Annotated in this window: 46 protein-coding genes and 1 pseudogene (1 of these 47 only partly in view); 38 read left to right on the top strand and 9 right to left on the bottom strand. The window is 65.8% G+C overall.

Annotation, left to right across the window (positions count from 1 at the left end; all coding sequences use genetic code 11):
• Positions 1 to 161: 161 nt before the first annotated feature.
• From AC56LG_RS01475 to AC56LG_RS01395, 17 genes and pseudogenes are all read left to right on the top strand, one after another.
• Positions 162 to 293: pseudogene (locus AC56LG_RS01475) on the top strand (IS607 family transposase); the annotation flags it as partial.
• Positions 290 to 1,489, top strand: a complete 1,200-nt coding sequence (locus tag AC56LG_RS01470) for an RNA-guided endonuclease InsQ/TnpB family protein (protein WP_497164364.1) — start codon at positions 290 to 292, stop codon at positions 1,487 to 1,489. The pseudogene AC56LG_RS01475 and the gene AC56LG_RS01470, both read left to right, overlap by 4 nt.
• Before the next feature lie 339 nt (positions 1,490 to 1,828).
• The gene (locus tag AC56LG_RS01465; RefSeq protein WP_497164363.1) at positions 1,829 to 4,066 is read left to right on the top strand and encodes a heparinase II/III domain-containing protein; all 2,238 of its coding nucleotides are present in this window, start codon (positions 1,829 to 1,831) and stop codon (positions 4,064 to 4,066) included.
• Positions 4,067 to 4,191: 125 nt separating this feature from the next.
• Entirely contained in the window at positions 4,192 to 5,076 is an 885-nt protein-coding gene (locus tag AC56LG_RS01460; RefSeq protein WP_497164362.1) for a beta-1,6-N-acetylglucosaminyltransferase, read from the top strand.
• A gap of 392 nt (positions 5,077 to 5,468) precedes the next feature.
• Positions 5,469 to 6,698: a glycosyltransferase gene (locus AC56LG_RS01455; protein ID WP_497164361.1), complete on the top strand. Its 1,230-nt coding sequence runs from the start codon at positions 5,469 to 5,471 to the stop codon at positions 6,696 to 6,698.
• Positions 6,680 to 7,981 (top strand): phenylacetate--CoA ligase family protein, encoded by a 1,302-nt coding sequence (locus AC56LG_RS01450; protein WP_497164360.1) that lies wholly within the window; start codon positions 6,680 to 6,682, stop codon positions 7,979 to 7,981. The genes AC56LG_RS01455 and AC56LG_RS01450 overlap by 19 nt, the downstream gene beginning before the upstream one ends.
• A gap of 118 nt (positions 7,982 to 8,099) precedes the next feature.
• The gene (locus AC56LG_RS01445; RefSeq protein WP_497164359.1) at positions 8,100 to 9,173 is read left to right on the top strand and encodes a glycosyltransferase family 4 protein; all 1,074 of its coding nucleotides are present in this window, start codon (positions 8,100 to 8,102) and stop codon (positions 9,171 to 9,173) included.
• Positions 9,170 to 11,149: a heparinase II/III family protein gene (locus tag AC56LG_RS01440; RefSeq protein WP_497164358.1), complete on the top strand. Its 1,980-nt coding sequence runs from the start codon at positions 9,170 to 9,172 to the stop codon at positions 11,147 to 11,149. The genes AC56LG_RS01445 and AC56LG_RS01440 overlap by 4 nt, the downstream gene beginning before the upstream one ends.
• Positions 11,150 to 11,197: 48 nt before the next feature.
• The gene (gene wecB / locus AC56LG_RS01435; RefSeq protein WP_497164357.1) at positions 11,198 to 12,316 is read left to right on the top strand and encodes a non-hydrolyzing UDP-N-acetylglucosamine 2-epimerase; all 1,119 of its coding nucleotides are present in this window, start codon (positions 11,198 to 11,200) and stop codon (positions 12,314 to 12,316) included.
• 8 nt (positions 12,317 to 12,324) lie between these two features.
• Positions 12,325 to 13,074: a WecB/TagA/CpsF family glycosyltransferase gene (locus AC56LG_RS01430; protein ID WP_497164356.1), complete on the top strand. Its 750-nt coding sequence runs from the start codon at positions 12,325 to 12,327 to the stop codon at positions 13,072 to 13,074.
• Between the two features lie 154 nt (positions 13,075 to 13,228).
• Positions 13,229 to 14,227 (top strand): UDP-glucose 4-epimerase GalE, encoded by a 999-nt coding sequence (gene galE / locus AC56LG_RS01425; protein ID WP_497164355.1) that lies wholly within the window; start codon positions 13,229 to 13,231, stop codon positions 14,225 to 14,227.
• An 88-nt stretch (positions 14,228 to 14,315) separates the two neighbouring features.
• Positions 14,316 to 15,479, top strand: a complete 1,164-nt coding sequence (locus AC56LG_RS01420; RefSeq protein ID WP_497164354.1) for a nucleotidyltransferase family protein — start codon at positions 14,316 to 14,318, stop codon at positions 15,477 to 15,479.
• Between the two features lie 11 nt (positions 15,480 to 15,490).
• The gene (locus AC56LG_RS01415; protein ID WP_497164353.1) at positions 15,491 to 16,909 is read left to right on the top strand and encodes a mannose-1-phosphate guanylyltransferase/mannose-6-phosphate isomerase; all 1,419 of its coding nucleotides are present in this window, start codon (positions 15,491 to 15,493) and stop codon (positions 16,907 to 16,909) included.
• A 168-nt stretch (positions 16,910 to 17,077) separates the two neighbouring features.
• The gene (locus AC56LG_RS01410) at positions 17,078 to 17,857 is read left to right on the top strand and encodes a PEP_CTERM-anchored TLD domain-containing protein (protein ID WP_497164352.1); all 780 of its coding nucleotides are present in this window, start codon (positions 17,078 to 17,080) and stop codon (positions 17,855 to 17,857) included.
• Positions 17,858 to 17,866: 9 nt separating this feature from the next.
• A complete protein-coding gene (locus AC56LG_RS01405) occupies positions 17,867 to 18,934 on the top strand; it encodes a TIGR03790 family protein (RefSeq protein ID WP_497164351.1) in 1,068 nt (355 codons plus the stop codon).
• A gap of 168 nt (positions 18,935 to 19,102) precedes the next feature.
• Positions 19,103 to 22,099 (top strand): ExeM/NucH family extracellular endonuclease, encoded by a 2,997-nt coding sequence (locus AC56LG_RS01400; RefSeq protein ID WP_497164350.1) that lies wholly within the window; start codon positions 19,103 to 19,105, stop codon positions 22,097 to 22,099.
• A gap of 14 nt (positions 22,100 to 22,113) precedes the next feature.
• On the top strand, positions 22,114 to 22,716 hold the full coding sequence (locus AC56LG_RS01395) for an NF038129 family PEP-CTERM protein (RefSeq protein WP_497164349.1): 603 nt from the start codon (positions 22,114 to 22,116) through the stop codon (positions 22,714 to 22,716).
• 73 nt (positions 22,717 to 22,789) lie between these two features.
• Here AC56LG_RS01395 and AC56LG_RS01390 read toward each other — a convergent pair whose 3' ends face one another.
• Positions 22,790 to 23,092, bottom strand: a complete 303-nt coding sequence (locus AC56LG_RS01390; RefSeq protein ID WP_497164348.1) for a hypothetical protein — start codon at positions 23,090 to 23,092, stop codon at positions 22,790 to 22,792.
• Positions 23,093 to 23,405: 313 nt separating this feature from the next.
• Between AC56LG_RS01390 and AC56LG_RS01385 the strand changes: the two genes are divergently transcribed.
• A complete protein-coding gene (locus AC56LG_RS01385) occupies positions 23,406 to 23,831 on the top strand; it encodes a hypothetical protein (protein WP_497164347.1) in 426 nt (141 codons plus the stop codon).
• 96 nt (positions 23,832 to 23,927) lie between these two features.
• Here AC56LG_RS01385 and AC56LG_RS01380 read toward each other — a convergent pair whose 3' ends face one another.
• A complete protein-coding gene (locus AC56LG_RS01380; RefSeq protein WP_497164346.1) occupies positions 23,928 to 27,125 on the bottom strand; it encodes a S8 family serine peptidase in 3,198 nt (1,065 codons plus the stop codon).
• 75 nt (positions 27,126 to 27,200) lie between these two features.
• Entirely contained in the window at positions 27,201 to 27,998 is a 798-nt protein-coding gene (locus AC56LG_RS01375) for an NF038120 family PEP-CTERM protein (RefSeq protein ID WP_497164345.1), read from the bottom strand.
• A 525-nt stretch (positions 27,999 to 28,523) separates the two neighbouring features.
• Between AC56LG_RS01375 and gspG the strand changes: the two genes are divergently transcribed.
• From gspG to AC56LG_RS01320, 11 genes are all read left to right on the top strand, one after another.
• Positions 28,524 to 28,967 (top strand): type II secretion system major pseudopilin GspG, encoded by a 444-nt coding sequence (gene gspG / locus AC56LG_RS01370; RefSeq protein WP_497164344.1) that lies wholly within the window; start codon positions 28,524 to 28,526, stop codon positions 28,965 to 28,967.
• Between the two features lie 66 nt (positions 28,968 to 29,033).
• Positions 29,034 to 30,221, top strand: coding sequence for a type II secretion system F family protein (locus AC56LG_RS01365; RefSeq protein ID WP_497164343.1), 1,188 nt, complete (start codon positions 29,034 to 29,036; stop codon positions 30,219 to 30,221).
• A 59-nt stretch (positions 30,222 to 30,280) separates the two neighbouring features.
• On the top strand, positions 30,281 to 31,939 hold the full coding sequence (locus AC56LG_RS01360; RefSeq protein ID WP_497164342.1) for a GspE/PulE family protein: 1,659 nt from the start codon (positions 30,281 to 30,283) through the stop codon (positions 31,937 to 31,939).
• Positions 31,932 to 32,744 carry a hypothetical protein gene (locus tag AC56LG_RS01355; protein ID WP_497164341.1) on the top strand — a complete coding sequence of 271 codons (813 nt, stop codon included), beginning with the start codon at positions 31,932 to 31,934 and terminating at the stop codon, positions 32,742 to 32,744. The genes AC56LG_RS01360 and AC56LG_RS01355 overlap by 8 nt, the downstream gene beginning before the upstream one ends.
• A complete protein-coding gene (locus AC56LG_RS01350; protein ID WP_497164340.1) occupies positions 32,741 to 33,295 on the top strand; it encodes a hypothetical protein in 555 nt (184 codons plus the stop codon). The genes AC56LG_RS01355 and AC56LG_RS01350 overlap by 4 nt, the downstream gene beginning before the upstream one ends.
• Complete coding sequence (locus tag AC56LG_RS01345; RefSeq protein ID WP_497164339.1) at positions 33,292 to 33,870, top strand: hypothetical protein; 579 nt, start codon at positions 33,292 to 33,294, stop codon at positions 33,868 to 33,870. Before AC56LG_RS01350 ends, AC56LG_RS01345 begins: the two co-directional genes overlap by 4 nt.
• Positions 33,867 to 34,454 (top strand): hypothetical protein, encoded by a 588-nt coding sequence (locus AC56LG_RS01340; RefSeq protein ID WP_497164338.1) that lies wholly within the window; start codon positions 33,867 to 33,869, stop codon positions 34,452 to 34,454. The genes AC56LG_RS01345 and AC56LG_RS01340 overlap by 4 nt, the downstream gene beginning before the upstream one ends.
• Positions 34,454 to 36,490: a secretin GspD/PilQ domain-containing protein gene (locus tag AC56LG_RS01335; protein WP_497164337.1), complete on the top strand. Its 2,037-nt coding sequence runs from the start codon at positions 34,454 to 34,456 to the stop codon at positions 36,488 to 36,490. The genes AC56LG_RS01340 and AC56LG_RS01335 overlap by 1 nt, the downstream gene beginning before the upstream one ends.
• A 1-nt stretch (position 36,491) precedes the next feature.
• A complete protein-coding gene (locus tag AC56LG_RS01330; RefSeq protein ID WP_497164336.1) occupies positions 36,492 to 36,968 on the top strand; it encodes a type II secretion system protein in 477 nt (158 codons plus the stop codon).
• 2 nt (positions 36,969 to 36,970) lie between these two features.
• A complete protein-coding gene (locus AC56LG_RS01325; RefSeq protein WP_497164335.1) occupies positions 36,971 to 37,357 on the top strand; it encodes a type II secretion system protein in 387 nt (128 codons plus the stop codon).
• A 5-nt stretch (positions 37,358 to 37,362) separates the two neighbouring features.
• A complete protein-coding gene (locus AC56LG_RS01320) occupies positions 37,363 to 38,115 on the top strand; it encodes a type II secretion system protein (protein WP_497164334.1) in 753 nt (250 codons plus the stop codon).
• Here AC56LG_RS01320 and murJ read toward each other — a convergent pair whose 3' ends face one another.
• The gene (gene murJ, locus AC56LG_RS01315) at positions 38,116 to 39,666 is read right to left on the bottom strand and encodes a murein biosynthesis integral membrane protein MurJ (RefSeq protein ID WP_497164333.1); all 1,551 of its coding nucleotides are present in this window, start codon (positions 39,664 to 39,666) and stop codon (positions 38,116 to 38,118) included.
• Positions 39,667 to 39,875: 209 nt separating this feature from the next.
• On the opposite strand from murJ, the gene rpsT reads away from it, so the two are divergent.
• Positions 39,876 to 40,142, top strand: coding sequence for a 30S ribosomal protein S20 (gene rpsT, locus AC56LG_RS01310; protein WP_110846758.1), 267 nt, complete (start codon positions 39,876 to 39,878; stop codon positions 40,140 to 40,142).
• A gap of 210 nt (positions 40,143 to 40,352) precedes the next feature.
• On the opposite strand, the gene AC56LG_RS01305 is transcribed toward rpsT, so the two are convergent.
• Positions 40,353 to 41,153 (bottom strand): DUF2243 domain-containing protein, encoded by an 801-nt coding sequence (locus AC56LG_RS01305; RefSeq protein ID WP_497164332.1) that lies wholly within the window; start codon positions 41,151 to 41,153, stop codon positions 40,353 to 40,355.
• A 398-nt stretch (positions 41,154 to 41,551) separates the two neighbouring features.
• Here AC56LG_RS01305 and AC56LG_RS01300 point away from each other — a divergent pair, with 398 nt between their 5' ends.
• Positions 41,552 to 43,786 (top strand): NADP-dependent isocitrate dehydrogenase, encoded by a 2,235-nt coding sequence (locus tag AC56LG_RS01300; RefSeq protein ID WP_497164331.1) that lies wholly within the window; start codon positions 41,552 to 41,554, stop codon positions 43,784 to 43,786.
• Between the two features lie 91 nt (positions 43,787 to 43,877).
• Here the strand turns inward: AC56LG_RS01300 and AC56LG_RS01295 are convergent, their stop codons facing one another.
• Positions 43,878 to 44,447, bottom strand: coding sequence for a pseudouridine synthase (locus tag AC56LG_RS01295; RefSeq protein ID WP_497164330.1), 570 nt, complete (start codon positions 44,445 to 44,447; stop codon positions 43,878 to 43,880).
• A 171-nt stretch (positions 44,448 to 44,618) separates the two neighbouring features.
• Here AC56LG_RS01295 and icd point away from each other — a divergent pair, with 171 nt between their 5' ends.
• Positions 44,619 to 45,875, top strand: a complete 1,257-nt coding sequence (gene icd, locus AC56LG_RS01290) for an NADP-dependent isocitrate dehydrogenase (RefSeq protein ID WP_497164329.1) — start codon at positions 44,619 to 44,621, stop codon at positions 45,873 to 45,875.
• Positions 45,876 to 45,989: 114 nt separating this feature from the next.
• Here the strand turns inward: icd and cspE are convergent, their stop codons facing one another.
• A complete protein-coding gene (cspE, locus tag AC56LG_RS01285) occupies positions 45,990 to 46,193 on the bottom strand; it encodes a transcription antiterminator/RNA stability regulator CspE (protein WP_020653506.1) in 204 nt (67 codons plus the stop codon).
• Between the two features lie 382 nt (positions 46,194 to 46,575).
• On the opposite strand from cspE, the gene clpS reads away from it, so the two are divergent.
• From clpS to AC56LG_RS01265, 4 genes are all read left to right on the top strand, one after another.
• Positions 46,576 to 46,878, top strand: coding sequence for an ATP-dependent Clp protease adapter ClpS (clpS, locus tag AC56LG_RS01280; RefSeq protein WP_056339252.1), 303 nt, complete (start codon positions 46,576 to 46,578; stop codon positions 46,876 to 46,878).
• Entirely contained in the window at positions 46,875 to 49,175 is a 2,301-nt protein-coding gene (gene clpA / locus AC56LG_RS01275; RefSeq protein ID WP_497164328.1) for an ATP-dependent Clp protease ATP-binding subunit ClpA, read from the top strand. The genes clpS and clpA overlap by 4 nt, the downstream gene beginning before the upstream one ends.
• Positions 49,176 to 49,421: 246 nt before the next feature.
• Positions 49,422 to 52,787 (top strand): S41 family peptidase, encoded by a 3,366-nt coding sequence (locus AC56LG_RS01270; protein ID WP_497165006.1) that lies wholly within the window; start codon positions 49,422 to 49,424, stop codon positions 52,785 to 52,787.
• Between the two features lie 139 nt (positions 52,788 to 52,926).
• Positions 52,927 to 54,513, top strand: coding sequence for a methyl-accepting chemotaxis protein (locus AC56LG_RS01265; RefSeq protein WP_497164327.1), 1,587 nt, complete (start codon positions 52,927 to 52,929; stop codon positions 54,511 to 54,513).
• Between the two features lie 11 nt (positions 54,514 to 54,524).
• Here AC56LG_RS01265 and AC56LG_RS01260 read toward each other — a convergent pair whose 3' ends face one another.
• Together AC56LG_RS01260 and AC56LG_RS01255 are read right to left on the bottom strand one after the other, a co-directional pair.
• Positions 54,525 to 55,703 (bottom strand): trans-sulfuration enzyme family protein, encoded by a 1,179-nt coding sequence (locus AC56LG_RS01260; RefSeq protein ID WP_497164326.1) that lies wholly within the window; start codon positions 55,701 to 55,703, stop codon positions 54,525 to 54,527.
• Positions 55,700 to 57,103 (bottom strand): pyridoxal-phosphate dependent enzyme, encoded by a 1,404-nt coding sequence (locus AC56LG_RS01255; protein ID WP_497164325.1) that lies wholly within the window; start codon positions 57,101 to 57,103, stop codon positions 55,700 to 55,702. Before AC56LG_RS01255 ends, AC56LG_RS01260 begins: the two co-directional genes overlap by 4 nt.
• A gap of 151 nt (positions 57,104 to 57,254) precedes the next feature.
• Here AC56LG_RS01255 and AC56LG_RS01250 point away from each other — a divergent pair, with 151 nt between their 5' ends.
• Both AC56LG_RS01250 and AC56LG_RS01245 read left to right on the top strand, forming a co-directional pair.
• Entirely contained in the window at positions 57,255 to 57,515 is a 261-nt protein-coding gene (locus tag AC56LG_RS01250) for a hypothetical protein (RefSeq protein WP_497164324.1), read from the top strand.
• Positions 57,512 to 57,671, top strand: the 5' portion of a protein-coding gene (locus tag AC56LG_RS01245) for an Ig-like domain-containing protein (protein WP_497164323.1). Its footprint extends 500 nt past the window's final position; 160 of the gene's 660 nt are visible here — the first part of the coding sequence; the start codon lies at positions 57,512 to 57,514; its stop codon lies beyond the right edge, outside the window. Before AC56LG_RS01250 ends, AC56LG_RS01245 begins: the two co-directional genes overlap by 4 nt.

Below are 57,671 nucleotides of genomic sequence, written 5' to 3'. Positions count from 1 at the left end.
AGGCGCTCGGCGTCTCAACCAGCACCTTGCGGCGCTGAGAGGCCAGCAGACGACTGGTCCCAATCCGCACCGAGGGTAATCAACGCCGATACGACTTGGCTGCGCTGCGTCCCGAACTGCACCATGGGGCGCGGGCGTTTCACCGCACGATTGCCTATAGCTTCGAGGAAGAACTGGCAAACGATGTGCTGGAGATCATCACGGTGTTTTCGGCTCGGCTCTACGGTAGCCGCAGCCATCGGAACCAGAAGCTCATCGACGGTGTCAGACAAGCGGTGAAGGAGGCGCAATGATCCTGGCCCACCGTATCCGGCTCAATCCCAACAGGGTGCAGGCAACGCATCTGGCGCGTGCGGCCGGAACCGCGCGCTTCGCCTACAACTGGGCGCTGGCCGAATGGCAGCGGCAGTTCGAAGCATGCAAAGCCGACCCGGCCTTGCCGAAGCCGAATGAGGCGGCGCTGCGCCGCCAATTGAACGCCATCAAGCGCGCACAGTTTCCGTGGATGCTGGAGGTAACAAAGAATGCCTCGCAGATGGCGATCATCCAACTTGGCCGCGCCTTCCAGAATTTCTTCGAGAAACGGGCACGCTACCCGAGGTTCCGCCGCAAAGGGTTCAATGACCGCTTCACCTTGACCAACGACCTGTTTCGCGTCGATGGCAAACACATCCGTATTCCCAAACTCGGGTGGTTGAGAATGCGCGAAATCCTGCGATTCACGGGAAGGATCGTTTCCGCCTCCGTCTCGCGAAGGGCCGGCCACTGGTATGCCAGCATCACCGTCGACACCGAGAACGCACAGCTACCGCCAGCCAAAAACCAAGGCGCGGTAGGCATCGATTTCGGTGTGACGCACTTGGCCACCTTGTCGACAGGAGAAAAAGTTGCAGGACCGAAAGCACTGCGAACCTTGCTGGATCGATTGCGGCGCTTGTCACGCAGCCTGTCGCGCAAGGTTACAGGCTCTTGCAATCGCAAAAAAGCAAAGGCCAGACTGGCGCGTTTGCACGCCAGGATTGCCAACGTACGCGCGAACGGCTTGCACCAGCTCAGCACCAGTATCGTCCGGCGTTTTCATACCATCGGCATCGAGGACCTGCACGTCAAGGGTATGCTCGGCAACCGCTGCCTGTCGCGTACAATTGCCGACATGGGTTTTGCAGAACTACGCCGCCAACTTGTGTACAAAACGCAGCGGCGCGGTGGACAAGTAGTCGTTATCGACCGCTGGTACCCCAGCAGCAAAACCTGTTCCTGCTGCCGCTGCAAGCTTGAGGCACTTGGCCTGGCCATCCGTCAGTGGACATGCCCTGAATGCGCAGCGCTGCATGACCGCGACATCAACGCAGCAATTAATTTAAGAAATATGGCGGTGAGTTCCACCGTGTCAGCCTGTGGAGGGGAAGGCGCTGGCCTTGTGTGTGAAGCGCAGGACGAAACCAGCCCCAGCGAAGCAGGAATCCAGCGGAAAGTTAACGATGCTTAGCTTTGCGTAAGTCTGGGAGAACGGCAAGCGTGATTCCCGGCTGACAAGGCCTGTTGGTGCTTTGTCTTTGTGAACAAAACACAGGGGTTAGCAGTGTGAAATTCAGGGCAAACAACTGTGTTGCTCTGAGGTCAGATTTCCGTGATGCAAGCGAAAAAAGGATGAGTTCGCGAATAAAGTTGCCGTTGTTCAATTTCTTACTGCGGTAACATCATTTCGTTCGAACGGCGAGCTCTGCATAAGTTGTGCACCAGGCGCCGTTCCCAGCAGTGTGCGGACGGCCAGCCGGTCGCGTTGGCAGGTCCGCCGCACTCATCCATCGTTCTCGGAGCATCATTCATGAAATCCCATCTTCGGGGCCTGGTCCAGGCCCTTGCCCTGGCGTCGCTGTGTGCGCTGTCCCTGAATGCGCACGCGGACTGGGCCCAGGCAACCGATCCGCTGATCGTCCAGCCGGGTCCGGCGGGCGGCGCCGTCCAGGCGCAGAATCCGCCGGGCTTCACCTGGGCGCGCCACCCGGCCGGACCGGCCGCGTATGACATCGAAATCACCCCCGCCGGCGGCGCCCCGACCGTCGCCGTCGTCGAGCGCAACTGGTACCTGCCGGCCAAGGCGCTGCCGCTCGGTAATTACACCTGGCGCGTACGCCCGAGCGGCGGCGGCGACTGGTCGACGCCGCGCAGCTTCTCGCTGACGGCGCGCTCGACCGTGTTCGAAGTGCCGGACAACGCCACGCTGCGCACGCGCATCGCCGCCAAGGCGCGTCCGCGCGCCTTGCCGCCCTCGTTCACCCTGTATTCGACCTGGAGCGCGGGCAAGAAGGCCGAGCTCGATCCCTACGTCAGCCGCATGACCAACGAGATCAAGCTGCAGATCAATGCCTTGCCGGCGCTGAACGATGCGCGCTGGCCGATCACGATCGCCACGCCGCTGACGGCCGCCATGGCCTCGCAGCAGACCGACATCCGCCAGCGCATCAACGAAGCGAGCCGCCAATTGGAAGCGGCCGCGGCGATGTGGCGCATGAAGCGCGATCCGCTGTTCCTGAACGAAGCACTACGCAAGGGCGACCAGTTGGCCAGCCTCGACCCGAAAGGCCCGACCAGCTATGCCAACCAGGACCAGGCGACGCGCCAGATCTCGGTGTCGCTGATCAAGGCGGTCGACTCGCTCGCCGGCGACCTCGACGGCTCGCGCAAGGCGCGCTGGCTGGAAACGGTGCGCGTGCGCACCGAGGAAATCTACCGCAACCTGGCCGGCGACAATGGCCGCCTCGACCAGTACCCGTTCGATTCGCACGGCAATACGAGCCTGGTGTTCCTGGTGCTGATTTCCTCGCTGTCGCTGGGCGACATTCCGGAAGCGCAGAAGTGGTTCGACTTCTCGTTCCGCGCCTACGCCAACGCGCCGTCGCCATGGGCCGGCCCGGAAGGCGGCTTCGCCAACGGTACCGCCTATGCCGAATACGCGGCCGGCTACCTGGTGCAGCTGTGGGACCCGCTGACCCAGGCGACCGGCGTGAATTTCTACGCCAAGCCGTGGGCGCTCGGCTTCCTCGACTTCGCCACCCAGTTCACGCCGCCGGGCTCGAAGATCCACGCCTTCGGCGACGGTTCGGAAACCAAGCCCGACACCCGCGTGTTCCACGCCTTCGGTTCGCGCATGGTGTCGCCGCGCGCAGCCTGGTACGTTTCGAAACTGGGCGGCACCGAAGACACGCTGTCGCTGCTGCAGGCGCCGTACCCGATGCCGGTGGCCGACACCAAGACCCTGGCGCCGCCGTCGAACAGCGCGTATTACCCGAGCATCGGCTGGGTTGCCATGCACAGCGACATCGGCACCAGCGCGCGCAGCTCGCTGTTCTTCAAGTCCAGCCCCTACGGTTCGTTCAACCACAGCCACGGCGACCAGAACGGCCTGCTGCTGTCGGTGGCGGGACAGCCGCTGCTGGTGAAGGCGGGCTGGTACGACTGGTACGGTTCGCCGTACTGGACCGACTGGTACCACCAGACCCGCTCGCAGAACGCGATCACTTTTGATGGCGGCAAGGGCCAGCTGGTGAACGGCTACCGCGAGCAGCTGCAGCGCAACGGCAAGATCATCGGTTTCGCCGCCCAGCCGAGCTACGACTTCGCCGAAGGCGACGCCACCGCGGCCTACGGTGGCCAGCTGACGATGGCCAAGCGCCAGGTCTGGCACCTGCGTAACGCCAATAATGCGATCCTGGTGCGCGACCGCCTGTCGGCGACCGTGCCGCACACCTATGAATTCAACCTGCACGCCCCGGTGGCGATGACGGTGGAAAGCCCGGCCGCGGTGAAGATCGCCGTCAACGGCCAGTCGGTGTGCGTGCGTTCGCTCAACGGCGACGCCAGCTTCAAGCAGTGGATCGGGCCGGGCGCCAAGGCCAACGTGGTCGAAGACCATGGTGCCTTCTACCTGCCGAACGACGGCAAGTCGGTCGCCGAATTCCTGGTGCTGCTCGACGTCGGCTGCAAGCGGCCGGAAGTCAAGGTCAGTACATCCGGCACCGTGCGTACCGTCACTGTTGCGGGGCAAAGTGTCACGCTGAACTGAACGCGGGTGGGCTGCCAGCCTACGCTATAGTCGGTGCGCCTGACCGGTGCAGCGGCGTGTGATCAAAAACGTCCCCGCGGCCCGCGTGCTCCGGGGACGTTTTTTTGCGCTCGATGGTGGAGGCGATGAAACAGGTATTCCTGATCCATGCGCACAAGGACCTCGCCCAGCTCAATGCGCTGCTGGCGAGGCTGGCCGATCCGGACTTTATTCTCTACGTCCATCTCGACCGCAAGTGGAACGTCGATCCGGCCCGGGTCGATGCGCGTGCGCACCAGATCCGGCCACGCCGCGACGTGCGCTGGGGCGCGTTCAGCCAGGTGGAAGCGACACTGGCCTCGGTGCGCCACGTGCTCGCGCGCGAAGCCGCCTTCGACAAGCTGCTGTTTCTGTCGGCCCAGGATTATCCGCTGCTGTCGAATGCCGCCCTCAAGAAAGCCCTGGCGGCGCTCGCGGGTGTCGAACTGATCGACACCGTGCCGCTCGGCCCGCAGGGCTGGGCGGCCAATTACCGCTACGAATATTTTTATCGGGAGGGCAGCGCCTTGCCGCTGCGTATGGTGCTGGCGTTGGCCAACCGCAGCCTGCGCCTGCTGGGGCGCACGCGCCGCTTCCCCGCCGGCCTGCAACCCTGGGGCGGCTCGACCTGGTGGACGCTGTCGCGCCCCTGCCTGGCCGAGTTGCTCGAGCAGGCCGCGCGCCGTCCGGAACTGGCGCGTTTCTTTCGCACCGTGTTGTGCGCTGACGAAATGTTTTTCCAGACCCTGGTGATGGCCTCGTCCGCCCGGCAGCGCGTCCTGGGGCGCAACTACCGCTATGTGCAGTGGCCGGACGGCAGCATGCGTAGCCCGCAGGTGCTGGTCGAGGCCGATGTCGAGCGGGTGTGTGCTTCCGGCGCCCATTTCTGCCGCAAGTTGGAGAGTGGCAGCAGCGATGGGTTGCGGGCGCGGCTCGATGAGGCTGCCTCGGATACGGGCAGCCTGCAGGGGGGCGGGGAGAAACAGCAGTAACTGTCATACCGTTCAGTCGAGCCCAAGCGAACAGTCTCCCTGCGCCAAGCCTTGCCGCACTGTCCGAATTTCGTTAATCGTAGGGTGGACTCCCGAGTCCACGCGTTCGCACCTTTGCATATCCCGGCGCTCGGGAGAACCTTTACGCATGCGCTTCGGGGTTACGCGGCGCTTTCGTGATGCATATGCTGCAACGCGTGGACTCGGGAGTCCACCCTACGGATCGCGACAATGCGGCCGGCACGGATACGGGCAGCCTGCAGGGTGAGAAAGCAGTAGCCAGCCACCCCTCCTTGATCGCCCTCAATCGCGCGCCCCGCGCGCTTGCCCCGCGGCGGGCCGGATTTCGCAAGGCCTGCGCTAGTATCGACGCGACACCTCGACAGGCTCCCATGCGCACCCGCTCGTTCTCGATTGCCTTCATCGTCCGCGACCCGCTGCCGCCGCTGCGCGCCGACGTCGCGACCCTGTTCGGCGCCGAGATGCCGCGCCACGGCGTGTTCACCGAGCTGGTGGGGCAGGGCGGGGAAGCGGGAGGCAAACCCTGGGATGGCGGCGGCATGCACGTCGTCGGCAGCCTGAAAAACCGCTTCGCCAGCCTGCTCGCGCCGCTGTGGGATGCGCTCGGCCTGCTGCGCGCCTGGCGCCGCGAGCGTCCCGACTGCATCCAGGTGCGCGACAAGGTCGCCAGCGCGCTGCTGGGCCTGCTTGCAGCGCGCCTGCGGCGCATCCCGTTCGTCTACTGGATGTCGTTTCCGATCGTCGAAGGTTTTGAAACGCGCCGCGCCGCCATGGCGGAGCAGCGCCGTTGGGTGGCCTGGCTTGGGCATGCGCTGCGCGCCGCGCTCGCGCGTCCTGTCGTTTATCGGCTGGTGCTGCCGCGCGCCGACCACGTGTTCGTCCAGAGCGACGCGATGCGCGACTGGCTCGCCCGGCGCGGCATCGCCTTCGAGCGCATGACGCCGGTGCCGATGGGCGTCGACGCCGCCGTGTTCGACCGCGCCGCCATCGTCCCCAGCCGCGATCCGCGCCTGGCCGGCCGGCGTGTCGTACTCTACCTGGGGCGCGTGGCGCAGTCGCGCCGCTCCGACTTCCTGCTCGACGTAATCGCCTGCCTGCGCGCGCAACTGCCCGAAGCCTTGCTGGTGATCGCCGGCGAAGCGCCCTCGACGGACGAAATGATCTGGATGCGCACCGCCATCGCGACGCGCGGCCTGTCTCACCACGTGCTGCTGACCGGCTGGCTGCAGCAGGCGGATGCGCTCGGCTATGCGGTGCGTGCCGAAGTGGGCCTGTCGCCGATTCCGCGCGGGGCGCTGTTCGACGTCTCGTCGCCGACCAAGCTGGTCGAATACCTGGCCCTTGGCATTCCCGGCGTGGCCAACGACATCCCCGACCAGCAGCGCGTGATCGAAGACAGCGGCGCCGGCCTGTGCGTGCCGATGCAGGCCGAAGCGTTTGCCGCCGCCACCTTGCGCCTGCTGCGCGAACCCGAACTTGCCGCACGCTGTGCCAGCCGCGGCCCACCCTGGGTAGCGGCGCACCGCACCTACGGCGTCCTGGCGCAGGGCGTCGCCCGTGCCTACCAGCGCATCCTGGCGCCATGTGGACCCGGTCGCTGAAAGCCACGCTGCGCTCGTTCGCGCGCACGCTGCTGCGCGGCCTGTGGGGCCGCTTGCTGGTCTACCCGCGCCTGGCACGCCACGAGCGTTCGGCCGAAGACTTGAATCGGTACATTGCCGAGCGCGCGCGGCGCCTGGGCGTCGCCGTCGCGGCGGACGGCACCCGGCTGCGCCTTGCTGATACGCACGACTCGCAGGGCGCGCACGGTCCGTTCACGACCAAGACCATGCTGCGCGAGCACCCGGAACGCTTCCTGCGGCCGCGCACGCCCGGTTCGCCCCTGCGCGCGACGATTCGCACCAGCGGCACCTCGGGCACGCCGCTGTCGCTGGTGCAGACCCTGGGCGCCGTCATCCGCGAAGAGGGCTTCGTGCAGCGCCAGCTGCGCTGGATCGGCTGGCGCCCGGGCGAGCGGCGCGCCTGGATCCGCGGCGACATCGTCTGTGCCGACCGCCCGCCGGACGGGCGCTACTGGTGCCACGACCGCTGGGGAAGGATGCTGCTGATGTCTTCGTATCATCTGTCGGAAGCGACCATCGGCGCCTATGTCGATGCGCTGGAAGCCTACGACCCGGTCGTGCTGCATGCCTACCCGTCGTCGGTGGCGGCGCTGGCCGCCTGGCTCGATGCGCACGGCCGGCGTTACCGGGGACGGGCGCTGCGCGGCGTGCTGACCTCGTCGGAAACGCTCGAGCCCGGCGTGCGCACGCTGGTCGAGCGCAGCTTCGGAGTGCGCGTGTTCGACTGGTACGGACAGGCCGAGCGGGTCGTGGCGATCGGCACCTGCGAGGCGGGCAGTTACCACGTGCTGACCGATTACGGCGGCGTCGAGCTGCTGGCCGGCGCGGACGGTACGTATGAGCTCGTCGGCACCACGCTGAACAACCCGGCCATGCCGCTGGCGCGCTACCGCACCGGCGACCGCGTCGTGCCGGGCGATGGCCGGCCGTGCGCCTGCGGCCGCGTGTTTCCGACCGTGGCCAGGGTGATCGGGCGCCAGGAACGCAGCATCCATTTGCCGGACGGGCGCATCGTGACACGCCTCGACCGTGTGTTCCAGGGGCATGACCGGCACCTGATCGAGGGCCAGGTGTTGTATGGGAACGACGGCCGTTTCCGCTTGCGCATCGTCGCCACCCCAGGCTTTACGCCCGCGCACGAGGCCGATTTGATCGCTGCCTTCCTGCTGCGCGTGCCCGGCGTGGAGGTAGGGGTGGAGCGGGTTACGGCAATTGCACGCGGACCCAACGGAAAGTTCGAATTTATCGCGCTCGAGGGCTGAACCGTGCGCGGAAAGGGCAACTGATAATGTATGATCGAAATATTGTGCCTTTATCAAGAATAGTGAACACGCCTCCCACCACCAGATCGTCGGACCCCCGTGCTGCCGGAGTTCGCGCATGAAAGCGCGCGCGCCGCGCATCCTGATGCTGGGTACCGCACCCGAGGGGCGGGGTGGTGTGGCGGCGCTGGTGGCGGCATTGCGTGCGGAAGGCCTGTTCGAGCGGGCGCAGGTGCGCTACGTCAGCACCCACCGCGAAGGCCGCCCGCTGGCCAAGCTGGCAGCGGCGGCGCGCGGTGGCTGGCAAACCTTGCAGGCTTGCCTGTTTCGGCGCCCGGCCATCGTGCACGCGCATGCGGCCTCGCACGCCAGCTTTGCGCGCAAGTCGCTGCTGCTGTGGCTGGCGCGCTGCGCCGGCTGCCAGACCATTTTCCACCTGCACGGCGGCGGTTTCCGCCAGTTCGCCACCCATGAATCGGGCGCCCTGATGCGGCGCTGGATCCGCCATACGCTCGAGCGCAGCTCGCTCGTGATCGCCCTCACCGAAGGCTGGGCCGGCTTTCTGCGCGGCTTCGCCCCGCGTGCGCGCGTGACGGTGGTGCCGAACGCGGTGCCGCTGCCGGCAAGCACGGGTCAAAACGCCGAGCCGGGCCGCATCCTGTTCCTCGGCCGCGTCGAGGCCGCCAAGGGCGTGGCCGAGTTGCTCGACGCCATTGCGCTGCTGGCGCCGCGTTTTCCGGAACTGCACCTGGTGCTGGCCGGCAATGGCGACCTGGACGCCTGGCGCCGCGCCGCGCTCGAACGCGGCATCGAGGGGCGGGTCACGTTGACCGGCTGGCTCGACGCCGCCGCCCGCACCGCGCAACTGGCACGGGCGAGCGTGTTCTGCCTGCCCTCGCACGCCGAAGGCTTGCCGATGGCATTGCTGGAAGCCATGGCGGCCGGCAAGGCCGTGGTGGCGAGCGCCGTCGGCGGGATTCCCGATGCCCTGCGCGGCGGCGAGAACGGCTTGCTGGTACCCGCGCACGATAGCGCCGCGCTCGCTGCCGCATTGGCAAGTATGCTGGCGGATGCCGGCCTGCGGCAAAGGCTGGGCGAACGCGCGCGCGCCACGGTGGCGCGGCACTATTCAACCGAAGCGGTATGCGGCCGGCTGGCTGCGATCTACAACGACCTGGTGGGGAATCGATGAGTGCTACAGTACGCATGGTTTGGTGGGTGAATCGTCTGCGCTGCATGTCGGTGGCCGAGATCGGCTACCGCGTGCGCCGGATGGCACGCACGAAAATGGCCCGTGGGGCCGCCTTGCGTGCCGTATCGCCAACAACAGCCACGGCAGCGGCCTTGCCGCGCACACGCAGCTTCAACGTCCGCGGCGCCCCGGCGCTGGGCCTGGCCCAGGTCGACGCCCTGCTGGCCGAAGCCGACCGCATCTGCGCCGGCCACGTCGTGCTGTTCGCCGACCGCAGTTTCGACGTCGGCGTGCCGACCGTCTGGAACCGCGACCCGGACAGCGGCGTCACCGGCCCCTCGGTGTTTGCCGGCGACATCGCCATCGACAACCCGGAACTGGTTGGCGACATCAAGCACGTCTGGGAACTGAACCGCCACCTGCACCTCGTGCGCCTGGCGCAAGCCTGGAGCGTCAGCGGCGACGTGCGCTGGCTGCATGCGCTCGAGCAGCAGCTGCGCAGCTGGCTCGACCAGTGTCCGCCGCTGAACGGCCCCAACTGGACCAGCCCGATGGAGCTGGGCATCCGCCTGATCAACTGGGCGCTGCTGTGGCAACTGGTGGGCGGCGAGGCGAGCACGCTGTTTGCCGGCGAATCGGGCCAGCGCCTGCGCACCGACTGGTTGGATAGCATCCACGCCCATTGCCGCACCATCTCGCGCAACCTGTCGCGCCACTCCTCGGCCAACAACCACCTGATCGGCGAACTGGCCGGCCTGTTCGTGGCGAGCTCGGTCTGGCCCTGCTGGAAGGCGTCGGGCGCCTGGATGGAACAGGCGCGGCGCGAACTCGAGCAGCAGGCGCGCCTGCAGTATTCGCTCGACGGCGTCAACCGCGAGCAAGCCTTTGGCTACCACGTGTTCTCGGCCGAGTTCCTGTTCGTGGCGGGACTGGTGGGCCAGGCCTGCGACGTGGCGTTTTCGCGCACCTACTGGAGCGTGCTGCAGCGCGCGCTGCGTTTCCTGCGCTCGGTGCGCGACGTCGGCGGCCACGTGCCGATGGTCGGCGACAGCGACGACGGCAGCGTGTTCCGCCTCGATGCCGCCGGCAGCGACCGCGCGGCGCAGCTGCTGGCCCTGGGCGAAACCGTGTTCGGCGGCCAGCCGTCCGATCACCCGGGCGTGCGCTGGCTGCTGCATGCGCTGCCCGGCAAGCGGCCCGATGCCGACCCGCACGAGTCCGACACGGGCTGGTCCTTCCCCGACGGCGGCTACCTGCTGTTCGGCTCGCATTTCGGCGAAGAGAACGAAATCAAGGGCATGCTCGATTGCGGCCCGCTCGGCTACCTCGGCATCGCGGCGCACGGCCATGCCGACGCGCTGTCGATGACGCTGTCGGTGGCCGGGGAGCAAGTGCTGGTCGATCCGGGCACCTATTCGTACTGGCAGGAACAGAAGTGGCGCGATTATTTCCGCGGCACCTCGGCCCACAACACGGTGCGCGTGGACGGGCGCGACCAGTCGGTCTCGGGCGGGCGCTTCATGTGGCTGCGCAAGGCGCGCGCGGCCATCGAGCGCATGCCGGCTTCGCCCCATGAATTCGATTTCCGCGGCTCGCACGACGGCTATACGCGCTTTGCGGATCCGGTGCGCCACCTGCGCAGCGTGCGTTACGACGCCGCCAGCAGCACACTCGTCGTGCGCGACGAGGTGGCCGCGAAACGGGCCCATCCGCTCGAACTGTTCTGGCACTTTGCGCCGGAATTGAACGTGCGCCTGACCAGCACCGGCCTGCACGTGCGCGGCAAGCGCTTCGCGCTGCAGATGCACGCCACCGGCGCCGACCTGAAGCTCGAACTGGTACGCGGCGCCGAGAACCCGCCGCTGGGCTGGTATTCGCGCTGCTACGAATCGAAGGAGCCGAGCGACGTGCTGCGTATCTCAACCGTATCGTCCGCCGTTCCGGTGGAATGCAGGTTTACAATAACGTTTTTTTAATGTTGTCCGTTTTCCATAATTATTACAGCGGTATAGGGAAGTCTGAACATGCTCATTTATCTGGTCGCGGGCGCGAGGCCCAATTTCATGAAGATCGCGCCGATCGTGCGTGCGCTGCAGGCGCAGTCGGCACTGTCGTTCAAGATCATCCACACCGGTCAGCACTATGACCGCGAGATGAACGACGTCTTCTTCGAGGAACTCGGCATTCCGCAACCGGACGTCTTCATGGCCGCCGGCGGCGGCAGCCATGCCCAGCAGACGGCAAAAATCATGGTCGGCTTCGAAGAGTTGTGCATGGCCGAACGTCCGGCCGCCGTGCTGGTCGTGGGCGACGTCAACTCCACGCTGGCCTGCTCGATCGTCGCCAAGAAACTCAACATCCCGGTCGCCCACGTCGAGGCCGGCCTGCGCAGCGGCGACATGTCGATGCCCGAGGAAATCAACCGCCTGGTGACCGACAGCATTTCCGACTGGTTCTTCGTCACCGAACCGGCGGCGCTCGAACACCTCAAGCGCGAAGGCAAGCCCGATTCGGCGGTGCACTACGTCGGCCACGTGATGGTCGACAATGTGCTGTTCCAGGCGGACAAGCTCACCCACGCCGATACCTCCGGCTTCGAGACCGCCGCGTTCAAAGCAACGGCGCAGCAAAACGGTGGACGCTACGGCGTCGTCACCATGCACCGCCCGAGCAATGTCGACGACCCGGTCATGTTCGCCCGCATCGCCGGCGCCCTGAAGGAAATCGCAAGCGAACTGCCGCTGATCTTCCCGGTGCACCCGCGCACCCGCGCCAACATCGAAAAATTCGGCATCGACCTGGGACCGAACGTGACCCTGGCCGGCCCGCAAGCCTACATGGCCTTCCTCAACCTGTGGAAGGACGCAGCCGTGGTGCTGACCGATTCCGGCGGCCTGCAGGAAGAAACCACGGCCCTGGGCGTGCCGTGCGTGACCATCCGCGAGAATACCGAGCGTCCGGTGACGGTCGACGAGGGTTCCAACGTGCTGGCCGGCACCGATCCCGAGAAGATCATGCTGGAAGCGCGCAAGGTCTTGCGCGGCGAAGGCAAGCAGGGCCGCCGCCCGCACCTGTGGGACGGCAAGGCCGCCGAGCGCATCGTCGAAGTATTGGCACGTGAATTAGCGCTGAAAGCCGCCTAGGAACCACAATGACCCCCGCCATCACGATGATGGGCTGCAGGATCGACAATCTGTCGATGGAGGAAACCCTCTGCCGTATCGAGGAATTCATCCGCTCCGGCCAGCCTCATCAGCACGTGGTGGTGAACGTGGACAAGCTGGTCAAGGCCAGCCGCGACGCCGAACTGCGGCGCATCATCAATGCCTGCGCCCTGGTCAACGTCGACGGCATGCCGGTGGTGTGGGCATCGCGCCTGCTGGGCAAGCCCCTGAAGGAGCGCGTCGCCGGCGTCGACCTGTTCGAGGCGCTGATGCGCAGGGCGGGCGAGCGCGGCTGGCGCGTGTTCCTGCTGGGAGCGCGTGCCGAGGTGGTGGCCGCGCTGGCCGATACCTATGCGCACCGTTATCCGCAGCTGGCGATTGCCGGCTGGCGCGACGGCTACTGGCGGGGCGAAGCGGAAGAAGCAGCGGTGGCCGCTCAGGTACGCGACAGCCGCGCCGACCTGCTGTTCGTGGCGATGGGTTCGCCCAGGAAGGAACAATTTCTCCGGCGCTGGCAGGACACCATGCGCGTGCCGTTCGCGATGGGTGTGGGCGGCACCTTCGACGTCGCGATCGGCCGCGTGAAACGGGCGCCGCGCTGGATGCAGCGCGCCGGACTGGAATGGTTTTACCGTTTTTTGCAGGAACCGCGGCGCATGTTCCGCCGGTATTTTATCGAGGACATGGCCTTCGTCTGGCTGCTGGTCAAGGAAGCGGCGCAGGGGCGCCGGCATTGAATACATAAAAAGCGTTCCACAGGGGCGCCATCCGAAGCAGGGAAGAAGGCGGCTCTTGAAAGCCGCTACCGAAGGACAAGAGGGGGACGGTTTCCAAAAAGCCGTTCTGGAGCGCCGAAACAGGCGCGCAATATTTGTGAAGAGAGTGACGACAATGAAGATTCTGGTTACTGGCGGCGTGGGCTATATCGGTTCCCATACCGTCGTCGAGTTGCAAAATGCCGGGTACGACGTGGTCGTGGTCGACAATCTCTCCAACGCCCAGCGCTCGGTCCAAGAGCAAGTGCAAAAGATTACCGGCAAGTCGTTCGCGTTCGTCGACGCCGACATCCGCGACCGCGCCGCCATGGAAGCGGCCTTTGCCGCCCACAAGGTCGACGCGGTGATCCATTTCGCCGGCCTGAAAGCGGTCGGCGAATCGGTGGCGCAGCCGCTGCGCTACTACGACAACAACGTGTCGGGCAGCGTGGTGCTGTTCGAGACGATGGCGAAATTCGGTGTCAAGACGCTGGTCTTCAGCTCCTCGGCCACCGTCTACGGCGATCCGGCCTCGGTGCCGATCACCGAGGATTTCCCGCTGTCGGCCACCAATCCCTACGGCCGCAGCAAGCTGATGATCGAAGACATCCTGCGCGACCTGGTGAAGGCCGAGCCGGACTGGCGTATCGCGCTGCTGCGCTACTTCAACCCGGTGGGCGCCCATGAAAGCGGGCTGATCGGCGAATCGCCGTCCGGCATCCCGAACAACCTGGTGCCCTACATCGCCCAGGTCGCCACCGGCCAGCGCGAAAAGCTGTCGGTATTCGGCGGCGATTACCCGACCCCGGACGGCACCGGCATGCGCGACTACATCCACGTCGTCGACCTGTCGATCGGCCACGTGAAAACGCTGGACAAGCTGGCGCAGGGGCCGGGCCTGGTGACCTATAACCTCGGCACCGGCCGTGGCAACAGCGTGCTGGAAATGGTACGCGCCTTCGAAGCGGCCAGCGGCCGGCCGATCGCCTACCAGATCGTCGACCGCCGTCCGGGCGACATCGCCAAGTGCTATGCCGATCCGGCGCGCGCACGCGACGAACTGGGCTGGGTGGCCACGCGCGACGTCGCGCAGATGTGCACCGACACCTGGCGCTACCAGACTTCGAATCACTAATCACTAGTCACTAGTCACCAACGTAACAGGGCCTCGAGCGACCGGCGCGCAGCAGGTCGGTGGAGGCCCCACCAAAGGGCGGTTGAAAATGAAAGCAATGATTCTCGCGGCAGGCAAGGGCACACGCGTTCGCCCGCTCACCTACGATCTTCCGAAACCGATGATTCCGCTGCTGGGCAAGCCGGTGATGGCTTACCTGGTCGAACACCTGAAAAAGCATGGCGTGACCGAGATCATGGTCAACGTCAGCTGGCTGCACGAAAAAATCGAGGAGTATTTCGGCGAGGGCGAGCAGTTCGGCGTCCAGATCGGTTACTCGTTCGAAGGCTATACCACCGACGACGGCACCATCGTGCCCGAGCCGATCGGCTCGGCCGGCGGCATGAAGAAGATCCAGGAATTCGGCCAGTTCTTCGACGACACCACGATCGTGATGTGCGGCGATGCGCTGATCGACCTCGACCTGAAAGCGGCCCTGCTCGAACACCGCCGCAAGGGCGCGATGGCCTCGGTCATCACCAAGGAAGTCCCATGGGACAAGGTCTCGTCCTACGGCGTCGTCGTCACCGACGAACAGGGCCGCATCACCGAGTTCCAGGAAAAGCCGAGCCAGGAAGAAGCCAAGTCGAACTTCATCAGCACCGGCATCTATATTTTCGAACCCGAAGTGATCGACCTGATCCCGCCGGGCGTGACCTTCGACATCGGTTCCGAACTGTTCCCGCTGCTGGCCGAACGCGGCTTGCCGTTCTATGCCCAGGGCCGCCCGTTCAACTGGCTCGACATCGGCACCATGTCCGACTACTGGGAAGTGCTGCAGACCGTGCTGACCGGCGAAGTCAATCACATGGACGTGCCCGGCACCCAGATCGAACCGGGCCTGTGGGTTGGCCTGAACACGAGCATCGACTGGAACGGCACCACCATCGAAGGTCCCGTCTACATCGGTTCGGGCGTGCGCATCGAAGCGGGCGTGCACATCGTCGGACCGACCTGGATCGGCCACGGCAGCCATATCTGCGAAGGGGCGGAAATCGTACGCAGCGTGTTGTTTGAATATACGCGGGTGTTGCATGATGTAACACTCAACGAGATGATCGTATTCAAGGAATATAGTGTCGACCGCGCCGGAGAGATGAAGCACGCCTCCGAATACAGCTCCGAGGAATGGTTGAATGCACGCGATCGCCGCCGCAGCAGCCGCAAGGAAAACGCAGGACAGAAAAAAGTAGCAAGCGGTAATACTCGATAGAAAGCAGACGCATGAAAATTTACCCAGTGATTCTCTCCGGCGGCGCCGGTACCCGATTGTGGCCGCTGTCGCGCGCCGTGCTGCCGAAGCAGTTGCTGCCGCTCGTCGCCGACAAGACCATGCTGCAGGACACCGCGCTGCGCGTGGCCGGCCTGCCGGGGCTGCAGGCGCCGCTCGTCGTGTGCGGCAACGACCACCGTTTCATGGTGGCCGAACAGCTGCGCGCGGCCGGCATCACGCCGCTGGGAATCCTGCTCGAACCGGTCGGCCGCAATACCGCGCCGGCGGTGGCCGCGGCGGCCCATTACCTGAAGGCGATCGATCCCGAGGCGGTCATGCTGGTGCTGCCGGCCGACCACGTGATCGAAAACACGGGCGCCTTCCGGGAAGCCGTCACCCGCGCCGCCGGCCTGGTTGCGGGCGGCGGCCTGGCCACCTTCGGCATCGTGCCGCAGGCCCCGGAAACCGGGTATGGCTACATCCGCCGCGGCGCCGCCCTGGCCGGCTGCGACGATTGCTACCAGGTGGAACGTTTCGTCGAGAAGCCGGACCTGGCCACCGCCGAAGGCTTCGTCGCCGATGGCGGCTATTACTGGAACAGCGGCATGTTCATGTTCGCCGCCGACCAGTACCTGACCGAGCTGGCCCGGTTCGCCCCGGCCATTGCCGCCGCGGCCGAAAAGGCGGTCGCCACCGGCTACCGCGACCTCGATTTCTGCCGCCTCGACGAAGCCGCCTTTTCCAGCTGCCCGTCGGACTCGATCGACTACGCGGTCATGGAGCACACCGCCAACGCCGTCGTGGTGCCGGCCGACATCGGCTGGAGCGACGTCGGCTCCTGGTCGGCCCTGTGGGAAGTGCAGCAGCACGACGAGAACGGCAACGCCCAGCGCGGCGACGTCTACCTCGATGGCGTCAAGAATTCGCTGGTGCGCGCCGAGAGCCGCATCGTCGCCGTCGTCGGCCTCGAAGACGTGGTCGTGGTCGAGACCAACGACGCCGTGCTGGTGGCCCACAAGAGCGCGGTGCAGCGCGTCAAGCAGGTGGTCGACCACCTGAAGTCGACCGAACGTACCGAGCACCTGCACCACACCCGCGTCTACCGCCCGTGGGGCCACTACGAAGGCATCGATGCGGGCGACCGCTTCCAGGTCAAGCGCATCACGGTCAAGCCGGGCGAGAAGCTGTCGCTGCAGATGCACCATCACCGCGCCGAGCACTGGGTGGTGGTGTCGGGCACGGCGCGCGTGACCTGCGGCGAGAAGATCAGCCTGCTGTCGGAAAACGAGTCGACGTATATTCCGATCGGCATGAACCACCGTCTCGAGAACCCGGGCAAACTGCCGCTGCACATCATCGAAGTGCAGTCCGGCAGCTACCTGGGCGAGGACGACATCGTCCGCTTCGAAGACATCTACAAGCGCTCGTAAGCGATAGTACGATCCAGTAAAAAACGGACGGCAACGTCCGTTTTTTTTTCGTCCGTGCGGCCGGATCGTCCTCTCTCCAATCGAACAAGGTTCCCCAGGTCAACAGTGTGAAGGCCCCTCCCGGTGCGGCATACAATGCAGGGTGAGTGAACCTGCCCGGAGGTGATGATGAAGACGCGCCTTGCATTCGCTACCGCCGCTGCGCTGCTGGCACTGGCCGCACCGCAGGCCGCCGCCCAGAGCGGCGCGCCGCCGCTGGACCCGACGCTCGAAGGCCAGCTCGAACGCTGGCTCGGGGCAGGCGACCAGATTTTCGAAAACGTCTACACACGCCAGGGCGCGGGCGACACCTCGCTCGACTTCCACGCCGCCGCCGACGGCCGTGGCCCGACCTTCACCCTGCTGCGCGTGAGCGATCCGGCGGGCCGGGCCTGGTTAATCGGCGGCTACAATCCGCAAAGCTGGGATAGCGACGACGGCTGGCATTTCACGCCGCGCGACTTCCAGCGCACCGCCTTCATCTTCAACTACACGGTGCCGGCCGTGTACCGCCAGGTGCCGGTCGGCTTCGAGCTGCCCAGCCAGGGCAGCTTCCAGACCTTCAATGCCCTCGACCAGGGGCCGACCTTCGGCGCCGGCCCCGACCTGCTCGTCGACGATGCGCTCGACACGGCGCTGTCCTGGCGCCTGAGCTATGGCGATCCGGCCGGGGAAGGGCGCAGCATCATCGACGGTTCCGTCGGTGGACGCTTCTTCGCCATCGACGCGATGGAAGTCTATGCGGTCTCGCCGATCCCGGAGCCGGCGACTGCCGCCATGCTGGCCGGCGGCCTGGCACTGGCGGGGCTGGCGCGCTTGCATGCCTTGGCGGCGCGCCGCCGCCCGCGACGGGGCGAGCGCATGGAAAAAGGCGGGCCGCAGGGACCGGCGACGAACCTGTCCGCCTGACGGGCGGCCATGGCTTGCCGCGCCCGCGGTGACTGCCGTCGTCGCTGCATCCTTGCGGTGCTGCTGGCGCTCGCCTGCGCCACGCCGGCGGCGCCAGCGGAGGGCGCCCTCGATGCGCGCACCCTGGCGATCGTGATCAACGACGACGATCCCGACAGCGTCGCCATCGGCGCCTATTACCGGCGCCGGCGCGCGATTCCCGCCGAGAACGTCGTCCACGTGCGCATTCCGGGACGGCCGGCGGCGCTCGACCCGGCGCGCTTTCGCCTGCTCAAGGCGGAGATCGACAGCCGCCTGGGGCCGCAGGTCGAAGCCGTCCTCATGCTCTGGAGCGCACCCTGGAAAGTGGGCTGCCACGGCATTACCGGGGCCTACACCCTGGGCTACGACCCCGCCCTGTGCACCGACACTTGCGCCGCCGGCAAGCCGAGCCGCTATTTCAATGCATCCGGCGGGCGTCCCGTGCGCGACTACGGCATGCGCCTGTCGATGCTGTTGCCGATCGCCTCGCGCGAGGAAGCGCAAGCCCTGATCGACCGCGGCGTGGTCAGCGGCATGCGCCGCATCCCGGCGCATGCCTGGTACCTGACGACCTCGGAAGCGGCGCGCAATTCCCGCGCCGGCTTCTTTCCCCGGGCCGGTTACCGCCCGGCGCAGGCGCTCACGATCCACCGCCTGCAAGCCGATGTGCTCGAGGGCGCCGGCGACGTGCTGGTCTACCAGACCGGCAAGGCGCAGGTCGACAAGCTGGACACGGTCCGCTTCGTGCCCGGCGCCCTCGCGGACCACCTGACCTCGCATGGCGGTGAACTGGAAGGCGGCACGCAAATGAGCAGCCTGCGCTGGCTGGCGGCGGGCGCCACGGCCAGCTACGGCACGGCGGGCGAACCCTGCAACCACTGGCAGAAATTCCCGAACCCAAGCGTGCTGCTGCGCCACTATCTAAACGGCGACAGCGCCATCGAAGCCTACTGGAAAAGCGTGGCCTGGCCAGCCCAGGGCGTCTTCATCGGCGAGCCGCTGGCGGCGCCGTTTCAGGACCGGTTTCACGCGCGCTCGCGCACGGTCGTGCGTTAAGTTTCCCTGTGGAATCAATGTGTTGTCGCCTTACCTCATCTAGACGAGTGCTGCATTGCACTTTGTCATTCTCCTGTCAAATTGTCTCCGTAAAATTATTTCTAGTAATAAAATGACTAGCAGCATCGACAACAAAGATTCTGCCCCCTCATCCTTTCTAGGAAGCCCATGAAAATGCACGTTGCAACGAATACGCCAGCCGGCCGGCTGACGCTCCTGGCCGCATTGCTGGCCGGATTATCGACAAGCGCGCTTGCCGCCTCGCCCGACCTCGTCATCAGCCAGGTCTATGGCGGCGGCGCCAGCGGCGGCTCGACCTACAACCGCGACTTCATCGAGTTGTTCAATCGCGGCAGCGCGCCGGTTTCCCTGAAGGGCAAGAGCCTGCAGTATGCGTCGGCAACGGGCGCCAACTGGTCGTCCTTCAATGCCTTGCCGGACGTGACCTTGCAGCCTGGCCAGTACTTCCTGGTGGCGGGCAATCCACAAACCGCGGGCGCCGACATCGGCACCATCGACCATAACTGGGCGATGTCCATTTCGGCCACCGCCGGCAGCGTGGCCGTGGCCAACACCACCGCCCAGCTGAGCGCCGCGACCGAAAACACCATCATCGACCTGGTCGGCTACGGCGCGGCCAACCGCCGCGAAACGGCGCCGACGGCAGTGCTGTCGGTTTCGACCCAGGCCCAGCGCCTGGCGGCCGGCTGTACCGATACCGACAACAATGCCGGCGACTTCGCCGTCGTCGCGGCCAGCCTGCCGCGCCGTTCGACCACGCCGCTGAACGCCTGCGGCGGCACCGGTCCAGGCCCCGACCCCGATCCGGTCGCCCAGCCGATCGTCCCGGCCTGCCCGGCGACCCTGCAAGTCACGCAAGGCAGCACCGGCAGCGCCGCCATCACGGCGCGCGACATCGACAGCATCGTCAACAGCGCGGTCCTGAGCGCGGGCGCCGTCACCGGCATCGAACTGCGCAATTTCATCGCCGCATCGGGCATCGGCGCCACCGCCAGCGCCACCCTGAGCGTCGGCGCCAACGTCGGCGCCGGCAACTATCCGGTCACGATCACCTTCGGCAACAACGATGGCCAGAGCGCCAGCTGCAGCGTCAACGTCAGCGTCGGCGGCCAGCTGACCATCCCGCAAATCCAGGGCACGGCGCCACGGTCGGCGTTTGCCGGCACCGTGCAGACGACCCAGGGCGTGGTCACCGCCGTCATCAGCGGCGGTTATTTCATCCAAGACCCGAACGGCGACGGCAACCCGGCGACTTCGGACGGCCTGTACGTGTTCGGCTCGACCGCCGGCATCGCCGTGGGCGACCTGGTGCGCGTCACCGGCACCGTCACCGAGTACACCCCATCGGGCGCCAACCGTTCGTATACCGAACTGACGAACGTCTCGGCCACCAGCAAAATCGGCACCGGCAGCGTCGCGCCGACCAATGTCGTGCTGCCGAACGCCAACCTGGCCGACGTCGAAGGCATGCTGGTGCGCTTCACCACGCCGCTGACCGTCAACGGCAACGCCTACGTGGAAGAGCGCGGCGAACTGACCCTGTCGGCCGGCCGCCGCGAAATCCCGACCAACCGCTACGTGCCGGGCTCGCCCGAAGCGCGCGCACTGGCGGCCAGCAATGCGGCCAACATGATCGTGCTCGACGACGGCATCTTCGTCACCCCGACCACGATTCCTTACCTGTTCCAGGATGGCACCGTGCGTGCCGGCGACACCGTCACGGACCTCACCGGCGTGGTCGATTTCGGCGCCATGGGCGGTGGCGGCGCAGCGTTCAAGCTGCAGCCGACGGTGACGCCGACCTTCTCGCGCACCAACGAGCGCCTGCCGGCGCCGGTCGTTGCCGGCGGCAACGTGCGCGTGGCCAGCGCCAACGTGCTGAACTTCTTCACCACTTTCACCAACGGCAACGATGCCTGGGGCCGCACCGGCCAGGGCTGCAAGATCGGCAACACCACCAACCGCTCGAACTGCCGCGGCGCCGACAACATGGCCGAATTCGTGCGCCAGCGCGACAAGATCGTGTCCTCGCTGGTGGCCGTGAATGCCGACGTGGTGGGCCTGATGGAAATCCAGAACAACGACGACATCGCCGCCGGTTACCTGGTCGAGCAGCTCAACAACGTCATGGGCGCGAACACCTACGCCGTCGTGCCGAAGCCGGCCGCGACCGGTACCGATGCGATCCGCGTGGCGATGATCTACAAACCGGGCGCGGTCAGCCTGGTGGGTGGCGCATTGTCCGATGGCGACGACGTCAACAACCGTCCACCGATGGCCCAGACCTTCAAGGCGGCCAACGGCGGCAAGTTCTCGCTGGTGGTCAACCACCTGAAGTCGAAGGGTGGCTGTGGCGGAGGCGCCGGCAACACCGACAGCGGCGACGGCCAGGGTTGCTGGAACCTGGCCCGCGTCCAGCAGGCCGCACGCCTGCGCGACTACTTCCTGCCGCAAGTGGTGGCTGCCGCCAACGACGCCGACGTGCTGATCGTGGGCGACATGAACGCCTACGGCATGGAAGATCCGATCCGCCTGCTCAACGCGGCCGGCTATGTGAACGAAATCGAGCGCTTCGTGCGTCCGACCGGCATTCCTTACTCGTACGTGTTCGGCGCCGAGAGCGGTTACCTCGACCATGCACTGGCCAGCAGCAGCCTGTCGCCGCAAGTGGCCGGCGTGACCGAGTGGCACAACAATGCCGACGAACCGGACGCGATCGACTACAACATCGAATCGGGCAACGGCCAGGATCCGTACCAGGCCGGTCCTTACCGCGCGTCGGACCACGATCCGGTGGTGGTCAGCCTGAACCTGGCGGGCACGACCGTGGACGTGACCGCGTCGACCTCGATCACCCGTTCGGCCGTGACACTGGTGCGCGCTACCGGTAAATTCAGCGCGACCGTGAAGGTCACCAACACCAGCGCCGTAGCACTGAGCGGCCCGCTGCACCTGGTGCTGGAAGGCTTGCCTGCCGGCGTCACGCTGGACAACAAGAGCGGCCAGCAGGGCGGTGCGCCTTACCTGACGTTGCCGGGCACCACGCTGGCGCCGGGCGCGACGGTAACCGTCACGACCACCTTCGTCAATCCGTCGAAAACCAACATCGTCTATACCGCCAAGATCGTCAGCGGCACTTTCTAAGGAACTGAAACAAAATGACCAACCTGAAAAACCTGTTCTCCCGCGCGCTGCTGGCGCTGATGCTGGCCACCGGCGCGGGCGCCGCATTGGCCGGCCCGAGCTACCACGTCACCGTCAATACCAGCGGCTACACCGGCACCGGCGTGCTCGACTTCCTGCTGCTGGGCCAGGAAACGCCACCGGCGACGACTGTTACGCTGAGCAATTTCAGCGGTAACTTCGGCGATGTCAGCACCATCGAAGGCGATGCCAGCGGCAGTATCGGCGGCAACGTGGTGCTCGGCACGGAGGCGTTCTTCAACCGGTTCACGCAGACCCTGACCCTGGGCCAGATGTTCGGCTTCGACCTGGAGTTCAACACCGCCGCCAGCGGCGATCCGCTGAGCTTCAGCATCGGCCTGTTCAGCGACGTGCTGGACACCTACCTGGGCGACGAGAACGGCACCCTGGTGCAGTTCGACCTGACGCCGGGCCAGCCTGAAGTGCTGACGGTCGCCGCACCGATCGCCGCTGTCGGTCCAGTGGCTGCCGGCGAAGTGCCGGAACCGGCTACCCTGGCTTCGCTGATGTTCGGCCTGGCCCTGATGGGTTCGAGCCTGCGCGCACGCCGCAAGTAATTGACAAGTAAGCAACTACCGCATCATCCAGAAGGCACATCCGGCGCAAGCCGGGTGTGCTTTTTTTATGGCGTCAGCTACCCTGTGCGGCACGGCGCATCGCGTCGATGCGGAAGGCTTCGGCATTGCCGTCGATGATGCGCAGGCCGGCGCAATTCTCGGGCTGGCAATCGGGCAGCGGCTGCTGGGCGGTGACGGCCTGGACCGGAGTGGCGGCCTGCCCTGTGGCCTGGGACACCGACGAAGCGGAAGCCGTGGTTGCCACCTTGACGGCGGCGCTGGCGTCGATCGCATCGGTCGGGGCGCCGGCGCCGCAGGCGGTCAGCAGGGCCAGCAAGGAAGTGGTGAGGAGGGTACGGACTTCGGCAACATTCATGATAGTGCTCTGTGGAAATTTATTACTGATGAGCTTATTGTAGTCAATAAATTTTCAAGTGGAAATTTATTTTAGTAATTGACAGAAGATAATGAACTTTTGCACGCATGTTGAGCGACGTTGCATACATTTAGGTATTGATTTGAAGAAATAGCCGTACGGAAACAAATAAGTGCCAAAGGGATACGTGGCATGGGCGCGACGTTCCGTTTCTCAACAAGGGGTACGCAGAAAATAGCCGGACTTTCGCCGTTGCCGGGCTTGAAACGAATCGCCCTTGACCGGTCCAGCAGTGCGGGCGATGATCTGTGCCATGCGAACACTTCTTCTCTCCCTGATCATGGCCTGCACCGCTTGTACGACGGACGCTGGAACACCTCCCGAACCTCAACAGCCGGCGCCTGCGGCCGCTGCCGCCACGGCCGGCGACGCCAGCGTCGCCGCCCTCGACCAGATCCGCGCAATGATCGGCGACGCCGCCTGCAGCGACGCTTCCCAGTGCCGCACCTTGCCGGTCGGCGCGCGCGCCTGCGGCGGACCGGAAGCCTACCTGCCGTATTCCACGGCGAACCTGTCCGAGCCGGCCTTGCAGGCACTGGCCGCGCGCTACAAGAGCGAGCGCGAGGCGCAGAACGCGGCTTCGGGCATGATGTCGAACTGCCGCTTCATCCCAGATCCGGGCGCGGTCTGCCGCGCCGGCACCTGCCAGCTGGGAACCGGCGAGCCGCAAGTGCGCTAAGCCCATATCAGCAGAGAAAATAAAAAACGCTGCGTGTCCGAAGACACGCAGCGTTTTTTTTGCCGGCAGGTCCGTTGCCGGACCTGCTTGCCAAACTTAGTTCAGCAGTTCGGCGGTACGGGCACCACCAGCGGCGAGCTTGGCGGTTGCGCCGGCGGTCGGCACCGGGTTGGTGGCGTCGACTTCCAGCAGCGTGGTCGAGAGCGGCGTGGTGCCGTTCAGGTACTGCACCGCGCCCAGGTAGCGCTGGCCGGCGCTCAGGCCCGACCAGCTGGCGACTGCCGAGGCGGTGCCGCCGACGAAGACGCTCGATGGCAGGTTGACCTTCAGGTTGCCGCCGGTCTCGTCCTTGGCGACGACCCACGATGCCAGGGTGTAGGTCGAGCTGCCGCCCGTTGGGTTGTAACCTGCAACGCAGACACGGTAGGTGCCGGCTGCCGGCGCCATCAGGGTCACCATCTCGTTCGAGGTGGCGGTGCCGCTGTAGCCGACTTGCACGCCTGCCGCGTTGAACACGAACAGGTCGAGGTCGTCAGGCTGGCCGGCCTTGAAACCGCTGGTGTCGATGTCGCGCAGCGAGAAGCGGGCCACCATGGTGTTGGCAGGGACCGTGAAGCTCGTTGCCACTACGCCGGCCGAGCCGCCGTTCTTGCACTCGAGCGCGCCGCCGTCGGCCGCCAGGGTCTGGCGCACCGTCTGCTCGTTCAGGGTGGCAGGCTTGAGGCCGCCCTTGTTCGCGCCCAGCTTGCCGGAGAAACCGCTGCCGACGGTGAACACGCTGTTGCCGCTCACCTGTTCGCTACGCAGCGAGGCCGCGGCGCTGAAGGCGGTCGGACGTGCGGTCAGCGGGCTGCGCACCACGTGGGTGCCGTCACGCCATTCCAGCGCGCCGAAGGCGTACTGGTCCATCGCCGCGGTGGTGCGGGTCAGGTTGACGGTGAAGGTACCCTTGGCGCCAGGCGCCAGGCTCAGCGTGGCAGGGCTGACGGCGACCGTGAAGCCAGGCAGCGAAGCGGTGGCGTTGTAGGTCGATTGCTTGTCGCTGACGTTGGTGACGGTACGCGTCATGGTCAGCTTGCCCAGCACCGCGCCGGCGGTCAGCGACGGCAGGTTCAGGTTGTAGGCCGGGATGCTGCCGGTGCTCGCGCAGGTGGCCGCGGACAGGGCGTTGGCGCCGCACATGAAGCGGATGTAGTCGGTCGTGGTGACGTCGTACACCAGGCCTGGATCGGTGGCCTTGTTCGGCACCACGTGGCCGGCGCCCTGTGCCCATGGCAGCAGGCCGTTGGCGGCGCCCGGTTGGTTGTCGTTGATGGTGGTGGCGGCGGAGGTCATCAGGGCCGACTTGATGGCGGCAGGCGACCAGGTCGGGTGCAGCTGCTTGAGCAGCGCGCCGAGGCCGGCCACGTGCGGGCTCGACATCGAGGTGCCCTGGTAGAAGGCCCATGCCGCGCCCGGCACTTCGCTGCCGTTGGCGATCGCGTCGCGCTCGGCCTGGGTCTTGACCGGGGTGACGCCGGCCAGGATGTCCACGCCAGGGGCGGTCAGGTCAGGCTTCAGGATGTTGTTGTAACCCTGGTTCGGGCCACGCGACGAGAAGCTCGCCATCACCGGCGCCGGGGCCGTGCCCACTTGCGGGGTCCAGGTCGAGATCGACACGGTGGCGTTCGGGTTGGCTTGCACGTAGGTGCGCAGGGCGGTACCGTCGGCCAGGCTGATGTGCACGGACGGGACGGCATGCACTTCGGCGATCAGGGCGTTGGCGGTGTCGATCAGGACCATGCCGGCGCCGCCGGCTTCGGCCACGGCGCGGCTCTTGTCGGTACGGGCGCTGTTGCCGCGTTCGCACAGGACGACCTTGCCGTTGACCAGGCTGGCGTCGAGGGCGGAAGCGGCGCTGCCGCCGTAGGTGGTGCGGTCGGCCGCGGTGTAGCACAGGCGGCGTGCCAGCTGGTCGGCGGCGTTCAGCGAGGCGAACGGCACCAGGCCGGCGTCGCGTGCCGAGATGGCGCGGGTGGCCGGCAGGGCGTTGGTGTTGAGCGACGCGCCGATGTACTTGGCGCCGGTGCCGGTGGTGGCGGTGGCGCCGTTCAGGCGGTTGTGGGTCGATGCGGCGACCGTGGTAACCCACGGGCTCAGGTGGGCGACGGCATTTGCCGGGCCCGAGTTGCCGGCCGAGGCGGCGACGAACACGTTGGCGTCGGCGGCGCCGAAGAAGGCCATTTCGACCGGGTCGGTGACGCTGGTCTGCGAGCCGCTGATCGAGAAGTTGATGACGTTCACGCCATCCTTGACTGCCTGGTCGATGGCGGCCACGCTGTCCGAGTTGTAGCAGCTGTTGCGGGTGCCGCTGCCGTCCGGATTGGTCGGGTCGATGAAGGTCCAGCAGACTTTATAGGCGGCCACGCGTGCATGCGGGGCGATGCCGCTGGCCTTGCCCATGGCGACGCCATTGACGCTGACGGCGACGCCGTTGTTGCCGCCGGCGGTGCTGGCGGTGTGGGTGCCGTGGCCGCCGTGGCCGCTTGGGCCGTCGACCGAGTCACGCGGCGAGACGAAGTCGGACCAGTGCTGCACGCGGCCGCTGGCCTTGAAGCCGGTGTTGAAGTAGCGCGCACCGATCAGCTTGTTGTTGCAATGGTCGGCGGTAAAACCTTCGCCGGTCTGGCAAGCGCCTTTCCAGCTGGCCGGGACGGCGCCGAAGGCCTGGGTGGCGGCGCTGTCGAAGGTCGGTTCGCCATTGCCGTCGACGCGGTCGGCGAAGGCCTTGTTCTCGGGCCAGATGCCGCCGTCGACGATACCGATGATGACGCCGTCGCCGGCCTTGTCCTTGCCGCCCGGCTGCTGGTTCCACAGGCCGTCAGCCTTGTCCAGGCCGAGGAAGGTCGGGGTGTAGTTGGTGTCGAGCTGGCGCGCTTCGTCGGCGTCGATCGCGGCGACGGCCGGGTTGGCCTTCAGGGCCTTGACTTCGGCGTCGGTCAGCATCGCGGCGAAGCCGTTGAGCACCACGTTGTACTTGTGGGTCAGCTGGGCCTCGCCCACGACCGACAGTACGTTGTTCTGTTTTTGTTCCAGGTAGCCGATGTAGGCTTGCACGTTGGCCGCGGTGACGTCGAGGCGCTGGCCGGCGGCCGGTTTGGTCGCTGCCAGGCCGGCGACGCCGCCGGTGTAGGAAGCGACAGGCTTGTCGGCCAGTTGCACGATGTAGGAACGGCGCACTTCCTGGGCGGAAGCGTTCATTGCGATGCCGGCCACCAGGGTGAGCACGGCGAAAGAGACGGGACGCAGGTTCATTTATTCAAATCCTTGTTCTGTGAAGGTAGCTGCCGGTGTTGCTTATTCGCTGCTTATGCGCTGCTTATTTGCTGCTTATTTGCTGCGCTTGTTGCCGCGGCGGCGTGCGCTGGTGCCCAGCCCGGCCAGGCCGAGCAGCATCAGGGCGATCGAGGTCGGTTCCGGGACCACGGCCAGGTTCAGGTTGTCGAGCGCGAACTGGGCCTGGTTCTGGGTGAACTCGCGGTCCGCGTTGCAGGCGCCGGTGTCGTCGAACAGGCAGGCGCTGATGGCCAGGCCGGTCAGCGTGGTGCCGCGGAAGGTCGGATCGATCATGAACTGGTCGAAGGTGAAGCTGCCCGCTTCGTTCTGGCCAGGGAAATTGCTTGCCATGCTGATGGTGCCGCCGGCGGCGGTGGTGCCGGTCAGGACCAGTTGGCCGTAGCTGAAGTTCGGCAAACCGCCGGTCGGTGCGACGAAGGCGAATTCCAGGCCGTTGACGCGGAAGCCCGCGGCGCCGGCAATGCTCAGGTTCAGCACGCCGTCGTTGAGGCCGGCGAAATAGGTGCTGCCATTGCCGGTCGGGCAGGAAGCGACGAAGCAGGCAAAGGCGTTGTTCGAATCGACCAGGGCGCCAACCACGCCGAAATCGCCGGCATCGGCGGTTGCGCTGTTATCGACGCGCATGGTGAAGCGGCCTTCGGTGAATGCGTCGCCGGTGTTGTAGGCGGTGTCGCCGGCATTCAGTTGCTCGCTGACGATGTTCTGGACGTTGTCGAAGGTGACCACGCCGGCACTGGCCGGGGCGGCGATGGCGCCGAGGGCGCCGATGAGCGAAGCGCACAGCAGTTTTTTCAGAGCACCAGGGGTACCGGTGCGGACGGCGTGTTTCATTGGGTGAGTCATCAGTCTGTCTACCTTATCGTTAAATTTTTGTGGCTTGATTGTTGCTGTGCTTCTTGCTCATTTTTACCCCGCATATGCCTGCTGGGTTGTCGATGAATATATCAAGGGCAACAAGTTACATGTAAAAAATTGTAACGTGGAAAATACATATTTTCTTTGGGTTCTCCATACAAAATTCTGTTTCCCCTATGAAAAACTGGACCGACCAGTTTGTTGACCCGGATGTCAAAAATTTGCGACACGCTTGCGTTACGTCAACAAAGGGAATTCCTTGCGTGCAAATAAAAGTTCTATAAGGAATGGAAATGGCGCGGTCGGCTGTTGCCCTAGTTCAATGGTCAAAATCGCGACGTGCAAGCAAGCGACGTCGTAACAAAGAAAAGTTGTCGTTCGAGATATCAGCGTGGTAGCCTTGCACGCCGATTCCGATGTGTTCCAGACAGCAAGTCCTGGGTGGCGCTCGGAATGGCGGCCGTGCGGTTTTGTTTGTGGAGCAATCGAGGAGTCAGTCGGATGTGTGCAGCAATGAAACAAGGCCGGACCTTGCGCCGGCATGAAGGCGGCTTCACGCTGCTCGAGTTACTGGTGGTGATCGTGATCATCGGCTTGCTGGCCGCCTACGTCGGCCCCAAATATTTCAGCCAGCTCGGCAAGTCCCAGGTCACCATTGCCAAGGCCCAGATCGAGGCATTCGAAAAATCGCTCGACACCTACCGGCTCGACGTCGGCCGCTATCCGACCGCCGAAGAGGGCCTGGCCGCCCTGATGAGCGCGCCGCCCGCGGTGGCGCCGAAGTGGAACGGTCCCTACCTGAAGAAGGGCATCCCGGCCGACCCGTGGGGGCATCCTTACCTGTACCGTTCGCCGGGCAGCAAGGGCGAGTACGAGATCGTCTCGACCGGGCGCGACGGCCAGCCAGGCGGGACCGGCGAAGACGCCGACGTCAGCTCGCAGTAAGCAGTCACTGCTGCGTAACAAACCGCACCCATACTCACGACCCCACGCCTACCGAAAGCGGTTTCCATGCAGTTTGTCGTCCGCACCCTTGCGCCTGACATGTCGATCGCGAGCGAGGTCATCGACGCGCCCGACGAGGCCGACGCGCGCCGCCAGTGCGAGTCGCGTGGCCTGTACATCAGCGCGGTCGAACCGGTCGGCCGTGGTCTCGGCAGCCGCAAGAGCAAGCGCCACCTGTCGCTCGTCCTGTTCAGCCAGGAATTGCTGGCGCTGCTGTCGGCCGGCCTCGGCATCGTCGAAGGACTCGAGGCGTTGCTGGAAAAGGAAACCAGCCCGGGCACGCGCGGCGTGCTCGAACGCCTGCTCGGCGGCCTGCGCGAAGGCAAGCGCTTCTCCAAAGTGTTATCGGAGCAGCCCGACCTGTTCCCGCCGCTGTACGTCGGCATCGTGCGCGCCGCCGAAGGCACCAGCGACCTGCCGCGTTCGCTCGCCCGTTTCATCGATTACCAGCAGCGCATCGACGTCGTGCGCGCCAAGCTGGTCAGCGCCGCCATCTATCCGGTCATCCTCTTGATGGTCGGCGGCGGCGTCAGCGCCTTCTTGATCGGCTACGTGGTGCCGCGCTTCGCCGAGGTGTACCAGGGAGCCGGGCGCGACCTGCCGTGGATGTCGAAGATGCTGCTCGGCTGGGGCCAGTTCGCCGCCAGCCACGGCGCCCTGCTGGCGAGCAGCGCGGGCGCCGTGCTGGCCGCAATCGTGCTCGGCCTGCGTCACCTGGCCCGAAGCGGCGCGCTGGCGCGCCTGGTCGAGCGCCTGCCGGGCATCGGCGAGCGCGTGCGCATCTACGAACTCTCGCGCCTGTACCTGACCCTCGGCATGCTCAGCGAAGGCGGCATCGTCATCGTGCAAGCGATCGAAACCGTGCAGGGCATGGTCTCGCCGGCCGTGCGCGACCGGCTGAGCGCCGCGCGCGCCGTGATCGAAGCCGGCCAGCCGCTGTCGACCGCCTTCGAGGCACATGGACTGACCACCCCGATTTCGCTGCGCATGCTGCGCGTGGGCGAGCGCACCGGCGACATGGGACCGATGCTGACCCAGTCCGCCGCCTTTTACGACGGCGAGATCAGCCGCTGGATCGACCGTTTTACCCGTACCTTCGAGCCGCTGCTGATGGCGGCCATCGGCCTGATCGTGGGCGCCATCGTGGTGCTGCTGTACATGCCGATTTTTGACCTTGCCGGAGACATGTCCTGAACGCGCCCCTGCCTGATTCCTCCATCGAAGACTCGCCCCAGGCCAGCATCGACGCCGGCGTGCTGGCGCGCGCCCGCGCCGCCAGCCGCGCCTCGCACCGCCCGCTGGTGGCCGAGCTGGAAGCGGCCAGCGGCCTGGAGCCGCGCCAGATCGTGCGCGCGCTGGCGCGGCCGTTCGGTTTGTCGGTGATGGAAACGGCCGAGATGCTGGGCCAGGCGCCGGCCTTCGACCTGCTGCCGCTGGCCTCGGCCCTGGCGCGCCACTGCGTGCTGCTGCGCGGCGCCGACGGCCGCCTGACCGGCGTGCTGCCCGACCCGTTCGACCTCGACCTGCAGACCTGGCTGGCGACCTGCGCGCGCGCCAGCGCCGCGGCGCCGCTGAACCTGCGCCTGGCGCTGCAATCCGACATCCAGGCTTACCTGTCGAAGCAGGAAGAATCGGCGCGCGCCGTCGACACCCTGGCGCCCGGCGCCAGCGAAACCCGGCGCGACGGCAAGACCGCCGCCGTGCTGTCGTTCGCCTCGGTCTCCGAAGGCGCCAGCCCCGCCGTCAAGCTGGTCAACTCGACGCTGTACGACGCGCTGAAAGCCGGGGCCTCGGACATCCACCTGGAAAGCACGGCCGGCGGCCTGGCGGTGAAATACCGTATCGACGGCGTGCTCGATCACGCGACCTCGGTCGGCGGCATCGAGACGGCCGAGCAGATCATCTCGCGCCTGAAAGTGCTGGCCGAACTCGACATCGCCGAACGGCGCGTGCCGCAGGACGGCAGCTTCCGGGTCGAGGCCGGCGGGCGCGAGATCGACCTGCGCGTGTCGATCATGCCGAGCATTCACGGCGAAGACGCGGTGATCCGTATTCTGGATAAACGCGCGATGATCGAAGCCTACGGCTCGCTGACGCTGGAAGCACTCGGCTTCGATGCGCCTTCGCTGGTGACGCTGCGCACGCTGGCGCAGGAAGCCTACGGCATGCTGCTGGTGACCGGCCCGACCGGTTCGGGCAAGACCACGACCCTGTATGCGGCGCTGACCGAAATCCACAACGGGCGCGAAAAGATCATCACCATCGAAGACCCGGTCGAATACCAGCTGCCCGGCATCCTGCAGATCCCGGTCAACGAAAAGAAGGGCCTGACCTTCGCCAAGGGCTTGCGTTCGATCCTGCGCCACGACCCCGATAAAATCATGGTCGGCGAGATCCGCGACCGCGAGACGGCGGAAATCGCGGTGCAGTCGGCGCTGACCGGCCACCTGGTGCTGACCACCGTTCACGCCAACAACGTGTTCGACGTGTTCGGCCGCTTCACCCACATGGGCATCGATCCGTATGCCTTCGTGTCGGCCCTGAACGGCATCTGGGCCCAGCGCCTGATCCGCACCAACTGCCCGCACTGCGCGGCGCAGTACACGCCGACCGATGCCGAACTCGAGGGCGTGCACCTCGAACGCGCGGAAGTGGGCGACTACGTCTTCATGCGCGGCAAGGGCTGCGGCGATTGCCGCGGCACCGGTTACCGCGGCCGCCGCTCGATCGCCGAGATCCTGACGCTCAACGACGAGATCCGCGAGCTGATCGTCGACAAGCGTCCGATCCGCCAGATCAAGGCCGCCGCGCACGCCAACGGCACGCGCAGCCTGCGCCTGGCCGCGCTCGACCTGGTGCGGCGCGGCGCCACCACCCTCGACGAAATCAAACGGGTGACCCTGCATGCTTGAACGCCGCTTATTCCAACTGCGGCAAACGCTGCGCATCGGTGTCGGCGCCGACAGCCTGGCGCTTATCCAGGCCAGCGGTGGCTTGACGCGCCGTCCGGCCCTGCGCCTGCTGGCCGAAGCCCGTTTCGACCCGGCCGAGGGCAGTGCGGGCCTCGGCAATGGCTTGCGCCGCCTGCTGGCCGACGCGTCCGCGGCCGGTCGCACGGCGACGATCGTGCTGGCCGACGATTGGGCGCGCCTGTGGCAAGTGGCGCCGCCGGCGAGTGCCAGCCGCATGGCCGACCTCGAGGCGGCCGCCGCGCTGCGTTTCCAGTCGCTGTTCGGCGCGCCGGCGGCCGGCTGGCGCATCAGCGCCGACTGGGACGCCGACCGCGCCTTCCTGGCCGCGGCGCTGCCCGCGTCCTTGCTGGCCGGCCTGCAGCAGGTCGCAATCGAGGAACGCCTCCACCTGGTCGGGATCGTGCCGCAGTTCGTCGCCGCCCTGAACGGCTGGCGCAAGGCGCGCCGCGCGGGCGCCTGGTTTGGCGTGGTGCATGGCGCGGTGCTGACGCTGGCCGTGTTCGACAAGGGCGCCTTCGCCGCCGTGCGCACGGCGATGGTGCCGCCCGGCGCCGACGGCGCCTGGTTCGCCGCCCACGTCGCGCGCGAAGCCTTGTTGACCGGTGTGGCGGAACCCGCCCTGGTGCAGGTCTGTGGCGCCGCGCCGCGTGCCTGGGCCGCACCAAGCTGCATGCTGCTGGGGAGCGTGCCGGAACCCGAATGGTCCGATGCGGCGCGCCTGGCGGCCAGCGGGAACGGAATATGAAAAAAGTACGTATCGATTTCGCGGCGCCGAGCCTGCGCCGCACGCTGTTCCACACGCCGCGCCCCGCCTGGCTGCTGCTGGGCGCCGGCCTGTGCCTGTGCATCCCGGCGGCCTACCACGCCAATGCCTACCTGGCGGAGGAGCGCGCCTTCGAGGCCGAGCTGGCCGCGCGTAGCGCCCGCATTGCGCAGGTACGGGCGCCGTCGGCGGTGCAGCTGGCCGCCAATGTGCCGGTGGCCAGCCCGGCGCAGGCCGCCGCCATCAATGCCGCGATCCTGCAACTGAACCTGCCGTGGGGCGGCCTGCACGATGCGATCCGTGCAGCCACGCCGGCCTCGGTGGCGCTGCTGGCGGTGGAGCCGGACGCCAGGCGGCGCGTGCTGCGCATCACCGCCGAAGCGCGCAGCAGCGACGACATGCTGGCCTATGTCGAACGCGTGGCCGACCAGGAATGGTTTGCCGGCGTGGCCCTGACGCGCCACGAAATCAATGAACAGGATCCGAACCGGCCGATCCGCTTCCAGTTCGATGCCCAATGGAGACAGCCATGAAGCGTCATGCCTTCGCCGCCATCTGGCTGCGCCTGCGCATCGCGCTGGCGGCGGCCAATCCGGTCGCCCTTGGCGCCCTGGTGCTGTGCATCGGCGCGGCCGCGGCGCTGGCCTGGCTGCTGCCGGCGCGCGAACTGGTCGAGGAGGGGCGCGTGCTGGCCCGGCGCCAGGCCGCGCTGCCGGCCGCGGCAACCGCCGCGCCAGTGCAGGCAGAACCCGCCACCGACGAATACCACCTGGCGCTGTTCAATGCCGCGCTGGGCGACCGCCGCCATGCCGAGCGGCAGGTGAAAACCCTGTTCGCGCTGGCCGCGAAATCGGGCCTGGTGCTGCGCCAGGGCGAGTACAAGGCCGCGTTCGAGCGCAATGCGCGCCTGCATACTTACCAGGTGACCTTGCCGGTGAAGGGCAGCTACAACGCCATCTGGCAGTTCGCACTGGGCGCGCTGCGCGCGATTCCGTTCGCGGCCCTCGACGAGATCAGCTTCAAGCGCGACGCGATTGGCGAGGCCGAAGTGGAAGCGCGCCTGCGCATCACCCTCTACCTGCTCGACCGTCCGGGAGAGGGATCGTGAAGACGCGCCACATGATCATGGGCGCCGCCCTGGTGGGCGCGGCCGCGCTGGTCGCCTTTGGCGACAACAGTCCGGAGGGCGAGGTGGCCGAGCCGGTGGCCCGTACCGTACCTGCCGATCCGCAGCTGGCCGCACGTGCGCAAGCCCCGGCGGTGCTGCCGCCGCAGGCCGCGCTCGAATCTGCGCCCGAATCCGCGCGCGCGCAGGCAGCCGGCGCCAAGCCCGCGCCGCACATCCTGCGCCTGCTGCCGCGCCAGGCGCTGGTCGGGCAGGGCGATGGGGCCGGCGACGTCTTCGCCAGCCGCGACTGGACCCCGCCGCCGCCACCGCCGCCGCCACAGCAGGCCGCGCCGCCGCCACCGCCCCCGACTGCGCCGCCGCTGCCGTTCACGCTGCTCGGCAAGGCGCTCGAAAACGGCGCCTGGGAAGTCTACCTGGCGCGGGCCGGCAAGACCTATGTCGTGAAACCGAAGACCGTCATCGACGGCACTTACCGGGTCGACGCGATTGCGCCACCCTTCCTGACCCTTACCTATCTGCCCTTGAACCAGGTTCAACAGCTTAATATTGGAGCATTCGACTGATGGCTAGTCATCCGAATGGCATGCTGCGGCGCATGCCGCGTGCACTCGCCGCATCGCTGCTTGCGTTGTCGCTGTCCGGCTGCGCCGGCCATGCCGCTTTCCGCGCGGGCCAGGAACTGGTCGCGCAAGACCAGGTCGAAGCCGGCCTCGCCAAATACCGCGAAGCCGTCGCCGCCGACCCCGGCAATGCCGCCTTCCGCGCCGGCCTGCTCAACGCGCGCGACCGCGCCGCCACCCGCCTGCTCGACAGTGCGCAGCGGCGCATGGCGGCCGGCCAGGCGGCGCAGGCGGCCGAGGATTACCGCCGTGTGCTCGCCTTCGATCCCGCCAACGAGCTCGCGCGCGCCGGCCTGATCCAGGTCGAAGCCGACGGCCGCCACGTGCGGCTGATGGCCGCCGCCAACGAGGCCTTCGAGCAAAAGGACCTGGAAACGGCGCGCCGCCATGCCGCGGCGATCCTGACCGAACGTCCGGACTACGAGCCGGCGCGCCTGCTGGTGGCGAAGATCGACGAAGCGGCGGCCAAGCCGGCGCAAGGCGGCCTGGCCGCCGCCTATCGCACCCCGATCAGCATCGAATTCCGCGACGTGGCCATCAAACAGGTCTTCGAAGTGATCGCCATGCGTTCGGGCCTGAACTTCGTGTTCGACAAGGACGTCAAGACCGATGCCCGCACCTCGATCTTCCTGAAGAACAGTAACGTCGAAGCCGCCATCTACTTCCTGTTGATGAGCAACCAGCTCGAACAGCAGGTCATGGACGGCAACACGGTGATGATCTATCCGAACACCGCCGCCAAGCTGCGCGAATACCAAGAACAGACGGTCAAGACCTTTTATCTTGCGAATGCCGACGCCAAGAACATCGGCAACACGCTGAAAACCATCGTCAAGTCGCGCGACGTCGTGATCGACGAAAAGCTGAACCTGGTGATCGTGCGCGACAGTCCCGAAGCGATCCGCCTGGCGACCCGGCTGGTGGCCCTGCAGGACGTGGCCGAGCCGGAAGTGATGCTCGACGTCGAGATCCTCGAGATCAAGCGCAGCAGCGTCACCGAACTGGGCGTGGCCTGGCCGACGACGCTCGGCTTCGCGCCGCTGCAGGCCGCCAACGGCACGCCGCTGACGATCGACACGCTGCGCGCGCTCTCGAGCAGCAGGATCGGCGTGACCGGCGCCACCGCCAGCCTGACTGCGAACCGCACCGACGGCGACTCGAACACGCTGGCCAATCCGCGCATCCGCGTGCGCAACAAGGAAAAGGCCAAGGTCGTCATCGGCGACAAGGTGCCGAACATCTCGGCCACCGTGTCCACCGGCGGCGTCGGCAATTTCGCCACCGAGAGCGTGACCTATGTCGACGTCGGCCTGACGCTGAACGTCGAGCCGACCATCTATCTGAACAACGAAGTGGCGATCCGTATCGCGCTCGAAGTGAGCAACGTGGTCGATACCTTGCGCACCAATTCGGGCTCGGTGGCGTACCGCATCGGCACCCGCTCGGCCAATACCATGCTGCAGTTGAAGGATGGCGAAAACCAGGTGCTGGCCGGCCTGATCAACAACGAAGACCGCAGCAGCGGCAACAAGGTGCCGGGCCTGGGCAACCTGCCGATCGTGGGGCGCCTGTTCGGCCGCACCAACGATACGCTCGATAAAACCGAGATCGTGCTGTCGATCACGCCGCACCTGGTGCGCACGGTGCAGCGTCCGCCGGCGGCGACCTCGGAATTCAGCGCCGGTACCGAAGCGAACTTCCGGCGCCGTCCGGACGCGCAGCCGATCCAGGTGAGCAGTGCCGCACTGCGCACGCCGGCGGCGCTGCCGGGCCAGGCGCCCGCGGCGCAGCCGGCTGCAGGTACCGCGGCACCAGCCCCGGGCCAGAGCCTGCCGTCGTCGGCGCTGCCGGTTACGCCGTCGTTGACGGCGCCTGCGCCGGCCGCGCCGGTGGGCGTGCTGGTGACGCCGGCACCGACTGGCGTGGTGGTCACGCCGGTCCCGGCGCCGCAGGGTGTGCCACAGAACCAGGGCCAGTAAGGTGCATCGCGTCGTCCGCGGCTTTACGCTGATCGAACTGCTGGTGACGCTGGCGATCCTGGCGCTGCTCGGCACGCTCGTGCTGCCGGTGGCGCAGGTGACTGCCCAGCGCAAGCAGGAGCAGGAGCTGCGGCGCGACCTGCGCGAACTGCGCCAGGGGATCGACGCCTATAAAAAGGCCTACGACGAAGGGCGCATCAAGCGCGCGGTCGGGGCCACCGGCTATCCGCCCAGGCTGGAACTGCTGGTGGAAGGGGTGCCGGACCTGCGCAGCCCGAAGCGCACCAAGATCTTCTTCATGCGGCGCCTGCCGCGCGATCCCTTCAATCCCGATCCGTCGCTGTCCGATGCCGAGACCTGGGGCAAGCGCAGCTACGCCAGCGAAGCGGCCGAGCCGCGCGAAGGCGACGACGTGTACGACGTATATTCGACTTCGACCCGGCCCGGCCTGAACGGCGTGCCGTACAACCGGTGGTGAGCATGACTTCTGTCCCCGCCCGCAGCCGCGGGTTTACGTTGATCGAGCTGCTGGTCGTGCTCGGCATTATCGCCTTGCTGCTGACGCTGGCCGTGCCGCGCTTCTTCCCGAGCATCGACAAGTCGAAGGAGACGATCCTGGCCGAGAACCTGCGCAACACGCGCGACATCATCGGCCAGTATTACAGCGATACCGGGCGCTATCCCGATTCGCTCGAACAGCTGGTCGAGAAAAAATACCTGCGCGCGCTGCCGCTCGATCCGCTCACCGAGCGCACCGACAGCTGGACCGTGATCCCGCCGGAAGACGGCGCGCTGGGCGGCGTCTACGACCTGCGCAGCGGGGCGCCGGGCAACGACCGCGGCGGCAAGGCCTACGCCGACTGGTAGCGCCGATGATTTCAATGCACGCGCGCCCGCGGCGCTCATTTTCACATGAGGCCGGCTTCACCTATGTCGGCATGGTTGTCTTCGTGACCATCATCGGCATGGTGGGCGCGGCCACATTGAAGGTGGGCGCACTGCTGGCGCGCGCCGAGGCGGAAAACGAGTTGCTTGCCATCGGCGCCGAGTTCAGCGCGGCGCTGGCCAGCTATGCGCAGGCCACGCCGCCGGGCCAGCCGCAGCAGCCGGCCACGCTCGAGGCCTTGCTGCGCGACCCGCGCTTCCCGACGCCGCGCCGCCACCTGCGCCGCATCTTCGTCGACCCGGTCACCGGCCGCGCCGAGTGGGGACTGGTGCGCGCGGCCGAAGGCGGGCCGATCACCGCGGTCTACAGCCTGTCGCAGGCCAGGCCGCTGAAGATCGCCAATTTCGAAGCGCGCTTCGTCAATTTCGACAACCGCCAGCACCTGTCCGAGTGGCGCTTCACCGCCAACATGCAGGGGCCGAACAATGGGCAGGCGCCGGGCGCGGCGCAGCCAGCAGGCGAACAGGCGCCGGTGACGATGTTCCCGCCGCCGCCCGAGCCGACTGCGCCCGTCGCGGCGCCGGTCGAGGGGCAGGCGGTGCTGCGCGAAGTGGTGCCGCCGCCGTCGCCGGAGACGCCGGAGCCCGAGGAGCCGGAAGAGGGCGAGAAGGCCGAGGAGCCGCCGGCGGAAACGCCGGCGCCGGTTGAACCAGCGCCGGCGACCCAGTCCGGCGTGTGATTATTTGGCGCGGCGCTTGAAGTCGCGCGGGCGGAAGCCGAGTACGCCCAGCACGCCGAAATAGCTGATCGCGCTGACAGTAATGATGGCCAGCAGGGCGCCGGCGCGCAGGAAGGGTTGCGCGCGCAGGCCGATCCAGTCGAACTGCGCCTGGCCGAACCACGCCACCGTCCCCATCACCGCCGCCGCCGCCACCACCTTCAGGAAGAAACCGACCCAGCCCGGTTGCGGCAGGTAGATGCGGCGCTTGCGCAGGCCGGTGTAGAGCATGGCGGCGTTGATGCAGGCGCCCACGCCGATCGACAGCGCCAGGCCGGCCACGCCCAGCAGCGGCACGAAGACCAGGTTCAACAGCTGCGTGACCACCAGCACGCCGACGGCGATGCGCACCGGCGTGCGCACGTCCTGGCGCGCGAAAAAGGCCGGCGCCAGCGTTTTCACCAGGATGAAGCCGAGCAGGCCGGCGCTGTAGGCCATCAGGGGCAGCGACGAGGCGATCACGTCCTGGTTGTCGAAGGCGCCGTAGTGGAACAGGGTGGCGATCATCGGCTCGGCCAGGGTCGCCAGACCCACCCCGGCCGGAATGGCGAGCAGGAAGGTCAGGCGCAGGCCCCAGTCCAGCAGCGAGGAATATTCGGCGGTGTCGCCTTCGGTATTCGCCTTGGCCAGGCCGGGCAGCAGGATGGTGCCGAGGGCCACGCCGAGCAGGGCGGTCGGCAATTCCATCAGGCGGTCGGCATACTGCAGGGCCGAGACGGCGCCCGCCGCCAGGGAAGCGGCGATGGTGGTGTTGATCAGGAGGCTGATCTGGGCGGCGGCCACCGCAAACACGGCCGGCCCCATCTTGCCGAGCATGCGGTGCACGCCGGCGTCGCGCAGGCCGACCAGCGGATTGACCGCCAGGCGCGGCAGCATGCCGATTTTCAGGAGCGAAGGGATCTGCAGGGCGACCTGCAGCACGCCGCCGATGCAGACGCCGACGGCCATCGCATAGATCGGCTGCGCGAAATAATCGGACAGCACCACGGCGGCGAAGATGAACGACAGGTTCAGCAGCACCGGTGTGATGGCCGGGATCTTGAACTGGCGCCAGGTGTTGAGGATGCCGCTGGAGAGCGCCACGAAGGCCATGCAGGCGATGTACGGGAACATCATGCGCGTCATGACGACGGCGGCGTCGAAGGCGGCCGGTTCGCGCTGCAGGCCGCCGCCGATCAGGTAGATGAGTACCGGCGCGGCCAGGATGCCGGCCACGCTCACCAGCAGGGTGGCCCAGATCAGCACCGTGGCCACGTGGTCGACCAGGGTCTTGGTCGCTTCCTGGCCGTGTTTGGTCTTGTACTCGGTAATGATCGGCACGAAGGCCTGCGAAAACGCGCCTTCGGCAAACAGGCGGCGCAGCAGGTTCGGCAGGCGGAAGGCGATGTTGAAGGCGTCGGTGAAGTTCGAAGCGCCGAAGGCGGTGGCGAACAGGCTTTCGCGCAGCAGGCCGGTCACGCGCGACACCATGGTCATGCTGGAAATGGCAGCGAGGGTCTTGAGCAGATTCATGGGGCGAGATTATAGCTGGGCAACACCCCGCGCGGCGCCGATCAGGCAACAAGAATCAAGAATGGTTTGCCAGGATAGGGTTGTATCGCTATAATCGTGGGCTGTACTGAATTCTGTTAGCAGACACAATGTTTTGGCAGGCACTGGAATGGGCCAGTTTGACTCGCTAATGTTTGCAAACGCAACTTGACCCCGATTTAGGAAATTCCATGGCAAATACCGCACAAGCGCGCAAACGCGCTCGTCAAGCAGTTAAGCAAAACGCACACAACAGCTCGCAGCGTTCGACCCTGCGTACCGCCATCAAGGCCGTCCGCAAAGCCATCCAGGCAGGCGACAAAGCTGCTGCAACCACCATCTTCCAGTCGTCGGTCTCGACCATCGACAGCATTGCCGACAAGAAGATCATCCACAAGAACAAGGCTGCTCGCCACAAGAGCCGCCTGGCTGCTGCCCTGAAAGCCCTGTCGGCTTAATCAGCGGACGGCGCGCGGCTCCGGCCGCGCTGGCAGTACAGTGGAAGAAGAACCCGCCCGACTCCGGTCCCGGCGGGTTTTTCCGCTTGTGGGTTGGGGTTCGTAGGGTGGGCACGCGTGCCCACGCGGGATCACGGTCGAATCACACGCGCCATCGCATCGAATGGTGCGGCATGCATGCGCACGACCGCGTGGGCACCAGTGCCCACCTTACGAACTGCGGGCCGACGTCCACGCCAGGCATCCGACCGCCAGCATCGAATTGCTGACCACCCAGGCCCCGTGCCGGTAGAGCAGGCCGGTGCGGCTGCGGTCCTGGATGTCGAGCGCCCACACGTCGCCCGCGGGCGAGGACCACAGGATGCGCCCGTCGACCGCCTCGATGCCGGCGAAGACCTGGCTCGGCGCCGTGCCGGGCTTGAAGAACACCATGGTCGTGCTCACGTCCGGCGGCGGCAGGGCCGCGACCGGTCCGCCGACCAGCACGGCCAGCACCAGCGCCGCGGCGCCGCGCCGCCCGCCACCCGTCGTGTCAGCGTTGCGGCGCAACCACCAGCCAAGCACGACAAAGGCGACGCCGAACACCACGAACCACAGCAGATCCCAGAACAGCACGTTGTCGGCGTCGAGCCGGATGCGGTGGATGCCGAGCACCCAGTGCGACAGGATGCCGTCGACGATGTGCCAGATGCCGAACCCCAGCGCCGCATTCGCCAGCAGCAGGCGCTCGCCGCCGCCGCCCACATGGTGGCGCCCCTTCCACAGCTTCCACAGGCCGGCCAGCGCCACCACATACATCAGCAGGTGGAAGAAGCCATCGGCCATGATCTGCACGCGGATGTCCTGGAAGGGCGGGCGCGTGACCAGCGACAGCAGGTGGTGCCATTGCAGGATCTGGTGCAGCAGGATGCCGTCGAAGAAGCCGCCCAGGCCGAAGCCGAGCAGGTAGCCGGCCCAGCCGAGCGAGCGCTGTCCGGGAATGATGAAGGCGTCAAGCTGGCGTACGGTCATTGGCGGCTCCTGGCGGGGTACATCGGCGGAAGGGATCGGCGCAAAACATCGGCGGATCGGGCGTGCCGCTATCCTAGCGCGTTCGAGCGCCGGCCCGCGCCGCGCTGCCGTGCAGGCTACCGGCGGTCATCAAAGCTGTAGCGCACAGTAAAATACTGGTGCATAATGTGAAACGCTCGTCTTATGTCTTATAGAAGACCTGCTGCCAACGAGCTTGCCGGCAGTGCATCGGCGGACGGCCTTCCGTCCCGATTCCCCTTCCCCGGCAGGTGGAGTAGCATGAAGGGCGGGGCGCGCGGAAAGTCGCCGTCGTACACGTTCAGCGCGAGCGAAGACAAGCGTTACTTACAACAAGTTGAACCATCGCGAAACGTTCGCGAGAACCGAGGAAAAAGCTCATGAGCAGTAATCCGACCATCATCTACACCCTGACCGACGAGGCGCCGCTGCTGGCGACCCACGCCTTCCTGCCTGTCGTCAGCACCTTTACCAAGGCCGCCGGCATCGATGTCGTCGCGAGCGACATCTCGGTCGCGGCCCGTATCCTGGCCGCCTTCCCGGAAGCCTTGACGCCGGAACAGCGCGTCCCGGACGCCCTGGCCGAGCTGGGCAAGAAGACGCTCGAGCCGGATGCGAACATCATCAAGCTGCCGAACATCAGCGCCTCGGTCGGCCAGCTGGCCGCCGCCATCAAGGAATTGCAGGAAAAGGGCTACAACCTGCCCGACTATCCGGCCGACGCCAAGACCGACGAAGAAAAAGCCATCAAGGCACGCTACAACAAGTGCATCGGTTCCGCCGTGAACCCGGTGCTGCGTGAAGGTAACTCGGACCGCCGCGCCCCACGCGCCGTCAAAGAGTACGCCCGCAAGAACCCGCACTCGATGCAGCCATGGTCGCCGGCTTCGCGCACCCACGTCTCGCACATGACCCACGGCGACTTCTACCACGGCGAAAAGTCGATGACGGTGCAGGGCGCGCGTGACGTCAAGATGGAACTGATCACCAAATCGGGCCAGACCATCGTCCTGAAGCCGAAGGTCGCGCTGCAGGATGGCGAGATCGTCGATTCGATGTTCATGAGCCGCAAGGCGCTGCTGGACTTCTACGAACAGCAGATCAACGATGCCAAGGAAACCGGCATCCTGTTCTCGCTGCACGTGAAAGCGACGATGATGAAGGTCTCGCACCCGATCGTCTTCGGCCACTGCGTGCGCATGTTCTACAAGGAAGCGTTCGAAAAGCACGCCGCATTGTTCGACAGCCTCGGCATCAACGTCAACAACGGCATGGCCGACCTGTACAACAAGATCGCCACCCTGCCGGCCTCGCAGCGGGAAGAAGTCGAGCGCGACCTGCACGCCTGCCAGGAACACCGTCCGGCGCTGGCCATGGTCGACTCGGCCAAGGGCATCACCAACTTCCATTCGCCGAACGACGTCATCGTCGACGCGTCGATGCCTGCGATGATCCGCGCCGGCGGCAAGATGTACGACGCCAACGGCCGCCTGAAGGAAGTCAAGGCCGTCATCCCGGAATCGACCTTCGCCCGCATCTACCAGGAGATCATCAACTTCTGCAAATGGCATGGCGCCTTCGATCCGAAGACCATGGGCACGGTACCGAACGTCGGCCTGATGGCCCAGCAGGCCGAGGAATACGGTTCGCACGACAAGACCTTCGAAATCCAGGAAGACGGCGTCGCCAACATCACCGACCTGGCAACGGGTGAGGTGCTGATGAGCCAGAACGTCGAGCAGGGCGACATCTGGCGCATGTGCCAGGTGAAGGACGCGCCGATCCGCGACTGGGTCAAGCTGGCCGTGACGCGCGCGCGCAACTCGGGCATGCCGGCCGTGTTCTGGCTAGACCCGTACCGTCCGCACGAGAACGAACTGATCAAGAAGGTCAAGACCTACCTGAAGGACCACGACACGAGCGGCCTGGACATCCAGATCATGTCGCAAGTGCGCGCGATGCGCTACACGCTGGAACGCGTCAAGCGCGGCCTGGACACCATCTCGGTGACCGGCAACATCCTGCGCGACTACCTGACCGACCTGTTCCCGATCATGGAACTCGGCACCAGCGCCAAGATGCTGTCGATCGTTCCGCTGATGGCAGGCGGCGGCATGTACGAAACCGGCGCCGGCGGTTCGGCTCCAAAGCACGTGCAGCAGCTGGTGGAAGAAAATCACCTGCGCTGGGATTCGCTCGGCGAGTTCCTGGCCCTGGCCGTGTCGCTGGAAGACCTCGGTATCAAGACCGGCAGCAACAAGGCCAAGGTGCTGGCGAAAACGCTCGACGCCGCGACCGGCAAACTGCTCGACAACCGCAAGTCGCCATCGCCGAAGACCGGCGAGCTCGACAACCGCGGCAGCCAGTTCTACCTGTCGCTGTACTGGGCGCAGGAACTGGCCGCGCAGACGGAAGACGCGGAACTGGCGGCTTACTTCGCGCCGCTGGCCAAGAACCTGGCCGAGAACGAAGCCAGGATCGTCGCCGAATTGCTCGAAGTGCAGGGCAAGCCGGTCGATATCGGCGGCTACTACAAGGCCGACGATGCGAAGGTGAAAGCGGTGATGCGTCCGAGCGCGACGTTCAATGCGGCGCTGGAGTCGCTGGGCGCGTAAGCAGGCTTAGCGAGGAGTAAAACCCCGCCCGGCGAATAGCCCGGCGGGGTTTTTTATGTTCGATCGATACGTTGGTGCTTGGGACGTAGGGTCAGCGCTTGGCGCTTCGCAAAGCCGCGACCGGCACTTCGACGAACTCGCCCGGCATCAACGGATGCGTCTGCAGCGAAAATGGCCCGATACTGCTGCGCACCAGCCGCAGCGTCGGCAAACCGACGGCCGCCGTCATGCGCCGCACTTGCCGGTTCTTTCCTTCTTCCAGCGTGATCGCGATCCAGCCGGTCGGCTTGTCCTGGCGCGTGCGGATCGGCGGGTTGCGCGGCCATAGCCATTCGGGTTCGGCAATGCGCACCGCGCGGCAAGGTTTGGTCACAAAATCGCCCAGGTCGATCGGCGCCTGCAGGCGCGCCAGCGCTGCCGCATCGGGTACGCCGTCGACCTGCACCAGGTAGGTTTTCGCTTCCTTGTGATCCGGGTGGGCGATCTTGTGCTGCAGGGCGCCGTCGTCGGTCAGCAGCATCAGGCCTTCGCTGTCGGCATCGAGCCGGCCTGCGGGGTAGATGCCGGGAATGGTCAGGTAATCGGCAAGCGACTCCCTTCCTTCCTGCGGCGAAAACTGGCACAGCACCTGGAACGGTTTATTGAAGAGAATAAGCGGCATGAATAATGTCTGGAACAAAAGGAGAGGGCGGGTAAGAGCGCGGGCGCCAAGGCATGGCATCTGGCAAAATACTGGTGCATAATGCAAGTCGCCATCTTATGTCTTATAGAGGACTGGCGAATTCGTCGCTATTGTAATGCAGAGCCTCTTGCGGCCACCTGGGAGAACACGATGTACCAACATATCAACGTACCGGCCGAAGGCCAGAAGATCACGGTCAATCCCGATTGCTCGCTGACGGTCCCGGACAACCCGATCATCCCGTATATCGAAGGCGACGGCACCGGCCTCGATATTACCCCGGTGATGCTCAAAGTGGTCGATGCGGCGGTGGCCAGGGCCTACGGCGGCGCGCGCAAGATCAGCTGGATGGAAATCTTTGCCGGCGAAAAGTCGACCGCCATCTATGGTCCCGACGTCTGGCTGCCGCCCGAAACGCTCGAAGCGGTAAAGGATTACGTGGTCTCGATCAAGGGTCCGCTGACGACGCCGGTGGGCGGCGGCATCCGTTCGCTCAACGTCGCGCTGCGCCAGGAACTCGACCTCTACGTCTGCCTGCGCCCGGTGCGCTACTTCAAGGGCGTGCCTTCGCCGCTGAAGCAGCCGGAAAAGACCGACATGGTCATCTTCCGCGAGAACTCGGAAGACATCTACGCCGGCATCGAATGGGCGGCCGATTCGGAAGGCGTGAAGAAAATCATCGCCTTCCTGACGCAGGAAATGGGCGTCAACAAGATCCGCTTCCCGGACAGCTCGGGCATCGGCATCAAGCCGGTCTCGCGCGAAGGCACCGAGCGCCTGGTGCGCAAGGCGATCCAGTACGCGATCGACAACGACAAGCCTTCGGTGACGATTGTCCACAAGGGCAACATCATGAAATACACCGAAGGGGGGTTTCGCGATTGGGCGTATGCGCTGGCGCAAAAGGATTTCGGCGCCGAATTGATCGACGGCGGTCCATGGTGCCGTTTCAAGAACCCGAAGAGCGGGCGCGACATCATCATCAAGGATTCGATCGCCGACGCCTTCCTGCAGCAGATCCTGCTGCGTCCCGCCGAATACAGCGTGATCGCCACCCTGAACCTGAACGGCGATTACGTCTCCGACGCCCTGGCGGCCCAGGTCGGCGGCATCGGCATCGCGCCGGGCGCCAACATGTCGGATTCGGTGGCCATGTTCGAGGCCACCCACGGCACCGCGCCCAAGTATGCGGGCAAGGATTACGTGAATCCGGGCTCGCTCATCCTGTCGGCGGAAATGATGCTGCGCCATATGGGCTGGACCGAGGCGGCGGACCTGATCATCTCCTCGATGGAAAAGGCGATTGCCTCCAAGCGCGTCACCTACGATTTCGCGCGCCTGATGGAAGGCGCGACGCAAGTGTCGTGTTCGGGCTTCGGCGAGGTCATGATCGAGCAGATGCAATAACCTGCTTGCGGCGATGGAGCCCGCTTCCAGACGAGGCGGGCTTTTTATGCATGATGGAGCACGGACGAAAAAAAACCCCGCGCTTGGCGGGGTTTCTCGCTTCCGAGGGCGGAATTACATGCCCTGGATGTTGGAAGCTTGCTTGCCTTTAGGGCCTTGCGTGACTTCGAATTGGACTTTCTGACCTTCTTTGAGGGTCTTAAAACCGTTCATGTTGATTGCGGAGAAATGCGCGAACAGATCCTCGCCGCCGTCATCTGGAGTGATGAAGCCAAAGCCTTTGGAATCATTGAACCACTTAACAGTACCAGTTGCCATAAAGAACTTTCAAATATAAACAAATCACACGAGCCATAAAAGCAAGAAGCTTCTTGCCCCCTCCTCAGCCTGCTCACTTCTTATCAACAAGTACATAAGTACATGTCAATAGTTGCATTGTTAATGCACTAAGTTTTGAAGTCAAGCCCTTTGATGAGACTGTCGTTAATTTTTCCATACGCCATGCACATGGGGTCAAAGCCGGCTCTTGATTTCTGCAAACGGAGCGCCATCTGCGCTTTCAACGGAAAACAAGTAAGATGAAGGCGAGTCGAAGTGAGCCGGTCGCGTTGATCTGACTGCATCGATCTGGCCGCATCGAATGAACGCATTGAATGACGTTTTCGCTTTGCATCATCCTGGAACGCTTTAGAATACGCCCATGGCAACCAAGCACGATACCGAACAGCTGCTGGAGCGGCAAGTCGTAAAACCACCGCCCCTGTATCAGGTGGCGTTGCTGAATGATGACTACACACCGATGGAATTTGTTGTAGCAATCATTCAGGAGTACTTCAACAAGGATCGCGAGACGGCGACGCAGATCATGCTTTCCGTGCACCGCCATGGTAAAGGGGTGTGCGGCGTGTTTTCCAAAGATATAGCGTGTACCAAAGTGGAGTTTGTCTTAACGCATGCGCGCAAGGCGGGGCATCCCCTGCAGTGCGTGATGGAGGAAGTATGATTGCGCAGGAACTTGAAGTATCCCTACACATGGCCTTTGTCGAAGCTCGACAGGCACGGCACGAGTTCATTACCGTGGAGCACCTGCTGCTTGCGCTCCTCGATAATCCCTCGGCCGCGGAAGTCCTGCGTGCGTGCGCGGTCAATATCGACGACCTGCGCAAGACCCTGACCAATTTCATCGGTGACAACACCCCGACCGTGCCCGGCACGGGCGAGGTCGACACCCAGCCGACGCTCGGATTCCAGCGCGTGATCCAGCGCGCGATCATGCACGTCCAGTCGGCCTCGAACGGCAAGAAGGAAGTCACCGGCGCGAACGTGCTGGTGGCGATCTTCGGCGAGAAGGATTCGCACGCCGTCTACTACCTGCACCAGCAGGGCGTGACGCGTCTCGACGTCGTCAATTTCATTTCGCACGGCGTGCGCAAGGACCAGCAGATCGATAGCCAGAAAGCGTCGGAAGGCGTGGAAGAAGCGCAGGTCGAAGGGGCGACGAAAGAAAGCCCGCTCGACCAGTTCACCCAGAACCTGAACAAGGCGGCTGCCGACGGCAAGATCGATCCCCTGATCGGGCGCGAGGAAGAAGTCGACCGCGTGATCCAGATCCTGTGCCGCCGCCGCAAGAACAACCCGCTGCTGGTCGGTGAGGCTGGTGTCGGCAAGACCGCGATCGCGGAAGGCCTGGCATGGCGCATCGTCCAGGAAGACGTGCCCGAGATCCTGCAGAATGCCGTCGTGTTCTCGCTCGACATGGGTGCGCTGCTGGCCGGCACCAAGTACCGCGGCGATTTCGAGCAGCGCCTGAAGGCCGTCCTCAAGCAACTCAAGGACACGCCGAACGGCATCCTGTTCATCGACGAGATCCACACGATCATCGGCGCCGGTTCCGCATCGGGCGGCACGCTCGACGCATCGAACCTGCTGAAACCGGCCCTGGCGAACGGCCAGCTCAAGTGCATCGGCGCGACCACGTTCACGGAATTCCGCGGCGTGTTCGAGAAGGACCATGCCCTGAGCCGCCGCTTCCAGAAGGTCGACGTCAACGAGCCATCGGTCGAGCAGACCGTGCAGATCCTGCGTGGCCTGAAGTCGCGCTTCGAAGAACACCACGGCGTCAAGTATTCGTCGTCGGCGCTGTCGACCGCGGCGGAACTGGCGGCGCGCTTCATCAACGACCGTCACCTGCCTGACAAGGCGATCGACGTCATCGACGAAGCGGGCGCGGCCCAGCGTATCCTGCCGAAGTCGAAGCAGAAGAAAACCATCGGCAAGACCGAGATCGAGGAAATCATCGCGAAAATCGCGCGGATTCCCCCGCAAACGGTCAACCAGGACGACCGCAGCAAGCTGCAGACGATCGACCGCGATCTGCGCAACGTCGTCTTCGGCCAGGATCCTGCGATCGACGCGCTGGCCTCGGCCATCAAGATGGCGCGTGCGGGTCTCGGCAAGCAGGACAAGCCGATCGGTTCCTTCCTGTTCTCCGGTCCGACCGGTGTCGGCAAGACCGAGGTGGCCAAGCAGTTGGCGTTCATCCTCGGCATCGAGCTGATCCGCTTCGACATGTCGGAGTACATGGAGCGGCACGCCGTGTCGCGCCTGATCGGTGCGCCGCCGGGCTATGTCGGCTTCGACCAGGGTGGTCTGCTGACCGAGGCCATCACCAAGAAGCCGCACGCGGTGCTGCTGCTCGACGAGATTGAAAAGGCCCACCCGGACATTTTCAACATCCTGCTGCAGGTGATGGACCATGGCACGCTGACCGACAACAACGGACGCAAGGCCGACTTCCGCAACGTGATCATCATCATGACCACCAATGCGGGCGCCGAAAGCCTGACCAAGCGCTCGGTGGGCTTCGTGGATTCGAAGGCGGCAGGCGACGAGATGGCCGACATCAAGCGCATGTTCACGCCGGAGTTCCGCAACCGCCTGGACGCGACCATCAGCTTCCGCGCGCTGGACGAGGAAATCATCCTGCGCGTCGTGGACAAGTTCCTGATGCAGCTGGAAGAACAGCTGCACGAGAAGAAGGTCGAAGCCATCTTTACCGAGAAGCTGCGCAAGTTCCTCGGCGCGAAAGGGTTCGATCCGCAGATGGGCGCACGTCCGATGTCGCGCCTGATCCAGGACATGATCAGGAAAGCCCTGGCCGACGAGCTGCTCTTTGGACGCCTGGTCAATGGTGGACGCGTCACGGTCGACCTGAACGAAAAGGACGACGTCACGCTCGAGTTCCCGGAAGGGGACGCGCTGCCGCCGCCGGCGCCAGCCGAGACGGTCGAGATCGAGTAAGCCTCGGCTCTCCACAAAAACCGCGCCCTGTGCGCGGTTTTTTTTTCGTCTGCCGTAGGTGGCGTGCCGTCGTCACCTCCAATACCAGGAACAGAGCACAGACCCGTAGGGTGGGCGGGAAACCCGCCCACCCTACGTCCTGCCGCACACCTCGCCTTGTACTCCCTTTATTTACATGTATGCACGCCAACCCGGCTGCGCGCTATGGCAAACTCATGCTCCCTAGCAAACTCTGCCGTCGTGACCATGACCGTTTTCCGCACCATCCTCGCGCTGTCCCTTGCCCTCATCGGCACGCAGGCCAGCGCCGCCGATCCGTATTTCCGCTTTCCCGCCGTGCGCGGCGATACGATCGTGTTCACCGCCGAGGGCGACCTCTGGCGCACCACGGGCGCCGGCGGCAAGGCCACGCGCCTGACCACCCATCCGTCCGCCGAAACCCACGCGGCGATTTCGCACGACGGCAAGTTCGTCGCCTTTGCGGCCTCCTACGAAGGCGCGCAGGAAGCCTATGTAATGCCGCTCGAAGGTGGCTTGCCGAAGCGGATCACCTTCGAAAATGGCGGCGTCACGGTGCTGGGCTGGACCGCGCAGGGCGAGGTACTGGTCAGTACCGAGAATTCGACCGGGCCGGCCAAGCACCGCGTGGTGGCGTTGCTCGACCCGGTGAAGCTGACGCGCCGCGTGCTGCCGCTGGCCGACGCCAACGACGCCGTGCTCGACGATGCCGGGCGCACCGTGTATTTCACGCGCATGGGCCTGTCCATGACCAACGATAACGTCAAGTCCTACCGCGGCGGCGCCCATGCCCAGCTGTGGCGCTTCGACCTGGCGGCGAAAAACGAAGCCATGCCGCTGTTCAAGGGTGACACGGCCAACAACCGGCGCGCGATGTGGCATGCGGGGCGCCTGTACTTCATCAGCGACGCCAGCGGCGCCGACAACCTGTGGACGGCCAATCCCGACGGCAGCGACCGCCGCCAGCTGACCAGGCACACCGAATGGGACGTGCGTAGCGCCTCGCTCGGCGACGGCCGCATCGCCTACCAACTGGGCGCCGACCTGCGCCTGTTCGACATCGCCCGCGGCGCCGACACCCTCCTGAAAGCGAGCCTGGTGTCGGACTTCGACCAGCAGCGCATGCGCCGCGTGAAGTCGCCGCTCGAGGCCTTGAGCAGCATCGACGTGGCCGGCAAGCTTGAACGCATCGTGCTGACCGCGCGCGGACGCGTCACCATCGCCGGCACCGGCAGCGGGCGCCGCGTCGAGATCGCGGTGCCGGAAGGTGCGCGTGCCCGCGGCGCCGTGTTCAGCCACGACGACAAATGGGTGTATGCCGTGGTCGACACCAGCGGCGAGAACGAGATCTGGCGCTACGCCGCCGATGGCTCCGGCCACGGCGAGCGCCTGACCCATGACGGGGCCAGCCATCGCCGCAACCTGTACCCGTCGCCCGACGGCCGCTGGCTGGCGCACACCGACAAGAAGGGCCGCACCTGGCTGCTCGACCTGGCCACGAAAGCCAATGTCGTCATCGACGACGCCGGCCTCGAAGGCCACGATCCGTCCGACCAGGTGGTCTGGTCGCCCGACAGCCGCAACCTGGCGTTCGTGCGCGTCGGCAGCCGCGAACGGCGCGACCAGATCGGCATGTTCAACCTCGCCGGCAAGCAGCTCGCCTTTGTCACGACCGACCGCTACGAAGCCAGTTCGCCGGCCTTTTCCCCGGACGGCAAATGGCTGTACTTCCTCTCGGCGCGCCACTTCAACGTCGGTAACGTCTCGGTCTGGAGCGACCGTAACATGGGGCCGGTATTCGACAAGCGCGTCGGCGTGTATGCGCTGGCGCTGCAAGCGGACGTACGTTTTCCGTTCAAGCCCGAGGACGAGCTGACCAAACCGGAAGAAAAGTCGCCCGAAGCGGCGGCCAGGGCGGCTATCAAGGCGCCCGGCAGCGACGACACCAGCGGCGACAAGAGCGTAGCGGTCGCCGCCGCTGCGGCGGTCGCCGCGGCCGGCGCCGACAAGCCGAAGCAGCCGCCGCCGCCGACACCGGCGATCGCTTACGCCGGCCTGCGCGAGCGCCTTTATCAAGTGCCGGTCGCACCGGGCAACTACCGCGCGCTGGCGGTCGACGACAAGCGTCTCTACCTGCTCGAAGCCGGCGATGACGAAGCCGCCAAGGGCACCCTGAAAACCCTGGCGATCGCGCGTAGCGCACCGCAGCCGGAAACCTTTGCCGCCAACGTGCGCGAGTTCGGCCTCTCGCTCGACCGCAAGCACGTCTTCTATCGCACCTGGGCCAAGGGCACGCCGGGCGACATGCTGATCGTCGACGCCGGCCCGAAGGCGCCGGCCGACCTGTCCAAGGCCAAGGTCAAGATCGACGACTGGGCGGTGACCTCGAACCCGCGCCTGGAATGGAAGCAGATGTTCAACGATGCCTGGCGCATGCACCGCGATTTTCTGTACGACGCGCGCATGCGCGGCATCGACTGGAATGCCGCGCGCACGCGTTACGCGCCGCTGGTCGAGCGCGTCACCGACCGCGCGGAACTCGACGACGTGCTCGGCATGATGGTGGGCGAGGTCGGCGCGCTGCACTCGCAGATCCGTCCGGGCGACGTGCGCCGCGCCGCCGCCGAAGGCACCCCGGCCAGCCTGGGCGCCGTGCTGACGCGCGTCGCGGAAGGTTACCGGGTCGACCGCGTCTACCGCAGCGAACCGGAGCTGCCATCGGAAGCGGGGCCGCTGGCCGCGCCCGACGTCAACGTCAAGGAGGGCGACATCATCACGGCGGTGAACGGCAAATCGCTGCTCGAGGCGCGCGACATCGCCGACCTGTTGCTCGACACCGCCGGCAAGCAGGTGCTGCTCAACGTGAAGCCCGCCGGCGGCAAGCCGCGTGCGCTGATCGTCACGCCGGTCTCGATGGCGACCCATACCAGCCTGCGCTATGCCGACTGGGAACAGGGGAGGGCGCAGCAGACCGAGGCCGCCTCGAAAGGCAAGATCGGCTACCTGCACCTGCGCGCGATGGTGGCGCGCGACATCAATGCCTTTGCGCGCGACTTCTACGCCAACATCAACAAGGAAGGCCTGGTCATCGACGTGCGCCGCAATAGCGGCGGCAACATCGACAGCTGGATCATCGAAAAGCTGCTGCGCCGCTCGTGGTCGTTCTGGGCCTCGAACGGCCAGCAGCCCTACTCGAACATGCAGAACACCTTCCGCGGCCACCTGGTAGTGCTGATGGACGAGTTGACTTATTCGGACGGCGAGACCTTCGCCGCCGGCGTCAAGGCGCTGAAGCTGGGGCCCCTGGTCGGCAAGCGCAGCGCCGGCGCCGGCGTCTGGCTCAGCGACGGCAACGGCCTGCTCGACAACGGCATGGCGCGCGTCGCCGAAAACGGCCAGTTCTCGAGCGATGGCGAGTGGCTGATCGAAGGTGTGGGCGTCACGCCCGACGTCGAGGTGGACAACCTGCCGCACGAAACCTTCGCCGGGCGCGACCGCCAGCTGGAAGTGGCGATCGAACTGCTGCAGAAGAAAATGCAGGAGCAGCCGGTCAAGGCGTGGAAGCCGGCGGCGATCCCGGCGATCAAGCGGTAAGGGCGCATGCGCTGATGGCGCGCCGGCGACGAACCGGTTGCGCATCGGCCGCATGCGCGTGGGCGCGGAGTGCGCGCATTTGGCATTCACGATGTGGTCATATTCCATGGTTACATTACGGAAATTGTCAACGAATGTCATGCGCATGTCCCCCGCCAAACTCCAGACCGGCACCAAGATCCTCGGTTCCTTCGTCTTCGTCTCGCTCTTGCTTGCCCTTATCACCCTGGTCGCCCTGTGGCGCATGCATGCCGCCGATGCGATCACGCGCGACCTGGTGCAGGACAAGCTGGCCAAGCAGCAGCTGGCATCCGACCTGCTCGGCGTGGCGCGCCTGAACGGCCTGCGCGTCATGTCGGTTGCGCGCAGCGATAGCCTCGAGCTGGCCGATCTGTACAAGGCGCAACTGCGGGGCGGCGAACAGCAGGCGGCGGCGATCGAGATGGGCATGCGCGCACTGCCTGCTTCCGGCGCCGAAGTGGCGCTGCTGCGCGCGCTGCGCGAACATGCGGCGGCGTTCGCCAAGGCGACACAAGCCGTATTCGCCGCCAAGGACATCGGCCGCACCCAGGAAGCCGAAGAACTGCTCTCCAGTGCGCTGGAACCCGCTTTCGCCCGCTATGACGCCACCCTGGAATCGCTGCTGAAGCACCATGCACGCCAGGCGCACCAGCTGGCCGACGATTCGGCCTCTGCCTCGGCCTTCAGCCGCGTACTGCTGTTGGCGCTCGGCGCGGCCGCGCTGGCGGCGGGCGCCGTGCTCGGCTGGATCCTGACGCGCAACATCGTCGGGCCGCTCAAGCAGGCCGTGAACCTGGCCGAAGAAGTAGCGCGCGGCGACCTGCGTCCTCGCATCCGGCATCGCCGCCAGGACGAAATCGGGCGCTTGTTCGATGCCCTGAACGGCATGACGGGCGGCGTCGCGGCCACTGTGACCGAAGTACTGCGGGGTGCGCACGGCATCGATGCCGCCTCCAGCGACATCGCGGACGGCAACCAGGAGTTGTCGCAACGCACCGAGCGCCAGGCAGGCGCGCTGCGCCAGACCGTGTTTGCGATGGAAGAGCTGACCGGGGCGATCGCCAGCAACAACATCAGCGCGCGCGATGCGAATGGACTGGCCCAGTCGGCATCGCAGGTTGTGGGCGAGGGCGCCGCCGCCGTGGCCCAGCTGGTGCAGCGCATGGAAGCGATCAAGGCGTCGGCGGACAAGATTGCCGACATCACCAGCATGATCGACAGCATTGCATTCCAGACGAATATTCTGGCCTTGAATGCGGCGGTGGAGGCGGCGCGCGCCGGTGCGGAAGGGCGCGGCTTCGCGGTGGTCGCGGCCGAGGTACGCAACCTGGCCCAGCACTCGGCCGGGGCTGCCAGGGAAATCAAGGAGCTGATCAAGGAATCGGCCGGCGAGATCGAAGCGGGCACCGGTATCGCCCGGCATGCCGGCGACACCATGCACGTGGTACTCGACAAGGTACGGGAAGTGGCCGCACTCCTGGGCGCGATCCACGGCGCCAGCGAACAGCAGGCCAGCGGCGTGGCAACTGTCGGACGCGCGATCGCCGAGATCGACCTGTCGACCCGGCAGAACGCGGCGATGGTGGAGGAAGCGGCTGCCGCAGCCGCCTCGATGCGCGAACAGGCGGCGGAGCTGTCGCGCCTGGTCGGTACCTTCCGGCTGCGCCAGCAGGCAGACAGTCCGGGCGTGCTGGCCGCCGCCTGACGCGGCCGCGCTTATACGGCGCCGAGCGCGCGCGCCAGATCCGCGCGCTGGTCCTCCACATGCTCGATCCCGACAGAGAGCCGGATCAGCGTATCGCTGATCCCCAACTCCGCCCGCTGCGCCGGCGGAATCGTCGCATGCGTCATCAGGGCCGGATGTTCGATCAGGCTTTCGACGCCACCCAGGCTTTCGGCCAGCGTGAACACGCGGCAGCTTTCCAGGAAGCGCCGAGCGCCGGCCAGATCCGACTCCAGTTCGATGGAAACGATGCCGCCGAACCCGCTCATCTGGCGCCGCGCCAGCGCATGTTGCGGGTGCGTTTCCAGTCCCGGATAAAACACCTTGCGCACCTTCGGCTCGCGTTCCAGCCACTGCGCCAGCGCCAGCGCGTTGGCATTGCTGCGCTCGACGCGCAGGGCCAGCGTCTTGATCCCGCGTAGCACCAGGAAGCTGTCGAACGGTCCCTGGATGGCGCCGACGGCGTTCTGGATGAAGCCGAGCTGCTCGCGCAACGCAAGGTGATGCGGCGCATTGCCGAGCACCGCCACGCCGCCGATCACATCAGAGTGGCCGTTCATGTACTTCGTGGTCGAATGCACGACGATGTCGATGCCCAGTTCCAGTGGACGCTGGTTGATCGGGCTGGCGAAGGTATTGTCGCAGACGCTGACGATGCCGCGCTCGCGGCACAGGGCCGCAATGGCCGCCAGGTCGGCGAGTTTCAGCATCGGGTTGGTCGGCGTCTCGACCCAGACCAGGCGCGTATCCGGCGTGAGCGCGGCCGCCAGCGCTTGCGGGTCGGCCAGGTTCACGTAGGTAAAACGGTGCCCCGCGCTCTTGCGGCGCACGCGCTCGAACAGGCGGTAGGTGCCGCCGTACATGTCGTCGCCGGCGACGACGTGCGAGCCGGCGGGCAGCAGTTCCAGCACCGCCGAGATGGCCGCCAGGCCGGAGGCGAAGGCGAAGGCGGCGCTGCCGCTCTCGATATCGGCCACGCAGCGCTCGAGCGCCCAGCGCGTCGGGTTGTGCGAGCGGCCGTAGTCGAGCCCCTTGTGCACGCCCGGACTTTCCTGGGCAAAGGTCGAGGTCAGGAAGACCGGCGGCATCACGGCGCCGGTGGCGGGTTCCGGCGCCTGGCCGCCGTGGATGACGCGGGTGGCCAGGTGCAGTTGATTGTCGGGTGAAGTCACGATAGGGTCCTGCGCAGGTGGTTGAGGAGGTCGAAGCGGGTGATCAGGCCATAGAACTGCTCGCCATCGGCGATCACGGCGGTGAGGCCGCGGTCGAGGATGTCGCGCAGCTGGGCCATGCTGGCCGAGGGCAGCAGCGTCTGCAGGTGGGCGGTCATGGTGCTGGCGACGGGCGTCTGGAAGCGCGCCGCTTCCTGGGTCACCGCTTCTTGAGTTACATGAAGCAGCAGGTCCGATTCGTCGATGATGCCGACCAGGCGGTTGCGCTCGACCACCGGCAGCTGGGCCAGGTCGCTCGAACGCATGCGGTTGAAGGCGGTCATCAGGGTGTCGGCCGGCGCGACGGTGACGACTTCGCCGGCGTCGAAACGGCGTCCGATCAGGTCGCGCAGGTCGCCCAGTTTCGGGCGCTGCAGCAAGCCCTGGTCGACCATCCAGCCGTCGCTGTAGACCTTGGTCAGATAGCGGGTGCCGGTGTCGCAGACAAACGTGGCGACGCGCTTCGGTGTGGTCTGGGCGCGGCAGTATTTGAGGGCTGCGGCCAGCAGGGTGCCGGTGGAGGAGCCGGCCAGGATGCCTTCGTGTTGCAAGAGGGCGCGCGCGGTGCCGAAGCTTTCCTCGTCGCTGATGGAATACGCGCAGCGCACCCGCGACAGGTCGGCGATGCCGGGAATGAAATCCTCGCCGATGCCTTCGACCGCCCACGAACCTGCTTCCCTGGCCAGGTGCCCGGTGTTGATGTAGTCGGCCAGGATCGAGCCTGTCGGATCGGCCAGCACGAAGTCGAGCTCGGGCTGGACGCGCGCGAAATAATTCGACAGGCCGGTCAGCGTTCCCGAGGAGCCGACGCCGACCACGATCGCATCGAGTTCGTGGCCGGTCTGTTCCCACAATTCGGGGCCGGTGGTGGTTTCGTGGGCGCGCGGATTGGCGGGATTGTTGAACTGGTCGGCGAACCAGGCGCCGGGGACGTCGCGCGCCAGCCTGGCGGCCACGTCCTGGTAGTACTCCGGGTGGCCCTTGCCGACGTCGGAGCGGGTCAGGTGGATCTCGGCGCCCAGCGCTTTCAGGTGCAGGATCTTTTCGGATGCCATCTTGTCGGGCACGACCAGCACCACCCGATAACCCTTGATGCGGGCCACCAGCGCCAGGCCGAGGCCGGTATTGCCGGCAGTGGCCTCGACCACGGTGCCGCCGGGTTGCAGGCTGCCGTCGAGTTCGGCCTGTTCGATCATGGCACGGCCGATGCGGTCCTTGATCGAGCCGCCCGGGTTCTGCGATTCCAGTTTTAAAAACAGCTGGCACGGACCGGTGTCCATGCGCGTGACTTGCACCAGCGGAGTGTTGCCGATCAGGGAGAATATGGCTGCCTGAGTTGCCGCTTGAGACGTGTGTTGCATATTGCGTTGCATATTGCCTCCAGAGAAGCGCCTTGTGGGCGCCGCAGACTCGGAAAAACGCAGAAGAGGAGGGCGCGGATAGCTGCCCTGTCGTGGTGAAAAAGACATGGTACGGCGGTTCGGGAGACCGTGTTTTGCACTGGCGCGAATCGTGATCGAGCCGATTCCTTACCGCTGGGGCGCGACCCTGGCACGGAAAAGTCTTGGCCAGGAAATAACATATTCGACGATGGATATACGCTTATTTACGCTTCCTCAGCGATGGCGAACGGGACTGGAGGCAGAATTGGCGCGCGCTTTCGGCGGTAAAAACCAGGCAGTGGCGCCGATGCTACAAACAAAATTCGAGCAATTGCTCCATATGCAACTTGTTATACTGGAGCATCAATTTCCTTCTTCACCTACCCCATGACCACCAAACGAATCCTCGCCTTCGCCGCCAGTTGCGTACTGCTCCTGGCTGCCTGCGGCGGCAGCAACGACGGCGTCGAGCTCGGCGCATTCCCGGCCCTGAGCAAGACCGAGGGCGATGCGCCGTTCGAGCTGACGGCGCCCTCGTCGGCCAGCC

The organism is Telluria sp. ZB2R32, assembly GCF_059685715.1.
This window is presented reverse-complemented; position numbering and strand designations above follow the sequence as displayed.

Bases quoted from the DNA above. Each gene is read 5' to 3' on its own strand.
- AC56LG_RS01265 (WP_497164327.1), top strand. From the start codon at position 52,927: ATGCGCATGTCCCCCGCCAAACTCCAGACCGGCACCAAGATCCTCGGT.
- cspE (WP_020653506.1), bottom strand. From the start codon at position 46,193: ATGGCAACTGGTACTGTTAAGTGGTTCAATGATTCCAAAGGCTTTGGC.
- AC56LG_RS01415 (WP_497164353.1), top strand. From the start codon at position 15,491: ATGAAAATTTACCCAGTGATTCTCTCCGGCGGCGCCGGTACCCGATTG.
- AC56LG_RS01375 (WP_497164345.1), bottom strand. From the start codon at position 27,998: ATGAAACACGCCGTCCGCACCGGTACCCCTGGTGCTCTGAAAAAACTG.
- AC56LG_RS01355 (WP_497164341.1), top strand. From the start codon at position 31,932: ATGCTTGAACGCCGCTTATTCCAACTGCGGCAAACGCTGCGCATCGGT.
- AC56LG_RS01455 (WP_497164361.1), top strand. From the start codon at position 5,469: ATGCGCACCCGCTCGTTCTCGATTGCCTTCATCGTCCGCGACCCGCTG.
- AC56LG_RS01300 (WP_497164331.1), top strand. From the start codon at position 41,552: ATGAGCAGTAATCCGACCATCATCTACACCCTGACCGACGAGGCGCCG.
- AC56LG_RS01325 (WP_497164335.1), top strand. From the start codon at position 36,971: ATGACTTCTGTCCCCGCCCGCAGCCGCGGGTTTACGTTGATCGAGCTG.
- rpsT (WP_110846758.1), top strand. From the start codon at position 39,876: ATGGCAAATACCGCACAAGCGCGCAAACGCGCTCGTCAAGCAGTTAAG.
- AC56LG_RS01470 (WP_497164364.1), top strand. From the start codon at position 290: ATGATCCTGGCCCACCGTATCCGGCTCAATCCCAACAGGGTGCAGGCA.
- AC56LG_RS01460 (WP_497164362.1), top strand. From the start codon at position 4,192: ATGAAACAGGTATTCCTGATCCATGCGCACAAGGACCTCGCCCAGCTC.
- AC56LG_RS01410 (WP_497164352.1), top strand. From the start codon at position 17,078: ATGAAGACGCGCCTTGCATTCGCTACCGCCGCTGCGCTGCTGGCACTG.
- AC56LG_RS01390 (WP_497164348.1), bottom strand. From the start codon at position 23,092: ATGAATGTTGCCGAAGTCCGTACCCTCCTCACCACTTCCTTGCTGGCC.
- murJ (WP_497164333.1), bottom strand. From the start codon at position 39,666: ATGAATCTGCTCAAGACCCTCGCTGCCATTTCCAGCATGACCATGGTG.
- AC56LG_RS01405 (WP_497164351.1), top strand. From the start codon at position 17,867: ATGGCTTGCCGCGCCCGCGGTGACTGCCGTCGTCGCTGCATCCTTGCG.
- AC56LG_RS01270 (WP_497165006.1), top strand. From the start codon at position 49,422: ATGACCGTTTTCCGCACCATCCTCGCGCTGTCCCTTGCCCTCATCGGC.
- AC56LG_RS01380 (WP_497164346.1), bottom strand. From the start codon at position 27,125: ATGAACCTGCGTCCCGTCTCTTTCGCCGTGCTCACCCTGGTGGCCGGC.
- AC56LG_RS01335 (WP_497164337.1), top strand. From the start codon at position 34,454: ATGGCTAGTCATCCGAATGGCATGCTGCGGCGCATGCCGCGTGCACTC.
- galE (WP_497164355.1), top strand. From the start codon at position 13,229: ATGAAGATTCTGGTTACTGGCGGCGTGGGCTATATCGGTTCCCATACC.
- AC56LG_RS01465 (WP_497164363.1), top strand. From the start codon at position 1,829: ATGAAATCCCATCTTCGGGGCCTGGTCCAGGCCCTTGCCCTGGCGTCG.
- icd (WP_497164329.1), top strand. From the start codon at position 44,619: ATGTACCAACATATCAACGTACCGGCCGAAGGCCAGAAGATCACGGTC.
- AC56LG_RS01320 (WP_497164334.1), top strand. From the start codon at position 37,363: ATGATTTCAATGCACGCGCGCCCGCGGCGCTCATTTTCACATGAGGCC.
- AC56LG_RS01430 (WP_497164356.1), top strand. From the start codon at position 12,325: ATGACCCCCGCCATCACGATGATGGGCTGCAGGATCGACAATCTGTCG.
- clpA (WP_497164328.1), top strand. From the start codon at position 46,875: ATGATTGCGCAGGAACTTGAAGTATCCCTACACATGGCCTTTGTCGAA.
- AC56LG_RS01295 (WP_497164330.1), bottom strand. From the start codon at position 44,447: ATGCCGCTTATTCTCTTCAATAAACCGTTCCAGGTGCTGTGCCAGTTT.
- AC56LG_RS01440 (WP_497164358.1), top strand. From the start codon at position 9,170: ATGAGTGCTACAGTACGCATGGTTTGGTGGGTGAATCGTCTGCGCTGC.
- AC56LG_RS01420 (WP_497164354.1), top strand. From the start codon at position 14,316: ATGAAAGCAATGATTCTCGCGGCAGGCAAGGGCACACGCGTTCGCCCG.
- AC56LG_RS01400 (WP_497164350.1), top strand. From the start codon at position 19,103: ATGAAAATGCACGTTGCAACGAATACGCCAGCCGGCCGGCTGACGCTC.
- gspG (WP_497164344.1), top strand. From the start codon at position 28,524: ATGTGTGCAGCAATGAAACAAGGCCGGACCTTGCGCCGGCATGAAGGC.
- AC56LG_RS01350 (WP_497164340.1), top strand. From the start codon at position 32,741: ATGAAAAAAGTACGTATCGATTTCGCGGCGCCGAGCCTGCGCCGCACG.
- AC56LG_RS01365 (WP_497164343.1), top strand. From the start codon at position 29,034: ATGCAGTTTGTCGTCCGCACCCTTGCGCCTGACATGTCGATCGCGAGC.
- AC56LG_RS01305 (WP_497164332.1), bottom strand. From the start codon at position 41,153: ATGACCGTACGCCAGCTTGACGCCTTCATCATTCCCGGACAGCGCTCG.
- AC56LG_RS01445 (WP_497164359.1), top strand. From the start codon at position 8,100: ATGAAAGCGCGCGCGCCGCGCATCCTGATGCTGGGTACCGCACCCGAG.
- AC56LG_RS01395 (WP_497164349.1), top strand. From the start codon at position 22,114: ATGACCAACCTGAAAAACCTGTTCTCCCGCGCGCTGCTGGCGCTGATG.
- AC56LG_RS01345 (WP_497164339.1), top strand. From the start codon at position 33,292: ATGAAGCGTCATGCCTTCGCCGCCATCTGGCTGCGCCTGCGCATCGCG.
- AC56LG_RS01385 (WP_497164347.1), top strand. From the start codon at position 23,406: ATGCGAACACTTCTTCTCTCCCTGATCATGGCCTGCACCGCTTGTACG.
- AC56LG_RS01450 (WP_497164360.1), top strand. From the start codon at position 6,680: ATGTGGACCCGGTCGCTGAAAGCCACGCTGCGCTCGTTCGCGCGCACG.
- wecB (WP_497164357.1), top strand. From the start codon at position 11,198: ATGCTCATTTATCTGGTCGCGGGCGCGAGGCCCAATTTCATGAAGATC.
- clpS (WP_056339252.1), top strand. From the start codon at position 46,576: ATGGCAACCAAGCACGATACCGAACAGCTGCTGGAGCGGCAAGTCGTA.
- AC56LG_RS01255 (WP_497164325.1), bottom strand. From the start codon at position 57,103: ATGCAACACACGTCTCAAGCGGCAACTCAGGCAGCCATATTCTCCCTG.